At 68.4% G+C, this 56,345-nt stretch carries 51 protein-coding genes and 1 pseudogene (2 of these 52 only partly in view); 25 read left to right on the top strand and 27 right to left on the bottom strand.

The features are described from left to right. A protein-coding gene (locus tag ACWEVR_RS16245) for a hypothetical protein (RefSeq protein WP_452467566.1) crosses the window boundary here: on the top strand, positions 1–68 show its 3' portion. Its footprint begins 289 nt before the window's first position; 68 of the gene's 357 nt are visible here — the last part of the coding sequence; its start codon lies off the left edge, out of view; it ends in the stop codon at positions 66–68. A 2-nt stretch (positions 69–70) separates the two neighbouring features. Here ACWEVR_RS16245 and ACWEVR_RS16240 read toward each other — a convergent pair whose 3' ends face one another. Genes ACWEVR_RS16240 through ACWEVR_RS16220 form a run of 5 tightly spaced genes read right to left on the bottom strand, consistent with a single transcriptional unit; the run spans position 71 to position 5,012 of the window. Then, complete coding sequence (locus ACWEVR_RS16240; protein WP_452467565.1) at positions 71–454, bottom strand: hypothetical protein; 384 nt, start codon at positions 452–454, stop codon at positions 71–73. Further along, positions 451–1,500: an aminotransferase class I/II-fold pyridoxal phosphate-dependent enzyme gene (locus tag ACWEVR_RS16235; protein ID WP_452467564.1), complete on the bottom strand. Its 1,050-nt coding sequence runs from the start codon at positions 1,498–1,500 to the stop codon at positions 451–453. The genes ACWEVR_RS16240 and ACWEVR_RS16235 overlap by 4 nt, the downstream gene beginning before the upstream one ends. Then, positions 1,500–2,510 (bottom strand): 3-oxoacyl-ACP synthase III family protein, encoded by a 1,011-nt coding sequence (locus ACWEVR_RS16230; RefSeq protein WP_452467563.1) that lies wholly within the window; start codon positions 2,508–2,510, stop codon positions 1,500–1,502. Before ACWEVR_RS16230 ends, ACWEVR_RS16235 begins: the two co-directional genes overlap by 1 nt. 2 nt (positions 2,511–2,512) lie before the next feature. After that, complete coding sequence (locus ACWEVR_RS16225) at positions 2,513–3,172, bottom strand: hypothetical protein (protein WP_067497704.1); 660 nt, start codon at positions 3,170–3,172, stop codon at positions 2,513–2,515. A 16-nt stretch (positions 3,173–3,188) separates the two neighbouring features. Then, complete coding sequence (locus tag ACWEVR_RS16220) at positions 3,189–5,012, bottom strand: thiamine pyrophosphate-binding protein (RefSeq protein ID WP_452467562.1); 1,824 nt, start codon at positions 5,010–5,012, stop codon at positions 3,189–3,191. A 140-nt stretch (positions 5,013–5,152) separates the two neighbouring features. Between ACWEVR_RS16220 and ACWEVR_RS16215 the strand changes: the two genes are divergently transcribed. From ACWEVR_RS16215 to ACWEVR_RS16205, 3 genes are all read left to right on the top strand, one after another. Beyond that, positions 5,153–5,677 carry an EXLDI protein gene (locus ACWEVR_RS16215; protein WP_452467561.1) on the top strand — a complete coding sequence of 175 codons (525 nt, stop codon included), beginning with the start codon at positions 5,153–5,155 and terminating at the stop codon, positions 5,675–5,677. 104 nt (positions 5,678–5,781) lie between these two features. Then, positions 5,782–6,738, top strand: coding sequence for an ATP-binding cassette domain-containing protein (locus ACWEVR_RS16210; protein ID WP_452467560.1), 957 nt, complete (start codon positions 5,782–5,784; stop codon positions 6,736–6,738). Continuing rightward, entirely contained in the window at positions 6,735–7,517 is a 783-nt protein-coding gene (locus tag ACWEVR_RS16205) for an ABC transporter permease (protein ID WP_452467559.1), read from the top strand. Before ACWEVR_RS16210 ends, ACWEVR_RS16205 begins: the two co-directional genes overlap by 4 nt. A 43-nt stretch (positions 7,518–7,560) precedes the next feature. Here ACWEVR_RS16205 and ACWEVR_RS16200 read toward each other — a convergent pair whose 3' ends face one another. Next, the gene (locus tag ACWEVR_RS16200; RefSeq protein WP_452467558.1) at positions 7,561–8,199 is read right to left on the bottom strand and encodes a YqgE/AlgH family protein; all 639 of its coding nucleotides are present in this window, start codon (positions 8,197–8,199) and stop codon (positions 7,561–7,563) included. A 105-nt stretch (positions 8,200–8,304) separates the two neighbouring features. Here ACWEVR_RS16200 and ACWEVR_RS16195 point away from each other — a divergent pair, with 105 nt between their 5' ends. Then, positions 8,305–9,066, top strand: coding sequence for a lysophospholipid acyltransferase family protein (locus tag ACWEVR_RS16195; protein ID WP_452467557.1), 762 nt, complete (start codon positions 8,305–8,307; stop codon positions 9,064–9,066). Here the strand turns inward: ACWEVR_RS16195 and ACWEVR_RS16190 are convergent. Then, complete coding sequence (locus tag ACWEVR_RS16190) at positions 9,060–9,371, bottom strand: GNAT family N-acetyltransferase (protein ID WP_452467556.1); 312 nt, start codon at positions 9,369–9,371, stop codon at positions 9,060–9,062. The genes ACWEVR_RS16195 and ACWEVR_RS16190 overlap by 7 nt on opposite strands. Positions 9,372–9,635: 264 nt before the next feature. Between ACWEVR_RS16190 and ACWEVR_RS16185 the strand changes: the two genes are divergently transcribed. Continuing rightward, positions 9,636–10,760, top strand: a complete 1,125-nt coding sequence (locus tag ACWEVR_RS16185) for a glycerate kinase (protein ID WP_452467555.1) — start codon at positions 9,636–9,638, stop codon at positions 10,758–10,760. Positions 10,761–10,765: 5 nt separating this feature from the next. On the opposite strand, the gene ACWEVR_RS16180 is transcribed toward ACWEVR_RS16185, so the two are convergent. Then, positions 10,766–11,092 (bottom strand): winged helix-turn-helix transcriptional regulator, encoded by a 327-nt coding sequence (locus ACWEVR_RS16180; RefSeq protein WP_067497730.1) that lies wholly within the window; start codon positions 11,090–11,092, stop codon positions 10,766–10,768. Between the two features lie 144 nt (positions 11,093–11,236). Between ACWEVR_RS16180 and ACWEVR_RS16175 the strand changes: the two genes are divergently transcribed. Continuing rightward, positions 11,237–12,106 (top strand): NAD(P)-dependent oxidoreductase, encoded by an 870-nt coding sequence (locus ACWEVR_RS16175; RefSeq protein WP_067497797.1) that lies wholly within the window; start codon positions 11,237–11,239, stop codon positions 12,104–12,106. Between the two features lie 46 nt (positions 12,107–12,152). Here ACWEVR_RS16175 and ACWEVR_RS16170 read toward each other — a convergent pair whose 3' ends face one another. The 3 genes from ACWEVR_RS16170 to ACWEVR_RS16160 are packed head-to-tail and all read right to left on the bottom strand — an operon-like array spanning position 12,153 to position 14,135. Continuing rightward, positions 12,153–12,389: a helix-turn-helix transcriptional regulator gene (locus ACWEVR_RS16170; protein ID WP_067643518.1), complete on the bottom strand. Its 237-nt coding sequence runs from the start codon at positions 12,387–12,389 to the stop codon at positions 12,153–12,155. Continuing rightward, entirely contained in the window at positions 12,379–13,218 is an 840-nt protein-coding gene (locus ACWEVR_RS16165) for an ABC transporter permease (protein ID WP_452467554.1), read from the bottom strand. The genes ACWEVR_RS16170 and ACWEVR_RS16165 overlap by 11 nt, the downstream gene beginning before the upstream one ends. Beyond that, complete coding sequence (locus tag ACWEVR_RS16160) at positions 13,215–14,135, bottom strand: ABC transporter ATP-binding protein (RefSeq protein ID WP_452467553.1); 921 nt, start codon at positions 14,133–14,135, stop codon at positions 13,215–13,217. The genes ACWEVR_RS16165 and ACWEVR_RS16160 overlap by 4 nt, the downstream gene beginning before the upstream one ends. Positions 14,136–14,267: 132 nt before the next feature. Here ACWEVR_RS16160 and ACWEVR_RS16155 point away from each other — a divergent pair, with 132 nt between their 5' ends. Continuing rightward, a complete protein-coding gene (locus tag ACWEVR_RS16155; protein ID WP_378670354.1) occupies positions 14,268–14,714 on the top strand; it encodes a nitroreductase/quinone reductase family protein in 447 nt (148 codons plus the stop codon). On the opposite strand, the gene aroQ is transcribed toward ACWEVR_RS16155, so the two are convergent. Further along, the gene (aroQ, locus tag ACWEVR_RS16150) at positions 14,711–15,163 is read right to left on the bottom strand and encodes a type II 3-dehydroquinate dehydratase (protein ID WP_452467552.1); all 453 of its coding nucleotides are present in this window, start codon (positions 15,161–15,163) and stop codon (positions 14,711–14,713) included. The genes ACWEVR_RS16155 and aroQ overlap by 4 nt on opposite strands. A gap of 83 nt (positions 15,164–15,246) precedes the next feature. After that, a complete protein-coding gene (locus ACWEVR_RS16145) occupies positions 15,247–15,813 on the bottom strand; it encodes a hypothetical protein (protein WP_067497800.1) in 567 nt (188 codons plus the stop codon). A 479-nt stretch (positions 15,814–16,292) separates the two neighbouring features. On the opposite strand from ACWEVR_RS16145, the gene ACWEVR_RS16140 reads away from it, so the two are divergent. Next, complete coding sequence (locus ACWEVR_RS16140; RefSeq protein ID WP_452467551.1) at positions 16,293–17,879, top strand: NTF2-like N-terminal transpeptidase domain-containing protein; 1,587 nt, start codon at positions 16,293–16,295, stop codon at positions 17,877–17,879. Between the two features lie 25 nt (positions 17,880–17,904). Continuing rightward, on the top strand, positions 17,905–18,261 hold the full coding sequence (locus ACWEVR_RS16135; RefSeq protein ID WP_452467550.1) for a DUF3054 domain-containing protein: 357 nt from the start codon (positions 17,905–17,907) through the stop codon (positions 18,259–18,261). Here the strand turns inward: ACWEVR_RS16135 and ACWEVR_RS16130 are convergent. Continuing rightward, positions 18,258–19,340 carry a lysylphosphatidylglycerol synthase transmembrane domain-containing protein gene (locus tag ACWEVR_RS16130; protein WP_452467549.1) on the bottom strand — a complete coding sequence of 361 codons (1,083 nt, stop codon included), beginning with the start codon at positions 19,338–19,340 and terminating at the stop codon, positions 18,258–18,260. The genes ACWEVR_RS16135 and ACWEVR_RS16130 overlap by 4 nt on opposite strands. Positions 19,341–19,344: 4 nt before the next feature. Next, positions 19,345–20,865 (bottom strand): adenylate/guanylate cyclase domain-containing protein, encoded by a 1,521-nt coding sequence (locus ACWEVR_RS16125; RefSeq protein ID WP_452467632.1) that lies wholly within the window; start codon positions 20,863–20,865, stop codon positions 19,345–19,347. Positions 20,866–20,937: 72 nt separating this feature from the next. Here ACWEVR_RS16125 and ACWEVR_RS16120 point away from each other — a divergent pair, with 72 nt between their 5' ends. The 5 genes from ACWEVR_RS16120 to ACWEVR_RS16100 all read left to right on the top strand — a co-directional run bounded on the left by ACWEVR_RS16120 (position 20,938) and on the right by ACWEVR_RS16100 (position 27,131). Further along, positions 20,938–22,176 carry an AI-2E family transporter gene (locus ACWEVR_RS16120; protein WP_452467548.1) on the top strand — a complete coding sequence of 413 codons (1,239 nt, stop codon included), beginning with the start codon at positions 20,938–20,940 and terminating at the stop codon, positions 22,174–22,176. Beyond that, complete coding sequence (macS, locus tag ACWEVR_RS16115; protein WP_452467547.1) at positions 22,157–23,338, top strand: MacS family sensor histidine kinase; 1,182 nt, start codon at positions 22,157–22,159, stop codon at positions 23,336–23,338. The genes ACWEVR_RS16120 and macS overlap by 20 nt, the downstream gene beginning before the upstream one ends. Before the next feature lie 8 nt (positions 23,339–23,346). Continuing rightward, positions 23,347–23,997, top strand: a complete 651-nt coding sequence (locus ACWEVR_RS16110) for a response regulator (protein ID WP_067497761.1) — start codon at positions 23,347–23,349, stop codon at positions 23,995–23,997. A 60-nt stretch (positions 23,998–24,057) separates the two neighbouring features. Continuing rightward, complete coding sequence (locus ACWEVR_RS16105; RefSeq protein ID WP_452467546.1) at positions 24,058–24,741, top strand: DUF1707 SHOCT-like domain-containing protein; 684 nt, start codon at positions 24,058–24,060, stop codon at positions 24,739–24,741. 773 nt (positions 24,742–25,514) lie between these two features. Next, the gene (locus tag ACWEVR_RS16100; RefSeq protein WP_452467545.1) at positions 25,515–27,131 is read left to right on the top strand and encodes a DUF2339 domain-containing protein; all 1,617 of its coding nucleotides are present in this window, start codon (positions 25,515–25,517) and stop codon (positions 27,129–27,131) included. A gap of 2,178 nt (positions 27,132–29,309) precedes the next feature. On the opposite strand, the pseudogene ACWEVR_RS16095 reads toward ACWEVR_RS16100, so the two are convergent. The 3 genes and pseudogenes from ACWEVR_RS16095 to trmB all read right to left on the bottom strand — a co-directional run. After that, positions 29,310–31,856: pseudogene (locus ACWEVR_RS16095) on the bottom strand (MMPL family transporter); the annotation flags it as partial. Beyond that, a complete protein-coding gene (locus ACWEVR_RS16090; RefSeq protein ID WP_067497765.1) occupies positions 31,857–32,579 on the bottom strand; it encodes an NYN domain-containing protein in 723 nt (240 codons plus the stop codon). It lies immediately after the preceding pseudogene. After that, positions 32,576–33,319: a tRNA (guanosine(46)-N7)-methyltransferase TrmB gene (trmB, locus tag ACWEVR_RS16085; protein ID WP_452467631.1), complete on the bottom strand. Its 744-nt coding sequence runs from the start codon at positions 33,317–33,319 to the stop codon at positions 32,576–32,578. The genes ACWEVR_RS16090 and trmB overlap by 4 nt, the downstream gene beginning before the upstream one ends. A 186-nt stretch (positions 33,320–33,505) precedes the next feature. Between trmB and ACWEVR_RS16080 the strand changes: the two genes are divergently transcribed. The 3 genes from ACWEVR_RS16080 to ACWEVR_RS16070 all read left to right on the top strand — a co-directional run bounded on the left by ACWEVR_RS16080 (position 33,506) and on the right by ACWEVR_RS16070 (position 38,101). Next, positions 33,506–34,600: a hypothetical protein gene (locus ACWEVR_RS16080; protein WP_245655517.1), complete on the top strand. Its 1,095-nt coding sequence runs from the start codon at positions 33,506–33,508 to the stop codon at positions 34,598–34,600. Beyond that, positions 34,587–36,032: a hypothetical protein gene (locus tag ACWEVR_RS16075; RefSeq protein ID WP_452467544.1), complete on the top strand. Its 1,446-nt coding sequence runs from the start codon at positions 34,587–34,589 to the stop codon at positions 36,030–36,032. The genes ACWEVR_RS16080 and ACWEVR_RS16075 overlap by 14 nt, the downstream gene beginning before the upstream one ends. A gap of 239 nt (positions 36,033–36,271) precedes the next feature. Beyond that, on the top strand, positions 36,272–38,101 hold the full coding sequence (locus tag ACWEVR_RS16070; protein ID WP_452467543.1) for a phosphoenolpyruvate carboxykinase (GTP): 1,830 nt from the start codon (positions 36,272–36,274) through the stop codon (positions 38,099–38,101). A gap of 51 nt (positions 38,102–38,152) precedes the next feature. On the opposite strand, the gene ACWEVR_RS16065 is transcribed toward ACWEVR_RS16070, so the two are convergent. Beyond that, positions 38,153–38,899: an HD domain-containing protein gene (locus ACWEVR_RS16065; RefSeq protein WP_452467542.1), complete on the bottom strand. Its 747-nt coding sequence runs from the start codon at positions 38,897–38,899 to the stop codon at positions 38,153–38,155. 103 nt (positions 38,900–39,002) lie between these two features. Between ACWEVR_RS16065 and ACWEVR_RS16060 the strand changes: the two genes are divergently transcribed. Next, positions 39,003–39,953: a GlxA family transcriptional regulator gene (locus tag ACWEVR_RS16060; RefSeq protein WP_452467541.1), complete on the top strand. Its 951-nt coding sequence runs from the start codon at positions 39,003–39,005 to the stop codon at positions 39,951–39,953. Between the two features lie 202 nt (positions 39,954–40,155). Continuing rightward, complete coding sequence (locus ACWEVR_RS16055; protein ID WP_067497189.1) at positions 40,156–40,335, top strand: hypothetical protein; 180 nt, start codon at positions 40,156–40,158, stop codon at positions 40,333–40,335. Here ACWEVR_RS16055 and ACWEVR_RS16050 read toward each other — a convergent pair. After that, positions 40,332–41,777, bottom strand: coding sequence for an aldehyde dehydrogenase (locus ACWEVR_RS16050; protein WP_067643551.1), 1,446 nt, complete (start codon positions 41,775–41,777; stop codon positions 40,332–40,334). The genes ACWEVR_RS16055 and ACWEVR_RS16050 overlap by 4 nt on opposite strands. Before the next feature lie 211 nt (positions 41,778–41,988). Between ACWEVR_RS16050 and ACWEVR_RS16045 the strand changes: the two genes are divergently transcribed. Next, on the top strand, positions 41,989–42,285 hold the full coding sequence (locus ACWEVR_RS16045) for a hypothetical protein (RefSeq protein ID WP_067497182.1): 297 nt from the start codon (positions 41,989–41,991) through the stop codon (positions 42,283–42,285). A 1-nt stretch (position 42,286) separates the two neighbouring features. On the opposite strand, the gene ACWEVR_RS16040 is transcribed toward ACWEVR_RS16045, so the two are convergent. Continuing rightward, positions 42,287–43,078 carry a class I SAM-dependent methyltransferase gene (locus ACWEVR_RS16040; RefSeq protein WP_067643553.1) on the bottom strand — a complete coding sequence of 264 codons (792 nt, stop codon included), beginning with the start codon at positions 43,076–43,078 and terminating at the stop codon, positions 42,287–42,289. A 139-nt stretch (positions 43,079–43,217) separates the two neighbouring features. Between ACWEVR_RS16040 and ACWEVR_RS16035 the strand changes: the two genes are divergently transcribed. Continuing rightward, on the top strand, positions 43,218–44,390 hold the full coding sequence (locus ACWEVR_RS16035) for a glycosyltransferase family 4 protein (protein ID WP_452467540.1): 1,173 nt from the start codon (positions 43,218–43,220) through the stop codon (positions 44,388–44,390). Here the strand turns inward: ACWEVR_RS16035 and ACWEVR_RS16030 are convergent. After that, positions 44,380–45,039, bottom strand: coding sequence for a hypothetical protein (locus tag ACWEVR_RS16030; protein ID WP_452467539.1), 660 nt, complete (start codon positions 45,037–45,039; stop codon positions 44,380–44,382). The genes ACWEVR_RS16035 and ACWEVR_RS16030 overlap by 11 nt on opposite strands. On the opposite strand from ACWEVR_RS16030, the gene ACWEVR_RS16025 reads away from it, so the two are divergent. Then, a complete protein-coding gene (locus tag ACWEVR_RS16025) occupies positions 45,026–45,238 on the top strand; it encodes a hypothetical protein (RefSeq protein WP_452467538.1) in 213 nt (70 codons plus the stop codon). The genes ACWEVR_RS16030 and ACWEVR_RS16025 overlap by 14 nt on opposite strands. A gap of 97 nt (positions 45,239–45,335) precedes the next feature. Here the strand turns inward: ACWEVR_RS16025 and ACWEVR_RS16020 are convergent, their stop codons facing one another. Next, entirely contained in the window at positions 45,336–47,243 is a 1,908-nt protein-coding gene (locus ACWEVR_RS16020) for a hypothetical protein (RefSeq protein ID WP_452467537.1), read from the bottom strand. A 254-nt stretch (positions 47,244–47,497) separates the two neighbouring features. Here ACWEVR_RS16020 and ACWEVR_RS16015 point away from each other — a divergent pair, with 254 nt between their 5' ends. Then, complete coding sequence (locus ACWEVR_RS16015) at positions 47,498–48,679, top strand: polysaccharide biosynthesis protein (RefSeq protein ID WP_452467536.1); 1,182 nt, start codon at positions 47,498–47,500, stop codon at positions 48,677–48,679. A gap of 25 nt (positions 48,680–48,704) precedes the next feature. Here ACWEVR_RS16015 and ACWEVR_RS16010 read toward each other — a convergent pair whose 3' ends face one another. Next, the gene (locus tag ACWEVR_RS16010; RefSeq protein WP_452467535.1) at positions 48,705–49,895 is read right to left on the bottom strand and encodes a DUF3068 domain-containing protein; all 1,191 of its coding nucleotides are present in this window, start codon (positions 49,893–49,895) and stop codon (positions 48,705–48,707) included. Positions 49,896–50,004: 109 nt separating this feature from the next. Here ACWEVR_RS16010 and ACWEVR_RS16005 point away from each other — a divergent pair, with 109 nt between their 5' ends. Next, positions 50,005–51,168: an acyltransferase family protein gene (locus tag ACWEVR_RS16005; RefSeq protein WP_452467534.1), complete on the top strand. Its 1,164-nt coding sequence runs from the start codon at positions 50,005–50,007 to the stop codon at positions 51,166–51,168. 67 nt (positions 51,169–51,235) lie between these two features. Here ACWEVR_RS16005 and ACWEVR_RS16000 read toward each other — a convergent pair whose 3' ends face one another. From ACWEVR_RS16000 to ACWEVR_RS15990, 3 genes are all read right to left on the bottom strand, one after another. Then, positions 51,236–55,666 (bottom strand): alpha-(1->3)-arabinofuranosyltransferase domain-containing protein, encoded by a 4,431-nt coding sequence (locus ACWEVR_RS16000; protein WP_452467630.1) that lies wholly within the window; start codon positions 55,664–55,666, stop codon positions 51,236–51,238. A gap of 34 nt (positions 55,667–55,700) precedes the next feature. Continuing rightward, positions 55,701–55,871: a DUF2613 domain-containing protein gene (locus tag ACWEVR_RS15995; RefSeq protein WP_022566695.1), complete on the bottom strand. Its 171-nt coding sequence runs from the start codon at positions 55,869–55,871 to the stop codon at positions 55,701–55,703. Between the two features lie 67 nt (positions 55,872–55,938). Beyond that, positions 55,939–56,345, bottom strand: partial view of an isochorismate synthase gene (locus ACWEVR_RS15990; protein ID WP_452467533.1) — the final stretch only. The gene runs 685 nt beyond the window's last position; the window shows 407 of its 1,092 coding nt (coding positions 686–1,092); its start codon lies beyond the right edge, outside the window; it ends in the stop codon at positions 55,939–55,941.

Raw genomic sequence — 56,345 nt, 5'->3', positions numbered from 1 at the left:
GTTCGAGCTCGTCGAGCAGCTGTGGCGGGGGCAGCAGTAGCAGTTGCGGTGGAGGCGGCAGCTGCTGATATCAGCCGCCCGACGGGGCAGGCACCTGATGCGACAGCGGCGCACCCGCCGGGTTCACGTAGAGCACGAGAATGCGGACCTCGGTGGTCCCGTTGTTGCGGGCGACGTGGGCGTTGTCCGGCCCGCTCGGCTCGCGGAACAGCCGGAACCGGCGATATTCGGCAGGTCCGCGAGCAAGGTAGGGATGATCGAGCACACCACGGGTGACCAGCACGAACAACGTTCCGTCGTGGAAATGCCAGCCGCTGGTGCCGCCGGGAACGATACGGGTGCGGCGGACGACGATGTCGCGGCCCGCCAGCCGCAGGCGCAGCAGCGTACGACTGGCGGTGCCGACCGCCGGAGCCGGGTTGGCGACGAACTCTCGGGTACACCTGCGGATCATGTCGTCATGAAACCACCTCCGCGCAGCCAGGCGAGGGCAGCGTGCACGGCGCGTCCCGCCGCCGGATCGCCTACCGCGATGCGGGCGCTGCCGTCGGGATAGGCCTTGGCTTCGATCCCGGCCCGGCGCAGCGCCGTCGCCACACCGGGCCCCGGCAGGTACAGGAAGTTCGCGTGACTTTCCGGAATGTCGAAACCGCATGCCCGCAACGACAAGCGCAACACATCGCGTTCCCGATTGATGCGCTCCACCCGCTCGCGCAATTCCTCCCCTGCCGCGTAGGCGGCCCGCACGGCGGCGACCGAGGCGGTGGCGACCCCGAACGGCAACTGCTGCGCGCGGACACGCTCGATGAGCGCACCGCGCCCGACGCAGTAGCCGATACGCAGCCCCGCCAGCCCATACGCCTTGGAGAACGTCCGAAGGACGAGCATGTTCGGATGCCGGGCCAGCAGAGCATGCAGATCGAGCCGATCGCCCGCCGCGAGGAATTCGACGTAGGCCTCGTCGAGCAGCACCGGCACCCGCTGCGGCACCGCCGCGACGAACTTGCGAACAGCGCCCGCGTCGAGCACCGTCCCGGTCGGATTGTGCGGCCTGCACAGCACGACCAGCGCCGTCCGCCGGTTCACCGCGCGTCGCATGGCGGTGAGGTCCTGGTTGCCGGAGAGATCGAGCGGCACCGGGACGACCGTCATCCCGGCCATCTCCGCCATGATCGGATACCCGTCGAATGTCGGTGTGCCCGTGACGAGTTCACCGCCACCCAGGGCGCGCATCACCTGCATCGCTACCCCGGTGGCTCCGGCGCCGACCACCACGTCGGCGGAGGAGAAACCGAGATGCGTGGCGATGATCCGGGGCAGTTCCTGCGGTAGGAACTCGGGGTACCGATTGGCCTGCACGAGTGTGTCTTTCACCGCCGCGAGCACAGAAGGCAGAGGCGGGAAGGGGTTCTCGCTGAGGCCGAGGTCGAACACGGTCGGTACCGGTTCGCTGCCGAACCGCTGCGACGGGATGGTCGGCTCGACCAACCGCACACTCATCACGCCGCTCCCCAGCGCACCGCCGCCGCACCGGCGAAGTCACCCGCGTGCGCGAATGCCGACAGCAGCACAACCGAACCGTTGCGCAATCGTCCGGCCTGGTTCTCCACGTCGAGCGTCACGGGAATGCCTGCGGCGAAAAGGTTTCCGCACCGGTCGAAGGTGTCCGGATGACGGTCGGCGGGCAATTCCAGCGCGTCGTGCCAATTGCGCAGGAACAGCCGATTGGGCTGATTGGTGACGAAGGTATCGATATCGCGGCTCTTCACCCCGATCCGATCACACACCGCGAGCGCCACTTCCGGGACGAGCCGGTTGCCACGCGCGAACACTTTGGTGATCTTCGATTCGGAGAAACTCACGCACCCCTGGCCCTCACCCGGTTCCCAGTACTTACGGGTGCCGTTGGTGGTGAAGTCCATATCGCCCGCGAACTCGGGGTAGGTGCGGCATTCGATATCCAGAATCGGCGCCGAATCGTCCTTGCGCAGCAGACCGATTCCGCAACCGTCGCCGGGCACCGGGGCCTGCGCGAGTTTGCGGATATCGGGCTGGGTGAACACCGGGCCCGCGCAATTCTGGACCGCGACGATCAGCGCCGTCTTCGCGTCGCTCGTCGCCATCATCATCCGCGCCATCGCCATCATGTGCACGAAGGCCGCGCAGCCGCTGTTGTGCACGTCGAGCACCTGCGAGGGGCGCGCACCGAGCCTGCGGGCGAGCTCGGGTGCGGCGCCGAGCACCGGATTGTCGGGCAGTTGGGTATGGGTGATGATGATGTCGATCACGGTGGCGAGGTCGGCGCCGTGGCGTTCGCGCAGCACGTCGAAGGCGCGTTCGGCCATGTCGACGGCGGTTTCGTCGCGCGCCACATGGTGGCGGCCTGCGGGCGAACGGAACATCACGTTCTTGGCCATCCGCTCCGAGCGGGAGAACTGGGTGAAGTATTCGGTCGGCACCGGGTCACCGGGCAGGTAACTCGCGACATCGACCAGACTCACTGACGGCATACTCACTGCATCCACTCCGGCTTGATCGGCAGCCCGTTGGCCGCGCGGTATTCACAAATGGCCTTGAGGTTGTCCAGCTCCAGCTGGTGACCGGCGGAGAACATCTCCCAGAAATCGCCGACCCACACCGGCCGCTTCGGCGGCGCGGTCTCGGGATAACCGTTCTCGTCGTAGAAGGGGTGCTTGCAGTTCACCCACAGCACCACCGAACCGGGCTTGTGGAACACCACTTGCGCGTCGACCACCCGCATCAGGTAGATCATCCACAGGTGTTCGGACTGGTCCCAGGCACAGTGATAGTCGACGGTCATCGCGTCGGAATGGGCGACGGTGCGGGTGAAACACTTGGTCTCGTCACCGAGCCGGTCGTAGGAAAGCCACAGGCCGGGTTCGTCGGTTTCGGTGAATCCGCGCAGGCTGTAGGTCCATTCCTCGAGTGAGCGGGTGTCGGCGAGATACTCGAAGACCTCGCGTGGCGGTGCGTCGATATAGGTCTGGACCGGGCAGTAGTCACCGAAGATCTGGTCGTGCGGGTACACCGAACGCAGCATGTCCATGATGATCGGGGTCGTCGCCTCCCGATCCGAGTTCTCGATGCGCAGCACGCCGGGCACCGTCTGGCCGGGAATGTCGCTGAGTGCGGGCAGGGCACTAGTTGTCACGGTGTTCTCCTCGTTGTCAGGAAAGGAAGGGCAGGAACGGCGGGATTTCGTCGGGGTCGCAAAGGATTTCGACGAAGGACGGACCGTCGGTGGTCAGGCAGCGGCGCAGGGTCGCGTCGAGTTCGGTGGGTTCGTCGACGGTGTGGGCGGGTAATTCGGGGAACATGGCGGCGATGCCCGCCCCGAGACGCGTGGTGCGGAAACGGTTGAAGCTGTAGCGATCTCGGTAATAGATCTGTTCACGGGTGACGCACATGGCGTGCGCGTTGTTGTTGAACACCACGAAGGTGATCGGCAGGTCGTATTCGACGGCGGTGTGGATCTCCATGCCGTGCATGAAGAACGACCCGTCGCCGGCGATCACGACGGTGCGGTGGGCGGCACCGCGGGCGAACGCCGAACCGATTCCGGCGCCGAACGCGTAACCCATGCCACCCATGCCGAGTGCGACGACGAATCGTCCACCCTCGGGCACCCGTAGGTAATGCACCACCGAGGCGCCGGTGTTACCCGCGTCGGCGAAAATGTCGGCGCCCTCGGGCAGTTCGCGCTGAATCGCCTCCACGACTGTGCGGTAGCGCAGGCCGGGGCCGTCGGCGGCCGGAACGGACATGAGGGTGAGGTCGGTGTTGTGCGGTTCGGTGCGTGTAACTACGGCTGAGTCGTGATCGACCACGGGGTGGTGCCGCTCGGGACGTAGGACGGTCAGCGCGGTCGCGAGGTCGGTGCTGGTCGCGTGCGTGGCGGGCAGGTAGGGGGTCAGCGCTCCGACGCTGAGCAGGGGTAGTCCGGCGAGGGCGTCGTCGAGGCCCGCACGGGCGGTGACCGGGAGGCGGGTGCCGACCAGCAGGCAGGCACTCGCTGATTCGAGCGCCTCGATCAAGTCGGCGTGACCCATGCTGCCCGCGACACCGCAGAAGCCGGGGCCGGTGTTGGAGTACACGTCCTTCGCGTCCGGTGCCACACCGATCGAGGCATCGAGTGCCTCGACCAGTTCCGCTAGTTCGGTGCGGGCATCATCGCGGGCGACCTGATCGCCCGCGATGACCACGACCTTTCCCAACCTGCGAGCGGCGGCGAGCTGGGTGGCGACCTCGGCAAGGGTGCTGTTGATCGAGGCGAGCTCGGCCAGTGCGTTGTGCTCGTGGTCGGCGCCGACCGAGGTGACGGACTCGGCAAGCGCGCCCGGCTCGTCGATGGCGGCGGGCTCGGCAAGGGCGCTGTGCTGGTGGATGGCCGAGGTGGTCGGTCCGGTGACTGCCCGGCCGACGGTCGCGGGCCGTTGACCCTTGCTGTGTGCCGCAAGCAGATCGGGCATCAATTGCTGCTGAATATCCTTGGGAAGCAACAACACCGCAGGTCCACCGCTCTCGGCTGCCTCGATTGCCTCGGCGAACTGCCCAGGCACCTGCGCCGGTTCGGTGACACGCGCGCAATATCGGCTCACGGTCGCGAACAACGCTGCCGCGTCGAGAGATTCGGACAGACCACTGGAATCCTGGAACGCGCCGCGACCTTCCAGGCTCGTCGGCGGCTGACCGACCAGCGCGAGTACCGGCACCCGCGATGCGAACGACTCCGCCAGCCCCGCAACCAGATTCACCGCCCCACCACCCGAGGTCGCGGCGACGACCCCGAGTCCACCGGTGGTGCGCGCGTACCCGTCGGCCATGGTCGCCGCCGAGAACTCGTGTTTGGCGATGATCCCGGCCGGGTGGCCGCCCGCGTCGAAGATCGCGTCGTAGAGGTCTTCGATATTGGCGCCGTCGACGCCGAAGATCTGGCCGATGCCCCGGTCGGCCACCGCCCGCACCAGGTAGTCCACCACTCGGTCCGGCATCGGCACTCCTTCTCCGCCATGCGAAACACGGCGGTGACCACCGCCGTCACCTCGAATTACGTGGCACCCCGACGCCGAGTTCAGAGGGTGGGCGAATACCATCCCTTGTGTGTACGTATACATCTATGTATATTGAGTTCATGCCCAACAAAACGATCTACGTATCCGACGACGATCTGCCGGTGTTCCAGCGGGCACAGGAGCTCGTCGGCGGCAACCTCTCCAGCACGGTGGTCAGCGCGCTGCGCAAGCTCATCGAGGCGGAGGAGGGTCGTGCGGCCGGGTTCGACGAGGTCGTCCTGAGGGTCGGTCGCGACGGCGTGCGGCAGGTGCGCTTCCAGGGCGTTCTACTGGGCGAATGGCGCGATATGACCGACAAGCGGACGCTGCACCAGCAGGTGTATCGCAGCCGCAAGGGCAAGTTCGTGCTCGCCACCCACACCGCGAAGTGGAAGGACTACCCGTCCGACGATCTCGGTGACCTGAAGGACTGGAAGAACTGGCGGCGCCTGCTCGGCATCGGCGACCAGGCCACCGACTGGGGCGACTACGAGTACGAGATCCTCGACGATCTGAAAGACCTGAAGGACCGCATCCCCGACAACCTGTACCGCAAGGTCGAAGAAGTCACCGCGCACCCGCGCATCGAAGACCTCGACATCTAGCGCACCACAACAACTCTCATCGACACCGCGGCCCCGAGGGGCGGTGTGGCTAAAACATGCACTTATTCGCACTAATGAATGCAATCTTCTGGAAAGGGACGACCATGGTTCACCCGGCCATCACCGCCCGCGGCCTGCGTAAGGCGTACGGCGAGCACACAGTTCTCGACGGCATCGACCTCACCGTCGCCGAGGGTACGATCTTCTCCCTGCTCGGCCCCAACGGCGCGGGCAAGACCACCACCGTGCAGATCCTCACCACCCTGATCGGCGCCGACGACGGCGAGATCCGGGTCGGTGGCCACGACGTACGCGCCTCGGTCGACGATGTGCGGGAACTCATCGGAGTCACCGGTCAGTTCGCCGCCGTCGACGAGTTGCTCACCGGCCGCGAGAACCTCGAGCTCATGGGTGCCCTGAACCACCTCCCGAAGCGGGAGATCCGCAGTCTCGCCACCGAACTGCTGGAGCGGTTCGATCTCGTCGAGGCCGCCGACAAGCCGGCGAGCACGTACTCCGGCGGGATGACCCGCAGGCTCGACCTGGCCATGACCCTCGTCGGCGATCCGCGCATCATCTTCCTCGACGAGCCGACCACCGGCCTCGACCCGCGCAGCCGCCGCTCCATCTGGGACATCATCCGCACGCTCGTCGACGACCTCGGCGTCACCGTCTTCCTCACCACCCAGTACCTGGAGGAAGCCGACCAGCTGGCCGACCGCATCGCGGTGCTCGATCAGGGCCGCATCGTCGCCGAAGGCACCGCGGCGGAACTCAAACGACTCATTCCCGGCGGACACATCCGCATCGACTTCGCCGACCGTGCCCGCCTCGACGCGGCGCGCTTCGCCCTCGGTTCCTCGGCGCAGGTGCTCGAAGGCGGCGACGGCCTCACGCTCGCCGTGCCAGGTGACGGCGGCGTGCGTTCGCTGCGCGCGGTGCTCGATGTGCTCGACGCCAATCGGATCGAGGCGGGCGGCATCTCGGTGCACACCCCGAACCTCGACGACGTGTTCCTCACCCTCACCGGCAAGCCGACCACTCAGGAGACCGTGCGATGACCACCCAGACCGTCCGGCGCGATCACACGTTCGCCGACACCATGACGATGTTGCGCCGCAACATCACCCACGCCAAGCGCTATCCGAGCATGACGTTCAGCATCATCATCATGCCGATCGTGCTGCTGCTCGTGTTCAACTACGTGTTCGGCGGGGCGCTCGAAAAGTCCTCCGGCGGTGAGTACATCGACTACCTCGCCCCCGGCATGCTCTTGCTGCTACCCGCCTACATGACGGTGTCGGTGGCGGTCTCGATAGCCACCGACGCCAGCAAGGGCATCGTGAACCGCTTTCGGGTGATGGCGATCTCGCAATCCTCGATGCTCACCGGCCATGTGCTCGGCGCACTCATCCAAGCGATGGCGGGTGTCACGGTGATGACCGCTGTGGCGCTGCTCATCGGGTTCCGGCCCAACGCCAACGCTGTGGAATGGGTGGCGGCCTTCGGGTTGCTCGCGCTGGTGACCTTCGCCTTCGTCTGGCTCGCCATCGCCCTCGGTCTGCTGTCACCGAATGCCGAAAGCGCCAGCAACGCACCGTTTCCCATCGTGATGATGCCGTTCCTCGGCAGCGGTCTGGTCGCCACCGACACCATGCCGGTCGGCCTGCGTCAGTTCGCCGAGTACCAGCCCTTCACGCCCATCACCGAAACCCTGCGTGGGCTGCTGATGGGCACCGAGATCGGTGGGAACGGCTGGGTCTCGCTGGCCTGGTGCGCGGTGATCGCCGGTGGCGGGTTCCTCTGGTCGAGGACGATCTTCCGCAAGCAAACCCGCTGAGAGACAACAAGGTCCGGCCACCTCGCCAGGGGTGGCCGGACTTTCAGTTGCGTTCCAGCTCGATCGGGTGGGTGGCCAGCAGCGACAGCGGCAACGGCTGACGCCGCAACACCCCTGCCCACAGGTCGTGGCGATCGGTCGCGACCGGGTCCGACGGCAACGCCGACACCACCACCCAGTCGTCGTTGTCGAGTTCACCCTCGAGCTGACCCATCGACCAGCCCGCGTACCCGGCGAACACGCGAATGCCCTCCACCAGCGGGGCGATCTCGTCGGGATCGGCGTCCAGGTCCACGAGCACGACGCGCCCGTCCACCCGGCGCAGTCCGCGCACCTCGCCGATCTCGGCGCCGACCCGGAGCACGCCGAGACACAGCGCGGCGTCGCGTTTCACCGGTCCACCGATATAGAGCTCGGTCGGCTCGGCCACCAGGTCGGCCCACAGCGGCAACACATCGCGCACCGGGGTCTCGCTCGGGCGGTTGAGCACCACGCCGAGACTGCCCGCGTCGTTGTGCTCGATGACGTACACGACTGTCCGCCGAAAAGTAGATTCTACCAGGTCGATCGCGGACACCAGCAGGTTACCGGCACGGATGCGGGCACCGAGCTGTCCGCGCCGTCGGTCGTCGCCGTGCCCGTCGCGAGTCCGGCGTTCGTCCGGGTCGTCTCCGCGTGCCACCGGCCCATCATCGCATTGGATCGGGGTCCCGCGCTTCCCTCGACCCGGGGAGAGCCGGAAATATCTCGCCCCGACCGGCCCGGCGCTGCCCGGTAGGGTCGCGTCATGCACACGCCCGAAGTCCTGCTCGACGACAGCGACGCCGTGTACGACTACTACCTGCGACATCGGCAGAACCGGTGGAAGGCGCTGGCTTCCTACGCGGTGCTCGCCCGGCGGTTCCGGCCGAGGATCAGCTACGCCGAGGGCGCCAAGGCGCAGGTCGCCGCGCTGGTGCGCGGCAAGCGGCCGATCATCTACGCCATCAATCACCTGTCCACGAGCGACCCGTACACCGTCGCCGCCGCGGCCTGGCGGTCCCCGCTGCGCGCCAAGATCGGCCGGGTACGTGTGCTGGCCAAGGACGAGCTGTTCGCCGACCCCGAACAGCGCCGCAAGGTCGACATGATGGGCGGGATCCCGGTGTTCCGGGGCAAGGACCACGGCATTCGCGCGGTGAACGCGGCAGGTCAGCGCATGATGGACGTGTGCGCCCAGCGCCTCGACGACGGCGATCACCTCGCGGTCTTCCCCGAGGGCACCTGCAACCTCGTCGACCACAAGACGGTGCAGCCGGTCGGCAGCGGTATCGGGCACATCGCCTTCCGCGCCGCCAAACTCGGCGCCCCGCCCGCGTTGGTCGCCATCGGCCTGAGTTACGGGCCACGCCCCGCCGACGCGATCGAGCCCGGCGCCGACGAGGTGGTGTCGTCGAGCTTCTACTTCCGTACGCCCGTACTGGAGCTACCCGCGCGACCTGGCGATATCGCCCGCCTTGTCAAGGACGAACTGCAAGCCGCCGTCGACGGCGCCGTCGCAAACTACTGAGGCAGCCCGAACATCTCCCTGGCTCCCTGCGGGACCAGGGAGATGTAGCGGGGGTTCTCGGTGATGAAGTGCAGCACCATCGAACACATCGGCAGGATCTCGAACCCGTCCTTGCGGCTGGTCGTCAGCGCGGACTCGACCAGCGTGTTTCCCAACCCGCGACCCTGGAATTCCGGGTAGATCTCGGTGTGGACGAGGGCGCGTTCGGCACCGGTGTCCTGGTATTCGATGTAGCCGGCGGGGGTACCGTCGGAGATGAGTTCGAACCGCTCCAGCGCGGTATTTTCGCGGACCTCGGTCGCCATGGGTAGAAGCTACAGTGTTTGTTGGAGCGCTGGCGCGCTCGAGTTCGCGGCCCCGCCGGTCCCGACGATCAGGCACCGTGGCTTGCTCCTTCGTCGCCTACGCCACGGCACCTGATCGTCGGGACGGCCGCGAACCGCCGCTTCGCGGCGTCCCCTCCTCGAGGTCGGGGAGTGCGGGGCAGGGAAGGCGGGGTGGTGCGTTCTAGCGCAGTGGTGTTGTCGAAGACGGTGGCGGGTTCTGGGGTTTGCCCGGAGAATGTCGGGATGAGTGGTCCTCGAGTGGTGCTTGCCCCTGACAAGTTCAAGGGTTCGCTGACCGCGCCCGAGGTGGCGGCCGCGTTGGGGGTGGGAATCAGGCGCCGGGCGCCCGGGGCCGATGTGCGGGCGGTGCCGGTGGCCGACGGTGGGGACGGAATGGTGGAGGCCTTCGCGGCGGCCGGGTGGCAGCGGGTCGAGATCGACGCGCCGGGGCCGACGGGCGAGCCTTCGCGGGCGGTGTACGCGATGCGCGACGAGACCGCGGTGGTGGAGCTGGCCGCGGCGGTCGGGTTGGTGAAACTGCCCGGCGGCAGGCTCGCGCCGTTGCGGGCCGATACCTTCGGTCTCGGCGTCGTGGTGGCGCACGCGCTGGACGCGGGGGCGCGCGAGATCGTGCTCGGGCTCGGAGGCAGTGCCTCGACCGATGGTGGGTCGGGTCTGCTGCGGGCACTCGGCCTGCGCCTGCTCGACGAGAACAACGACGAACTGGACGGCACCGCGATGGATGTCGTCACCCTGCTGAGCCGGGTGGCGGCCGTCGACCGGGCCGGCCTGCATCCCGCTGTCGCGCGGGCACGGTTCACCCTCGCCTGCGATGTCGACAACCCGCTGCTCGGCCCGGCCGGTGCGGTGGCGGTGTACTCGCCGCAGAAGGGCGCCGACCGGCACATGATGGTGAAACTCGAAGCGGCACTGACGAATTGGGCTGCCATCCTGGGCACCGGCTATGCCGAGATCGGGGGCGCGGGCGCGGCGGGCGGCACCGGTTTCGGGGCGCTGGCTGTCCTCGGCGCCGAGGTGCGCAGTGGCATCGACGTGCTGCTCGAGCTGCTGGAATTCACCGCGCTGGTCAAGGGGGCGACGCTGGTGGTGACGGGTGAAGGGTCGCTCGATCACCAGAGCATGCACGGCAAGGCACCGGTGGGTGTCGCGGCGGCGGCCAACGCGGCGCGGGTGCCGGTGGTGGCGGCGGTGGGGCGAACGATGCTGTCGCCGGGCGAGATTCGCGCCGCCGGGTTCGCCGCCTGCTATCCGCTCAGCGAATTGGAACCCGACGCGGCGCGGTCGATGCTGACCGCCGGGAAGCTACTCGAGCGCATCGGCGAGCGCATCGCCCGCGAACACCTGTAGCCCTGTCACACCAGCACGGCGCGGTGCCGGTCGCCCCACGCCTCGAGCGGGGCGAGCGCGTCGCGCAATGTTTCGCCGAGCGGGGTCAGCGAGTATTCGACGCGCGGCGGAATCTCCGGGAAGATCTCGCGACGCACCACCCCGGCCGCCTCGAGATGGCGCAAGTTCTCGGTGAGCACCTTCTCGCTCACCCCGTCGAGCAGCCGCCGGATGTTGCCGAATCGCTGCGGCCCCTCGCCGAGCACCCACATCAGGTGCAGTTTCCATTTGCCACCGACCACGTCGATAGCCAGGCTCATACCACACACCTGGTGATCTGCGTCACTGCTCATCGTCTGCGCACCCTTCTGACCGTATTTCGAACCTATAGGTAAGCAACCGCACTGCGACGTGCGGTCTTCCCGCGCGCTGCCGACGCCGACACCATGGAAACCGGCGCCGAACCAATCCGTATCGAAAAAGCGAAGGGCTACACCATGAGTACCCGATCAGTTTCCGTTCTCGGCCTGGGCCCGATGGGTCAGTCCATGGTCAAGGCCTTCCTCGAGGCGGGCGTCGAGGTGACCGTGTGGAACCGCAGCACCGCCAAGGTCGACGCCATGGTCGCCCTCGGCGCCAAGCGGGCCGAGACCGTCGCCGAGGCGCTCGACGCCAATGAGGTGTCGGTGCTCAGCCTCACCCACTACGACGCCATGTACGACGTGCTCGGCCAGGCGGTCGACCACCTGCCCGGCAAGGTGATCGCCAACCTGTCCTCCGATTCGCCGGAGAAGGCGCGGGCGGGTGCGAAGTGGGTGCGTGAGCGTGGCGCCGAGTTCTTCTCGGGTGGGGTGATGTCGGCGGGCGACAATATCGCCCATCCCGCGTCCTACATCTTCTACAGCGGCCCCAAGGCGGTGTTCGACGCGCACGCCGACCTGCTGCGCCCGCTGAGCCCGCAGGAGTACCTCGGCGCCGACGACGGCCTGGCGCAGGTCTTCTACCAGGCGTTGCTGGTGATCTTCCACCCCTGGCTGCTCGCCTTCGACCAGGCCACCGCCGTGATCTCGAAGTCCGGTCACGACATCGCCCAGTTCGTTCCGTTCGCGGTCCGCGCCAGCGAGGCGTTCCCGTACTTCATGGAGCAGTTCTCGGTGGCGAACCAGAACGGCGGCTGGGCCGACCTGGCCGGCCTGAAGATGATGGACGCCGGCGCGCAGCACATCATCGACGCCAGCGAGGAAGTCGGTGTCGATGCCGCGTTCTCGCACCTGGCGCAGTCGTTCTGGCGCAAAGCCATCGCGGCCAGTGAGGCCGCGGGCAAGCCTGTGTCGACCTATGAGCTGATGCGCGGCGAGAACTCCTGAGACAGCGGCGAAACCGTCCGACGTGGGGTCGGACGGTTCGCTCGTTCTAGGCCGTTCCGGTGCCGAGCCGGGGGAAGGGCTCGGTGGAGAACACCACCTCCACGGCTACCTCGAAATAGGCCGCGATGCGCAGCGCCAGGTGCAGGCTCGGGCTGTATTCGCCGCGTTCGAGGTAGCCGATGGTCTGGTAGTGCACGCCGAGTGCTTCGGCGAGGTCCCGCCGGGAGATGCCACGCTCGGCGCGCAACATCGCGATGCGGTTGTAGATGACCTCAGAAGGCACGCTGCATCGCCTTTTCCCGTCGCGTCGCCATGGTGGCACCCGACTCGTGCTTGGCCATCCGCCGCAGCACGAGGGGTGCGAGGGCCAGGCCGACGACAGCCCAGATGCCGAGTACCCCAACTGTTTCCAGATGCCGCCAGGACTGGTCGAGTTCGATGCCGACGGCCTCGCCCGGCAACAGCGCCGAGCGCATGCCGAGGGCGAGCCAGTACATCGGGAACAGCTGGCCGAGCACCTGCAACCAGCCGGGCAGCGCCGTGATCGGGTAGAAGACGCCGGAGATCGCGATCAGGCCCATCAGCGGGATGGTCAGCAGGAAGGCCGTCCTGGTGTCGAGCACGCTGCCGAGGATGGCGCCGATCGGCAGCACGGCCAGCAGACCGAGCGCGAGCACCCACGCGAAGGTCGCCACCGCGCCGGGTCCGCTCAGCGACGAGCCGCCGATGATCGCCATTCCCACACCGAGCACGATAACCACCTGCGCCACCACCGCCCCCGTTGTGCTCACGATTTTGCCGACGAAGTAGCCGACCATGCCCTTGGGCACCGCTTTGGCCCGCAGCAGCGTGCCGTCCTCGCGGTCGAGCACCAGCACATTGAGGATGGCGTACATCCCGTTGAAGGCGATGATGCTGCCGAGCAGGCCGGGTACCGCCAGCTCGGCGATACCGAGCCCGCTGTCGCCGTAGTCGCGGTCGCGCAGCAGGAACAGCACTCCGAGAGTGATTGCCGGGGTGAGGAATTGGCCGATCAGATCGGGTGCGTTGGTGTAGACCTGCCGCAGTTCGATCAGGCCGCGGGCGAAACCGGCGCGCAGAGCGGTGTTCATCGGGTCACCTCCGTGAGGGCGTGGACGGTCGCGCCGGACTCGGCGCGCCGGACCAGGGCCATATAGGTGTCTTCCAGCGAGGCGCGGCGCACCTCGAGGTCGGCGATGTCGGCGCCGTGCTGGGTGAACAGCTCGTGCACGAACTTGGTCGACTCGGTGGTGGTGTGCACGAACCGCTGCTCGTCGACGGTCCAGCTCACCTGCGCTTCCCCCGCGATCGAGCGGGCGAGCGCGTCGGGTGACCCGTCGGCGATCACCCGCCCACCGGCCAGGATCAGGATGCGGTCGGCCAGCTTCTCCGCCTCGTCGAGATCGTGGGTGGTGAGCAGGACGGTGGTGTTCTCCAGATGGGCCAGCCGGTGCACCAGGTCGTGGAAGTCGCGGCGCGCGGCCGGGTCGAAACCGGCGGGCGGCTCGTCCATGAACAGCAGTTCGGGCCTGCCGACGATGCCGATGGCCACATCGAGCCTGCGGCGCTGCCCGCCCGAGAGGGTGGCGATCTTCGCGCCCGCCTGCTCGGTGAGGCCGACGAGTTCGATGAGTTCGTCTGTTTCCCAGGGCCGTTGGATTTTCGCCGTGGCGTAGGGGTGATAGTAGGTGCCGAGGTGCTGAAGTAGTTCGCGCACACGCCATTTCGCGTGGTCGCGCCAGGACTGCAACACCACCCCCACCCTGGCGCGCCAGTGTTCGTCACCGTGTTCGGGATCGGCCCCCAGCACATCGACCTGACCGGCCGACCTCCTGCGGAACCCCTCGAGGATCTCGATCGTGGTGGTTTTGCCCGCGCCGTTCGGCCCGAGCATGACGAGCACCTCCCCGCGCGTGGCCTGAAATGTCACATCGTGCAGCACATCCGCCTCGTCGTAGCGCATCCGCAACCGCTGGACGTCGAGAACGACGCCGTTACTCGAAGCCATGATTCCTCCCAGTCATCGACCTTCGATGAGATGTAGCATAGGTACTACATTTCATCGTGGCAATGCTTTCGCGAAATCGGGCAAATCGGATCTCGATGCTCGCTCCTGATCGAAGGCTGACATGCTTGGGGCATGGAGAACGCGAGTCGCTACCTGGCTCCCTCGGGTATCGAGGCGACACTGCTCGGAGTCGTCAATTGGCTGCCGAGACTCGGCATCAGCATCATGGGTTCGCGGCTGCTCGCCGTGCGCGGCCGCACCAGCGGCGAATGGCGCACCACCATGGTGAACGTGCTCACCGACGCCGACGGCACGCGTTATCTGGTCGCGCCGCGCGGCCACACCCAGTGGGTGCGCAATCTGCGCGTCGCGGGTGGGGGCGAACTGCGACTCGGCCGCAAGGCCGAAACCTTCTCGGCCACCGAGGTTCCCGATGCGGACAAGGTGCCGGTACTGCGCCTCTACCTGAAGAAATTCGGCTGGGAGGTCGGCGCCTTCTTCGAGGGGGTCGGCAAGGATTCGACCGACGAGGAACTCGCCGCGATCGCGCCGGGATTCCCCGTCTTCCGCCTGGCCTAGACCCGCGTACTCAGGAACTCGATCGCCGCCGCGTAACCCTGGATGCCGAGTCCGGCGATGACGGCGGTGGCGATGGGGGAGACGAAGGAGTGGTGCCGGAATTCCTCGCGGGCATGCACATTGCTGATGTGCACCTCGACGATCGGGATCTCCGGGATCACCAGGGCATCGCGCAGGGCGACCGAAGTATGGGTGAGGCCACCGGGATTCACGACGATGGCCGACTCGACGCCGCGCGCCTGATGGATCCGATCGATCAGGGCGCCTTCGTGATTGGACTGGAAGGCCACCACCTCGCGCCCGAAGCGGGCCGCCGTGCGCTCGCAGAGGGCGACCACGTCGTCGAGGGTGTCGGAACCGTAGATCTGTGGTTGACGGGTGCCGAGCATGTTCAGGTTCGGCCCGTTCAGTACGAGAATCGGACCGGTGGCCTGCACGGACGTCTCCATGCGTCGAGCCTAACCCGCGGCCCCGGCCTCGGGCCGTCGCACCGTCGCCGGGTCGGACGTCGCGTGTGCCGGGACCGCGGAACTCAGAGGCCGGTAGGGCCTTCCGCGCGTAGGTCGTCCACTTTGCGCATGGCTTCGCGCAATTCGGCCAACCAGCTCTCGGCGTGCTTGCCCGCCAGCTTCACCGTCCAGGCCAGCGCGTCGGCGCGGGAACGGGCCACCCCCGCGTCGATCAGGGTGTCGAGCACCTGGCGCTCGGGCTGGCGCAGGCGCGTCATCACCGGAACGGCCAAGTGCGTGAACAGGATTCGTTCACCGTTCACCCGCACGCCCCAGGCGACACTTCGCCCGTACCGGCGCTGAGCCTCGTCGGCGATGCGCATACGCGCCGGGCGGGTCGACTCGCGGAAACGGGCGAGCGCGCCCTCGCGGGTCGCCGCCGAGGCGGGTGCGTCCGCGTCGCCGGGATCGGGGAGTTCGCCGACGACGACGATCTCGTCGCGGTCGATCTCGAGTTCGGGCGGGCCGGTGAACCAGTCGGCGGGCAATCGCCCGGCGAACCAGTCGGCGGCGTCGGCCGCGTCGGGTAGGTCGGCCTGTTGCCAGCCGCCGGGACGGCCGAATCCGCGTTCGCGATGGGCGTTGCGCATGATGATCACCTGCTGTCGGAGAGTGCATGTGTTGCAGTGATTACAAGATTACGCCGAAATTCGGGTGCGCGATTGTGCCGTGGGTGAACGCGAAATCGGACGGCCGGTGGCGCGCGATTGGTTGTCGGTGCCGATGGGTACCCTCGCTGTGAATCGCCAGACGATGCGAGATACTCACAAGTGTGTGGGCCTGCCGGTACGGTAAGCGCGCCAGTTGTTGCCACTGGCAGGGCGAGGTTCGAAATCACCCCCTCACGGGGTCGGAGTTCGGGCACAATCGAGGTGCTGAGGTCGGATAGCGTCCCGTTTACCGGGGCATCGGAGACGGGTCAACTTCCGGTACGGTTGTTTTGTTACCGGAGTGGCAAGAGTGAAGAGTGGGCGATATGGATGTGTGGGGATCCCGCCGCTTTCGCGTCCGGGGCGCAATGGCGATCGCGGGGGTTGCGACCCTCGCGATAGCACTGTGCTCGTGCGGCGTGGGTGGGAAGACGAGTGAGTCCGAGACCGTGGTCCAGCGGTTCACCGACCTGCTCGACAAACAGGACTACACCAAAGCCGCCGACCTGACCTCCTACCCGGCCGCCGCTTCGGCAACCATCAAGCAAATGTTCGAGGGTCTGCAGTCGGGCACTGTCGACTACGAGAAGACCCAGGTCATCGACCTCGACGCGCAGTCGGCCATCTTCAGCATGGACGTGGCCTGGAACTTCGGCGAGAACAAGGACTGGAGCTACACGCTGCAGGGCACCGTCCGCAAGCTCGCCATCGGCTGGCGGATCACCTGGGACCCCGCCGTGGTGATGCCGCAGCTGGCGAACAACCGCACCGTGAAGCTCGTCCGAACCACGGCCAAGCCGCCGCCGCGCGTGATCGACCTGGCGGGCGAGCCGCTGATGACCGAACAGATCATCAATGTGATCAAGATCGACCCCGCCCGCACCGGCGACCTCGTCGCCTCCACCAACGCACTGGCCGAGGCCATCGAACCCGTCGCCCCGCTCATCACCGGGCCCTACCTGATGGAGCAGCTCGCTGCCTCGCAGGGCAAGCCGGTGGTCGCGGTGAATCTGCGCGAGGGCGATTTCGCCATTCTCGAGCCGAGGATGGCCAAGGTGCCCGGCGTGGTGATGGAAAAGCAGCCCAAGCTGATCTCCGCCGACCGCCGCACCTGGTCGCCGATGCTCGACTCGCTGCGCGAGGTGTGGAAGGCCAGCCTGGAGGCCACGGCCGGCTGGGGCGTGCAGATCTTCGAGGCCGACGGACGGTTCGTCAACCAGGTGGCCGGATACCAGGGCCCCGCCGGTCCCGACATCGCCGCGACCATGGACCAGCGCCTGCAGCGGGCCGCCGAGGACGCGGTGGTCAGCGTCGGCACACCTGCCTCGGTGGTGGCGATCCAGCCGTCGACCGGTGCGGTCGTCGCGGTGGCACAGAACAGTTACGCCACCGAGAAGGGGCCCATCGCGTTCACCGGACTGTTCCCGGCGGGTGGCACGATGGAACTGTTCCGCGCGGTCGCCGCCGCGACGAAGAACAAAGCGCCGCAGGATGTTTCGGTGCAGGAAGCCGCCGAGGCCGCCGCCGCGCTCGGCGTGGGTGTCGACTTCAAGGTGGCCGGGCTCGACGAGGTCACGGGACGGATCGCCGCACCCGGGCGCAGCACCGAACAGGTGCGTCAGGGCGCCGGATCCGATGCGGTGCTGGCCAGCCCGTTCGGCATGGCGCTCGCCGCCGCCGCCATCGCACGTGGCGAGGTGGCCGCGCCGATGATCGAGGCGGGCAAGCCGGGCAAGGTCGACAACCCGATCCCGGCCCTGCCCCAACCCGCCGTCGACCGGTTGCGCGCGATGATGCACGAGGGCATCGACAAGCCGGAAACCGCCGCGTTGCGTGGCTTCCGCGACGTCACCGCGTTCGCCGCGACCGGCGGATCCGACGGCTGGCTGCTCGCCACGATGGGCGACCTGGCGTTCGCGGTCCACATCGCCGACGTCGACAGCGGCGACGCCACCTCCCGCCTGGCGTCCGTCCTCCTGAAGTCCCTGGCCACCCCCGACGCTTGAGAAGCGCACAACTAGTCTGCTGAGTGTGAAGAGATTCGCGCCTGCTGCTGCCGACTTACTGCTGGTGATCGTTTTTTGTGCGATCGGGCGGCGTAGTCATGACGAGGATGTGCTTGCCGGGCTGGTGAAGACGGTGTGGCCGTTCGCGGTCGGGCTTCTCGTCGGGTGGGGGATCGCCTGGGCCATCGCACGGGGGAGGCGGTTCGATCCGGCGGCGCTGTGGCCGAGTGGGGTGGTGATCTGGGGGTCGACGCTCGTCGGTGGGATGGTGTTGCGGGCCGTGAGTGGGCAGGGGACCGCGGTGAGCTTCATGATCGTGGCGGCCTCGGTGCTCGCGCTGTTCCTGGTCGGGTGGCGGGCGGCTGTGCGTGCGCTGCGCTAGATCCGGCGCTGTTTGAACTCGGCCTCGTATTCCTCGTCGTCGGCCTGCTTGGTGCGGAACAGGAACGCGAAGACGATCCAGCCGACGAGCGCGACCAGGATGAAACTCACGAACCGGTACACGAACGCGGCGGCGACCGCGTGCGCGGCCGGCAGGCCCGCACCGGCGGTGAGACCGTAGATCAAGGTGGCGTCCACGTAGACGATGCCGCCGGGCGCGAACGGAATCGAACCAACCGCCTTGCCCGCGGCGAACGCGATCAGCAGACCCGACAGCTTGGGATCGGCGCCCACCGCGTAACACGCCGCGCCGAGACAGGCCACGTCGGCGAACCGGTGCACCAGCGCCCACACCCCGACCAGCGCGCCGTCACGTTTGCCCAGGTCTACCGATTCCAGTTGCGCCCGGATCTCGGCCAGCTTGGGGATGCCGTGGCCGGCGGGCTTCTTCCGTAATCGGTTCACCAGCGCCAGCACCTTGCGCAGCATCGCCTCGAGCGTGCCCGGATGCCTGGCCAGATAGGAGCCCGCCACCAGCACCGCACCCAGCAGCACCAGGGTGGCGATGAGTTTCACGCCGATGCCCTGGCCGACGAGGGCGGCACCGGCGATCCCGAGCAGCGCGAGCCCGGCGGCGGCGACCACGCCGGAGAACACCAGCTGCCACGACGCCACGATCGGGCTCGCACCCCAGCGCCGGGTCTGGCGATAGGTGAAGGCGGTGGAGAACACCTGGCCCGCGGGCAGGGTCAGCGACATGGCGGTGGCGCCGTACACCACCGACACCGACTTGCCCTGGCTCACGTCGACCCCGCCCGCGTGCAGCAGCTGCTTCTGCACCCGCCCGAACCCGCTCATGGACACGGCCTGGGCGAACACGCACAGCAGCACCCAGCCCCAGTGGATCTCGGTGAGCGTGCGCCACGACTCGTGCAACCGGGGCCACAGGTACACGCCCTCGCCGACCAGCAGCGCGAGCAGGATCGCGCCGAGTACCCATTTCACCCAGCGAAAACGGTTTTCTCGGCGCGCGACGGGATGCGCGGCGGGATCGCCTGCTAGGTCGCCGTCGGCCGTCACCATGTCAGCCTAGCGAACGCGACTGTTCTCCCTGGTCCACACCGGGCGTGGCCGCCACCGGTTTCGGCCAGGCCAGGCGGGTTTTTCTGCGTCTGCCACGCAGCTGGACCTCGTCGCCGGTCTCCCAATGGTCTTGCTCGCTTTCCGAGGCGAAGTACAGCGCGCTACCCGAAGCGAGAACGCGGCCGGGGTGCTCTTTGGCCAGTTCGGTGAGTCGCGACGCCTCGTTGACGGGGTCGCCGATCACGGTGTATTCGAAACGATTCGCCGCGCCGATATTGCCCGCGACCGCCAGCCCCGCCGACACACCGATGCCGACATCGAGAGTGGTCACTTCCCGCAGCGCTTCACGCAGCTCACGGGCGGCGGCCAGGGCGGCGGTCGGCGCGTCGGGGCGGTCGAGCGGTGCGCCGAAGATGGCGAGGGCGGCGTCGCCGACGAACTTGTTGACGAAGCCGTGGTGGCGGTCGATCACGTCGACGACCACCCGGAAGAACTCGTTGAGCAGGCTCACCACCTCGGTGGGCGGACGTTCGGCCGCGGCGGCGGTCGACCCGACCATATCGACGAAAAGCACCGCGACGAAGCGGGTCTCACCGCCGAGTTCGGTCCCGTAGTCCAGCGCGCGCTGCGCGACTTCCTCACCGACGTGCTGACCGAACAGTTCCTGCAGCTTGCGGCGTTTGGCTGCCTCTTCCATCATCCGGTTGAAACCGACCTGCAGCAGGCCGATCTCGCTGCCGTCGTACACCTCGACCTGCACGTCACGCGCGCCCGCCTGCACCCTGTTGATGGCTTGGGACAGCTGGCGAACAGGGTCGGAGATGGACGATCCGGTGAGCATCGACAGCGCGAGCGCCTGCAGGATCACCACGCCGCACAGCAGCAGGATGGAGATGGCAAGCGACTTCGCCGAGAACTTCACATCCGAGGAGATCTGGGTGACGCACAGCAGCACGATCGCGATGGTCGGCGCGAATGTGCCCATTCCCCAGGTCATCGCCATGCGCGTACCGACACCGGGGGTGAGGGTGTGGTCGAAGGTGCCCTCGGTGAGCGCCTCGGCCGCGACCGGGCGCAGAATGCGTTCGCCGAGCATGTAGGTGAAGCCGAACACGATGGTGGCGGCCATACATTCGGTGACGATCACCGCGCCCGCCAGCTCCGGCGATTCGGCGATGATGAGCGCGGCGAGGATGGCGCCGCCGATGACCCACAGGACCAGGTGCACGATCGACTGCCGCAACGGCACGTGCAGCGCCGCCATCTGTTCGCGCCTGCTCGGCGGACCACCGCGCATCTGCCAGCGCATCACCGGGCGCAACATGATGGCGGCGGCGATGATGCTGAGCACCGCGGCGGCACCGAACACGACGAGCGGGGCGAGCAGACCCGCTTCGCGCACGCCACCCTGATGACCCTCGGGAACCGGCAGACCGTACTGGATGAACGCCCAGACCAGCACCGCGCCGAAGGCATTGGCCAGCAGTACCGAGGTCAGATACAGCGGCCAGCGCGTTCGCATGGTCTGTTTGACCGCTTCCAGAGGCGCCGACACGACAACCAATCTAGCGTTGCGACCGATAGGCTCTCTCGGGTGACCGTCCAGAAGCCGGATTCCGGGCCCGCGTCCACGCCGTGGCGTTCCGACGCAGAGGCAGTACATCCGCTGGTCCGTAAAACCGCCGCGTGGTGCTGGCGGTTGCTGATCATCTTCGCGGCACTGATCGCGCTGGGGATGATCGTGCAGAAGTTCGCGACGGTCGTGATCCCGCTGGCCATCGCGCTGCTGGCGGCCGCGCTGCTCGCGCCGCTGGTCGACTGGATGCAGCGGGTGGGGATTCCGCGCGCGATCGGCGTGTCGGTGGCGCTGATCGGGTCGATCGGGTTGCTCGCCGGGATCATGACCTTCGTCGTCGAACAGTTCGTCGACGGTGTGCCCGCGTTGTCCAACGAGGTCACCAACAGCGTGCACAAGGTGCAGGACTGGCTCATCAACGGGCCGGCGCACCTGAGTGACCAGCAGATCCGCAGCGCGGGCGACACCATCGTGCGCACCATCCAGGACAACCGCGAAAGCCTCACCAGTGGCGCGCTCACCACCGCCACGACCATCGGTCACATCCTCACCGGTGCGTTCCTTATCCTGTTCATCCTGATCTTCTTCCTCTACGGCGGCGATCAGATCTGGAACTTCATCACCCGGGTGGTGCCCACCGCGCATCGCGAAAAGGTCCGCACCGCAGGCGAACTCGGTTTCGGCACCCTTGTCGGTTTCGTGCGGGCCACCGTGGTCGTGGCCGGTGTCGACGCGATCGGTATCGGGGCGGGGCTGGCGATTCTGCACGTTCCGCTGGCGCTGCCGTTGGCGTCGCTGGTGTTCATCAGCGCGTTCATCCCGATCATCGGCGCGGTCGTGGCCGGGTTCGTCGCGGTGTTCATCGCGCTGGTCACCAAGGGTTTCGTCACCGCGCTGATCGTGCTCGGCATCATCATCGCGGTGATGCAGCTGGAAGGGCATGTGCTGCAACCGTTGCTGCTCGGGCGCGCGGTGAGCATCCACCCGCTGGCGGTGGTGCTGGCGATCACCGCCGGCCTGGTCGTCGGCGGGATCGCGGGCGCGCTGCTGGCCGTGCCGCTGATCGCGGTGGGCAACACCGCGATTCGCTATCTGCTGGCGGACACTCCCGACGAGGCGTACGGCGAGCTCGCCGGCGCCGGGGACGGGGGCTGGTTCGACGCCGAACCCGACAAACCCGAGCCGGGCCGCTTCGACGTGACCGCGCGGTTGCGCAAGGCGACAGACGAGTCCGGCGATGCGGACCCACACAGCTGAGCTGAGCTCGGCCGACGCGGCGACCGCGCCCCTGTGGCGGGCCGCCCAGGCATTCCGGCTGGTCACGCTGCTGTACGCGATCGGCCAGCAGATCGCGTCGGTGACCTATTACCAGCATCCACAGCTGAGCTGGGTGCTGATCGCGCTGATGGCGATTTGGTCGGGTACCTCGGCTTTGCTGTTGTCGCAGTGGTATTTCCCGGAGGCGACCAGCCGGATTCGCGGGTGGGTCGTCGTCGGCGACCAGGTGGTGACGGTGCTGCTGATCGCCTCCACCCGGCTCGTCGCCGACTACGACTGGTATCACGGGCATCAGACCCTGCCGACCACGCTGTGGATCGCCAACTCGGTGATCTCGATGGCGATTCTGCGTGGACCTGTCGCTGGAGTCGTTGCCGGGCTTGTGATGTCGGCCGTTGTGGTGACCGTGCGTGACCAGTGGGGTCAGGACGTGTGGGGTGATGCGACCGCGCCCGTGCTGGTGTCGGTGGGGTTGGCGCTCGGATTGGCGGCCAATACGGCCCGGCGTGCGCAGGGTCAGCTCGAACGGGCGCTGCGGATCACCGCCGCCGCGCAGGAACGCGAGCGCTTGGCGCGTGAAGTGCACGACGGAGTGCTGCAGGTGCTCGCCTACATCAAACGGCGCGGCGGCGAGATAGGCGGGGCGGCAGGCGAACTCGCGCAGCGGGCGGGTGAGCAGGAGGTGGCGCTCCGGGTGTTGCTCTCCGAACAGGGTGACCGGGCCGATTCCGGTGCGGCCGAGGTCGACCTGCGGCCGTTGCTCACGGCGCGCGCCACGCCGAAGGTCTCGGTGGCCACGCCCGGCGACCCGGTGCTCGTCGGAAGAGTTGTCGCCCAGGAGATCTCGGCTGCCGTGGCGACGGCGCTGTCGAATGTCGAGTTGCATGCCGGCGCGGCGGCGAAAGCCTATGTGCTGCTGGAGGACACCGGTGACATGCTGGTGGTGAGCGTGCGCGACGACGGTGTCGGCATCGCACCGGGCAGGCTGGCCGAAGCGGCTGCCGAAGGGCGGATGGGTGTTTCGCGCTCGATCGTCGGGCGCATCTCGGCGCTCGGCGGCACCGCCGAACTGCTGAGCGAGGACTTCGGCACCGAATGGGAATTCCGGATCCCGCGCCACGCGGCGCACCGAGCGAGCTAGGAGCAGCGATGGGCGACATCAGCGTGATGGTGGTCGACGACCATCCGATGTGGCGCGAGGGCGTCTCGCGCGACCTCACCGAAGCCGGGTTCACCGTGGCCGCCACCGCCGACGGGGTCGGCACCGCCACCCGCCGCGCCGCCGCCGTGCAACCCGACGTGGTGCTGATGGACATGCAGCTCACCGACGGCAACGGGGCGACCGCCACCGCCGAAGTGCTGCGCGTATCGCCGCACAGCCGGGTGCTGGTGCTCTCCGCATCGGACGAACGCGACGATGTGCTCGAGGCGATCAAAGCCGGGGCCAGCGGGTATCTGGTGAAAAGCGCGTCGGCCGCCGAACTCATCGACGCGGTGCGCGCCACCGCCGCCGGTCAGCCGGTGTTCACGCCCGGCCTGGCCGGGGTGGTGCTCGGCGAATACCGGCGCATGGCCACCGCACCCACCGAACCCGATCAACCACACCGGCCGTCGCTGACCGAACGCGAGACCGAGGTGCTGCGGATGGTCGCCAAAGGGTTGTCCGCCAAGCAGATCGCCGCGCGGCTCAACCTCTCGCACCGCACCGTCGAGAACCATGTGCAGGCCACGCTGCGCAAACTTCAGCTCGCCAACCGGGTGGAACTCACCCGGTACGCCATCGAACAGGGCCTCGAGTAGGACACGGAATTGGGGGTTTGCCCTGATGCGCTGGTCGGTGTTCCTGGCTAGCCTCGAAACATGGGTGGTCCCGATTCCCTCTTCGCTCCCAGCGCCTTCGTCCCCGGCACGCCGACGGCGGGCCCGGTCGGCGACCGCGACCTGCGCGTCTCCGATTCCGAACGCGAACACGTCGGCCAGCTGCTCCAGCGCGCCGTCGGCCTCGGCATGCTGTCGCTGGGCGAGTTCACCGAACGGATGGACACCGCGCTCGCGGCCAAGACGCGCGGCGAACTGAACGCTGTCCTCGTCGACCTGCCCGGCATGCGGGTCGCGGGCGCGCCACAACCGGCCGCCATGCCCAAACCCCGCCACACCCCGGTACCGGGCGGCACCAATCCGGCCGTCATCCGCAGCAGGCTGTCCAGCGTGCAGCGGCGCGGGCCGTGGCAGGTGCCGCCGAGGCTGCACCTCAACGGCCTGATGTCCGGGGTGACCCTCGACTTCACCTCGGCCGTCATGCAGACCCAGGTCGTCGAAATCCAGGTCGACGACTACTGCACGAGCCTCACCCTGCTCGTCCCCGCCGCCGCGACCGTCGACCTCAACGGCCTCACCCTCGTCGGCTCCAGCGCCAACAACCGCGTCCGCACCGGCCCACCCATCGGCCCACTGCACCTGGTGGTCCACGGCCGCGTGCGCTTCGGCTCCGTCACCGCCAAGTACCCCCTGATGGTGCAATGGCGCCGTTTCCTCGGCCAATGATCAGGTAGGAAGAACCACCCACCCGGGTGGTTCTACTCATGCCCCGGCGACCGGGGTACGCGGACGATGGGGTCATGAACGCCATCGATCCTGCGCTGGTCGCGCGCCTGTCGGATGAATTGACGACCCTCGGGACGCGGTTGGGTCGTGTCGGTGCGGATCTGGGTGTTCTGCGCGAACAGTTGACCCGGCCCGGGCAGTCGGTTGGTACGCAAACCGGTGGGCGAGTGCCGACTGGACAGGAATCCGCCGGGTGGTTGCTCGCGCAGGCTCGTCTGGCTGCGGCTCATGGCGCGTCGAGGCGTGACGATGTTCGCCCGAGGTCTGGTTCCGGCGATGGTGCTGATCGGGATGCGGTGGGCCATCCGATCGGGCAAGGACAAGGAAGGTGGGAGAACGCGGCCGGAGGTCTGCCCACGCAAGGTCCCTCGGGCTCCGGCGCGTCCGTAGTGGGATCCAGCCCGCCTGATTCGGGGGCCGGTGCGCTCGGGTCTGCGTCGACTGGATCGGCGACATCCGGATCCGCAGGACAGGGTGCGGGGGCGCCCGGGCTCGCGGTGCAGGGCAACGTGACGTCCAGCTCGGCGGTGCATCAGCTTGGCGCGGCTGGGACCACAGTGCCCGGGTCTGCGGTGGGGAGTGCGAGAAGGGCTGGATCTCCAGGGCCAGGGCGGTCGGTGACGGATCCTTTACCGGCGGGGACGTATATGCCGGCGCCGTACGGTGCTCCGATCGGTGGGCCGGCCGGTTGGGGGCCGGTGGGAACGGGTGGGGTGGAGCCTCGGGTTGCGTGGTGGCAGCGGGAAGGGGTGATCGCGCAGGTGTTGGCGGTGGCCGGGGCGGGGGTCACCTTGATCGGGGTGTTGATGTTGTTGGTGTTGGCGGCTCAGGCGGGGTTCTTCGGGCCGGTGGCGAGAGTTGTTGCTGGTGGGGTGTTTTCGGTGGCATTGGTCGGGGTGGGCTGCCGGGTGATGGGGCGGGCCGGTGGGCGGGTCGGTGGTTTGGCGCTGGTTTCCACCGGGATCGCGGGGCTGTATCTGGATGTTGTTGCGGTGACCGGCTTTTACCGGTGGGTGCCGGGTGGGGTCGGGCTCGCGGTGGCGTTGATTGTTGCGCTGCTGGGGCTCGGGTTGGCGATGCGGTGGCAGTCGCAGCCGTTGGCGGTGGGGGTTGTGGTCGGGGCGGCGGTGTTGTCGCCCGCGGTGGCGAGCGAGTTGATGCTGCTCGCGTTTCTCGTGGTGTTGCAGGCGGCCGGGGTGCCGGTGCAGCTGCGGCGGGACTGGCCGGTGCTGCATGTTGCGCGCACCCTGCCGGTGGTACTGGCCGCGCTCGGGTTGATCGCCGTCAGCGGCTTCGAGGCGGGAATTGCCGGGGAGGAGGCAGCGCAGCGGCAAGGGCTGCTGATGGCCGCGATCGCGTGTGCGGTGGTCGGGATCGTCGGTGCTCTGCTGACGGTGCGGCGTCGCGCCGGGGACATCACCGCCGGTGTGACCATCGCCCTCACCGCACTGCCGGTGCTCGCCGCTGCGCCGCTGTTCGATCGAGCGGTTTCCGCGTCCGTCACCGGCGTGCTGGCCTGCGTGCTCCTCGCGGTGGCCGCGACCGCATTGCGACCGGAAATGGCCGCATGGCTGAATATTCCACGTCACACAGCTCTGGTGTCGGCGCTCACCGGTGCGGTTGCGCTGCTGCAGACCTGCATCACGGCGACCGGCGGCAATCCGCATTTCCTGCCGACCGCGCTGTTCACGGCCGCGTTCGCGTTCCTCGGTGTCGCCGCAGCCGACCGAAACCGGGTTTGCGCAGTTCTCGGTATTGCCTTCGCCCTGCTCGGCGGACTGGTGCTCTTCGCGATCGCCGACCCGGAAACCCTTGCGGCACAAAGCCTCGCGATCCGGCATCTCGACGGTGCGACGGTGCTCGCCGCACTGCTCGGCCTCGGCACAGCCGCGATGGTCGCCTGGGCCGTGCGGCGACTGCCCGGCGGAAACGACGCGCTCGTCACCGGAACGTGGGTCGCCGTCAGCCTCGCCAGCCTGTACTTTGTCCTGGTAGCGACGGTTTCGACGGGTGTAACCCTCAGTGGCACACAGGGTTTCCTCATCGGCCACAGCATCGCGACCATCATCTGGATGGCAGCCGCGACCACTGCCCTCTTCGTCGGCCTGCGCAACCTCCGCACCGCCCCGGCCGTCGCCAAAGTGTGCCTGGCCTCCGGCCTCCTGGTGGTCGCGGCGGCCCTCGCCAAACTCTTCCTCTTCGACCTGGCCACCCTCTCCGGCCTCATCCGCGTCGCAGCCTTCCTCGCAGTCGGCACCCTCCTACTCCTCACCGGCACCCGCTACGCCCAAGCCTTCGCCATCCCCGACCACACCGATTCGAAGCCCTGACCCCGTCGAACCCACCCATACCGCGCTCCCATCACCCCGCGCCCTCCTGGTCGGGCGATCACCACGCTCTGGTGGCACGAGCCCTCGGCCGATGCCGCCACTAGAGCGTGGGGATCAGTTGTCCGGATCTCGCGGAGCTATCGGGCCACTCGGCCCCGGCGGATAGCCGCTGGTTCGTCGTCTATGGGCGAGCGTGGTTCTCACGAGCCAGTCGGCGTCGGACCATGAGGATGTGCTGAGGAAACGACTCCGGCCACGGCGATCCCGGAGGGGCCGTGGCCGGAGTTCTGGTCGGGGGGGGGCTTACGGAGTTTCGTCGTTGCGGCGGCGGAGGAGTTCGTTGACGCTCACCGTGCGGCTGTCGTCGCCGTGGTGGCGGCCCTCGTCGACCGGAGTGCTGCCGCGGCGGGAGGACCGCAGTTGCGCCATCCAGTTCTCGATCTCCGTGCGGGTGTCCGCCTGGGGGTCGTCCTCGGGAGTTGCCGTCGAGCCGTTTTCCGAGGAGGCGGCGCCGTTCGTATCCGGGACGGGCGGTGAAGACGGCTCTGCCGCATCGGAATTCGGGATCGGCGTGAATCCGGGCGGCGCTTGCCATCCGCCTGCCGTCCGCGGGCTTTCGCCGGTCGCGTGACCACCGGTGGCACCCTGATCGCCCGCCTCGTCGGCTGCGGTGAAGGGGGCGGTTTCGGATTCGTCGTCCGCGGGGTACACCGGGTCGGCCGGACGCGATTGCGGCGACGTGGTGTCCGGGGCAGTCACCGGAGTGAATCCGGGCGGTGCGACCTGAGGACGCAGAACGTTCGGCGTGCGGCTCGTATCCGATTGTGCGGCAGTTTGTTCCCGGACGGGAGGGTCCTGCGGCGTACGGCTCTCGGTCGATTGCGCGTTGTCGGGGGAGCCGATTTGCGCGGACCGTCGCGCATTGTCGATCGACGCCCACATCGACGACGCACCGGCCGACATCGGCGGTTCCGCTCCCTCGGCGGTCGGCGCATCACCCGGGACACCGTCGGTCCACGGGAGTTGCTGTGGGTCGACGGGGACCGGAGTGCCGAAGACGTTCTGGGCAGCCGGGGTCTGCGGTTGCGCGTCGCGCTCCTCGGGCGCGGGGCGGCGCATCGGGAGGTCCGGGAATTCCGGGAGGTCGGACGCCGGCTCGGCGGCCTGCTGCGCGTCCGCGCGGTGAGCACCGGGAGTCGCGGTCAGGTCGGGTCGGGGCGGAACGAAACCCTGCGGACGTGAGTCCGGTTCGCGCGCAGCATCTTCCGTAGCGGGTCGGTTGATCCGGTCGACGCCAGGTGCCTGCGGATCCGGTGCATCCTCCCAGGCGCGACCCGCCTCGTCCTCGCCGGTTCGCGGGAGCGGAGTGAACCCGTTGAAGGTTCCACCCGCCGGGAAGTCGGAAGGACGCGACACCGGACGCGGTGTCGGTGGGTGCACGATGCTGGGCGGTGGTGTCACCGGAGACGGCGTGTTCACGATGCCCGATGGCGGTGTCACCGGAGGCGGAGTGTTCACGATGCTCGGCGACGGCGCCACCGGGCGCGGCGTATCGGTGCTCGGCCGAGCGGGCGTGACGATGCTCGGTCGGGATTCCGGTGTGTCTCCGGGGAGTTCACCACCGACAGGCGTGCCGGGGGTCGAGATGCGAGGCGTCGTCGGGTTGTATCCCGCAGGCGGCTTGACCCGCTCCGAACCGCGCGGCGCGGGCTCGTTGCCCCGGGAATCGGGCAGGTCGAGACCGCCGATCACACCATCGGCGGGGCCTGCCGCATCGGCCGGTCCGGAACCGCCGATCACACCGTCGACACCGAATTCCGCACGGCCCGAATGATTCTCCGCGGCTGAATCGACGGGTGTCGAGCTCGGGTAGCTCTGCTCATCTCCGGCAGCCGAGCCCGGGACGGAGGTTCCAGTGCCGAATACCTGGTTATCGGAACGGTTTCCAACCGACGGAGCCCCAGGCGCGACCGCCCCATGATTCGGCCGGATCGCAGTCGGCTCGCCGGACGCGCCTGTATCCCCACGTCCCGATCGGAACGCGGTCGGCTCCCCGGGAGTGCCTGTTTCCCCACGTTCCGATCGGAATGCGGTCGGCTCCCCCGAGGTAGCCGTATCCCCACGGTTCGATCCGACTTCGGACGACCCCGTAGGCATGCCCGAATCCGCACGGCCAGCGCGATTTTCGTTGCCCGGCTCAGGGGCGGGGGAATCCGGCTGCACAGCAGGCAGCATCTGCGTCGGCTCGTCATCGGCACCGACAGGCTTCGCCGAACCGGGCTGCACAACCGGCAGCACTCGCGTCGGCTCACCCGACAGCATCGACGCGCGCGGCCGCGTGGGATCCGGCGACATCGGCTTGCGCGGCCGGGCCGGTTCGGCGGACTCGGTGATCTTGTCGATGCGCTGAGTCGGCGCCTCGGCCTCGATCTCGGCCACCGTGCGCGGACGACGCGGTGTCTTGGCCAGTTTGGCGTCGGGGACGGAGACCATCTGCATGGTCGGCGGGTCGGTGATCGGGGTGGTCTTCACCAGGTCGACGACGGTGCCCTTCTGCGGACGCTCGTCATCGAGGATGGGTTCGCCCAGGCCGATCTTCTCCTGGATCCGCTTCATCCACTTCGGCGCCCACCAGCAGTCGTCGCCGAGCAGTTTCATGATCGCCGGGACGAGCAGCATGCGCAGAACGGTGGCGTCGAGGAACAGCGCGGCGATCATTCCGTAGGCGATGTACTGCATCATCACCATGTCGGAGAAGGCGAACGCGCCGGTCACCACGAGGAGAATCAGCGCGGCGGCGGTGATGATCCGACCGGTTTGCGCGGTTCCGATCCGCACGGCCTCCGTGGTGGACGCCCCCTGCGCACGCGCCTCCACCATGCGCGACAGCAGGAAGACCTCGTAGTCCGTCGACAGGCCGTAGATGATCGCGATGATCAGCATCAAGACCGGCGCGCTGATCGGCTGAGGCGTGAAGTTCAGCAGGCCCGCACCGTGACCGTCGACAAAGATCCAGGTCAGGATGCCGAGCGTTGATCCGAGACCGAGCGCGCTCATCAAGGCGGCCTTCAACGGCAGCACCAGTGAGCCGAACGTCAGGAACATCAGTACGGTCGTGGCGACCAGCACGAGCAAGATCATCCACGGCATCAGGTCCAGCAGTGTGTCGATGCTGTCGGCCATCAGCGCGGGCTGACCCGTGACATACATCGTGACGCCGTCCGGCACCTCGATCGCGCGGATGTAGTCGATCGTCTGCTCGGCGCTGCCCGTGGGATCGACGAGAGTGGCAGAGGTGCGGAAAACCGTTGCGTCAGTGGGTGATTTGACCGGGACCTCGAACGGGCCGACCAGTCCGGGCGCTTGGTTGGCTTCCTTCCACACCTTGCCGATCGCGGTGGTGTTGTCCGAGACGAAGACCAGCTGAATCGGGTCGGTCTTCTTCTGCGGGAAGACCTCGTAGAAGTGCTCGAGCGCGAGACGGGTCGAGTTGTCCGGCGGAAGGTACTTCTCGTTGATGCCGCCGAATGCCAGGTCCTTGACCGGGATGATCAGCAGCAGCAGGCCGATGGTGATCGGAATAGCGATCTTGAGCGGGTGCCGCATGACCCAGCGGGTCGTGTTGCCCCAGAAACCGTTCTCGATCTGGTCGGCGGTCTTGGTCTTGCGGAATCGCTTGAGCCCGAGCATGTCCACGCGAGGACCGAGAATGCCGAGCATCGCGGGCAGGATCGTGATCGCGGTGAGCGCGGCCAGCGAGACGGCGGCGATCGTGCCGTACGCGACCGACCGCAGGAAGCCCTGCGGGAAGATCAGGATGCCGCCGAGGCTGGCGATGATCATGGTCGCGGAGAAGACAACGGTTCGACCGGCGGTCATCACCGATCTTCGAACGGCGGCAGCCGTGTCGTACCCTTCGGCCAGCTCTTCTCGGAATCGGCTGACTATGAAGAGTCCGTAGTCGATCGCCAGACCGAGGCCGATCATCGATACGACGCCACCGACGAAGATGTTGACCTCGGTGAAGTTGGTCAGCCCCATGACGAGGCCGTTCGCGCCGATGATCGTCAGACCACCGATGATCAGGGGCAGGGCGGCGGCGACGATGCCGCCGAAGACGAAGAACAGCAGCACCGCCACAGCCGGAAAGGCCAGCAGCTCCATGCGTTTGGAGTCGTGGTCGAGAGTGTCGGTCAGGGTGACGCCGAGTGGCTGCAAACCCGAGACTTCGACATCGACGCCGGGGATGTCGAAGGCGCCCTGCACAGCGCGATAGTTGGCCATGACGGTGGTGTCGTTGTCACCGATGATGGCTATCGAGGCGAATGCGTGCTTCTTGTCCTTGGACCCGAATGCCGACGGCACCGCGGGCGCATCGCCCACCTTCCAATAGGTGCCGTTGATCTTGTCGATGTGGTCGGGGTGATCGGCGACAGCCTTGCTGAGGCTGTCGACGGCCTTCTGCTGGAACTCCGGGTCGTCGATCGTTTTGCCCTCGGGGGCGTTGTACATGACGATGACATCAGCCATGTGGTCACGGCCGAAGGACTGGTCGGCGATCTCCGCGCCTTGCACCGACTCCGAGCCTGGGTCGAACCAGCCGCTCTGCGTCAGGCGCGGGCCGAGGCCCATGCCGTAGGCGCCCAGCGCCAACAACGCGGCCCCGACCACCGCGATGACGGCGAATCGGAACCGATAGACCAGATCGCCCCAGCGGGTGAACACTTAAGCGACTCCTTGACCAGGGCGAGATGTGAGTAGCGCAGAAAGCGGCCGGAAGGGCTGCAACCATGCGCCCTCGTCGGGCAGCGAATCGAGGCTCACCCGCGGCAGCGGTTCCCGGAATACGCCCGGGATGTCCTCGAGGTCGACGAACTCGAGAGTATCGGAAGTGACAGCCCAACTCGCGTGCTCACGGAATCCGAGTACCTGAGCTGGGGTTCCCTTGGCGGCGATGGCTTCCAGTGGTTCCCGGAAAGCTTGACCGTCGGCGGAGGCGACCATGATTCCGGCCAGTCCGCCGTGCCGGGCCCGCATGGCGATGTGGGCGAGCATGTCGGCGTCGACGTCGGAGTCCTCGTCGATCTTCGGCTTGGCGAAGACCGCGAAACCCACATTGCGTAATGCCTCGACCCAGGGGCGGACCACGTCGGCGGTGCCGGGGGCGATATTGGTGAAGACGGTCGCTTCGGCTTCGATCCGGGTTTTGGAACCCACCGACAGTTCGGCGGTCCTGGCGAGCAGCCAGCGGCCGAGCGCGTCGAAGCGGGGACGATAAGCGGCCGTGGGACGTCCACCGAGGATGGCGCCGAGTCCCATGTCGAGGTTCGGCGCGTCCCAGACGAGCAGGACGCGCCGGACGTCGGGCCCGGAACCGCTCAACGCCTCGGCGCCGGCACCTGACTGGTCGAGTTCCGGCATCTCGGGGGCGATCTCACTCACGCTCATCTCTCGATCTTCCCCCATATGAACTCGTTGATGACGCTTCCGGCACGCAGGCCTTTGCCCTCGAACTTGGTGACCGGCCGGTCGAAGCCGATCGGCGCGGTGTCGCGGTTGGCCGCGCTGTCGCCACCTGTGGTGTCGTTCAGGCCGGTGAGCAGCGGTTCCTGTGAGCCTACTTCGAGAATGTGTTCGGCGTAGTCGGCGTGGTCGGTCGCCACGTGCAGCACACCGCCGGGCTTCAGCCTGCTCGCGATCAGCGCGAAGGTCGGCGCCTGCAGCAGCCGGCGCTTGTGGTGGCGGGCCTTGGGCCACGGGTCGGGGAAGAACACGCGCACACCGGTCAGCGACTCCGGGGCAACCATGTTCTCCAGCACGTCGACGGCGTCACCGCGCAGTAACCGGATATTGCCGATCTCCTCGCGCTCCACCTGCTGTACCAGCTGGGCGAGGCCCGGTTTGTAGACCTCGATGCCGATGAGGTTCAGGTGCGGCTCGTCCTTGGCCATGGCGGCCGTGGCGGTGCCGGTTCCGCAACCGATCTCGATGACCAGCGGGGCGCTGCGCCCGAACCAGGCGTCGGCGTCGATGGGCTCGTTGGACACGTCCCGGCCGATCACCGGCCAGGTGCGTTCCCAGGAGGCCTGCTGGTTGGGCGTCAATGCCCCTCGGCGCGAGCGGAAGCTCGTCACGCGGGGGTAGAGCCGGGAGCCGGTGGTCGAGCGGCGGCCCGCTTCGTTCGGCATCTCCGAGAGCTTCAGGTGCTCCGGGGCAGTGGACGGCGGCCCGGGAACCGACTCGACAGGGTGGTTGGCGGCGTCGTTCACGTCGTCCATTGTCCAGCATGCGCCGAGTTACGTCGCAGCCGCCTCACGCCGGATCTGACAGAATGCCCTCCGAAAAGGGGGTGCGCGCAAATGCCGACAGGGACCATGACCGCACAGACACGGCCATCCGACCAGCTCGATCAGCTGATCTCGGACCTCGGCGCAGGTGGGGGAACCGACCCGGTGATCGCCGAGCGGCTCGTGGAGGCAGTACACCGCAGACGCAGGCCGTTGCGGATCCAGGTTGCGGGGCGTGCGCTCAGCGGGCGGACCACCGTCCTCGCGGCGCTGGCACTGCTGTCCGCGCAGGAGACCGATCCGGTCGATCAGCCCGAGCTGCCCGATCCCGTGCTCGACGGTGATCTGGTGGTGTACGTGCTGGCCGGCGCGCCGCAGGCGGCCGATCTGCGGGTACTGGAAACGCTGCCCAGGGACCGCAGCATCGTGGTGCTGAACAAGGCCGACGCGATGGGTTCGCGCTGGGGTGATGCCGTAGCCGCCGCCGAACGGTTCGCCCGTGAGCTGCGCTTGCCGGTGGTTCCGGTGGTCGCCTCGCTGGCGGCGCGCACCAGGGCGGGCAGTGTCGACGCAGCCGATCTGAGCGATCTGCGCAGGCTCGCGGTCGGCCCGGACGTGCCGTCGGTGCTGGCCGCTGACCTGTTCATCGGTGCCGGTTCCGATCAGGACGCCCGCAGGCGCCTAATCGAGAACTGGGACCTCTACGGCGTGGACTGCGCGCTCACCGCGCTGCGGGCCGACCCGGATCTCACCTCCGCCGCGCTGATCCAGATCCTGCACTCCGCGGGCGGCATCGACCCGCTGCACCGGCTGGTCCACCGCCGCTACGAGCAGGTCGAAGCCGTGCGCGGGGGCGAGTTGCTCGACGAGCTGGTCCGGCTGGCGGCACGTGCCGTCCCCGGTGACGGCGGCCGCGCCCGCGCGCTGATCGAGCAGTACCTGGCCGGTGACGAGGCCTTGTGGATCGGTCTGTGCGCCGGTCTGGCCTGCCCGCAGGTCGCCCACTTGGCCGCCGGATATCCCTCGCCCGCGCCCGGCGACGCCGACGAGGCGCTCTCGCGCGCCACCCGCTGGCGGGCCGTGGTGTCGAGCGACATGCCGCCCGCCGCCCGCCGCGCCGCGCTGCGCGTGCACAACGGGTACATCAGAGCCTGGGAGCGGATGAGCAGTGCCGGACTCTGACGAGGCCGCACTGCCCGCCGACGTCGACGCCGTCATCGAACGATGGAATCCGCAGGGTAAGGCGCTGCTGCGGGCGATGGCCGGTTCCGGTGCCGCCGCGAGCGTGCTGTTCTACGCCCCCGACGACGCCAACACCACCCTGCTGCGTACCGAACTGGCCCGCTTCGAACCGCGCATCGACCTGATCGACCCGGCCACCCCGACCACCGAACCCGCCCCGGCCCTGATCCTGTTCGACGCGGGCAGCGTGATCGGTGCCGACCTGCTCGCCCTCATCGACCGCCTGCGCGGCGCGGGCGCACCGATCCTGCTCGCCATGAACGGCTTCCACGCCTACCAGGACTGGCGTGCGATGCGCGAACGCAGCCTCGCCCTGCTCGCCGCCCGCGGCAGCGACGACCTCGACATTCTCGCCGTCTCGGCCCGGTTGGCCGCGGCCGCCCGCGCCGCCGACGACTCCGCCCTGCTCGACCGCTCCGGTCTCGGCGCCCTGCACGCCGCCCTCGCCGCGGCCACCGCGCAGACCCCGGTCGACGGCGCCCGACGCCGTGCCGCCGTGCTCGCCCGCGTGCTCGCCGACACCAGGGCCCGCATCGCCGAGCAGATCACGGCACTGCGCGCGGGCACCGAGACCGCGCGTATCCGGGAGGAGCGGGTCGCTCTGCTCGCCGAGCGCGACGGCGGCAGGCAGACCGGTCTCGCGGCGGTGCGCAGCCAGGTGCAGCTGGCCCGCGTCGACCTGTCGACCGAGGTGGGGGCCATGGTCCGGGCCCTGCACATGCGCTCACGCGCCGAACTCGACCGCTGCGACCGCACCGAACTGCGCGCCTACCCCGAGCGCTTGCAGCAGGCCGCCGGTGAGTTGTCGGCCGCGGTCGACGCCGTCATCGACGAGCGCGTGCTCGAGACCGCGCGGCGTGTCGGCACCGCCGCACCCGCCCAGCGCCGCTACGACGCGGCGCCGCGAGTGGGTCCGGAACCCACGCCGAGGCACCGTGGTGTCGAAGATCACCTGGTGATCGCGCTCGGCGCGTCGGCCGGTGTCGGTCTAGGCCGGTTGATCGTCGCGCCGCTGTCGCTGGTGCCGACGCTCGATGTGGCGAGCGTGCCGGTGGCGTTGCTGCTCGGCGCCGGTGCGGCGGCATGGGTGGTGCGTGCGCGCGGGCAACTGGCCGAACGCAGTCACATGTCACAGTGGGTGTCGGAGGCGCTGGTGAATGTGAAAGCCCAGCTCGAGCAGCGTGTCGCGGCCGTGCTGGTGGACGTGGAGGCGGAGCTGGCCGAACACGTCGTGCGCGAATCCACGGCCCGCGCGGTGGCTGTGGACCGGCGCATCGCCGAGCTCGACACGCTCGTCCGGCGCCTCGCCGCCGAGCGGCCCGCACAACTTTCCGCCTGCGAACGCGATATCGAGACACTCGACAAGGTGTGACGAGAACGATTGGTCCACCCGCCGATGGGTACTAGGTTGGGCGAACCCGATTCCTTATCGATCGTCATATCGCGTTAACCTTTAAGCAGGAACCTGGGCGTCCTGCTCCGTGCCAGTCGATGCGCGGCTCCGTCCGTGTGCGGCCCTGTACGCCGTCCATTGGGGTTGTGCGGTGGCTGGTTCGCTGCCGGACGTCTTCCCGCCACGGTGGCGCCCCCGCCCATCTCAGGAGAGTTTTCATGACCTCAGCGACCATTCCTGGTCTTCGTGGATCCGACGGCACCGCGCCGACCGAGCACAGTGAACTGCTCGCCTGGGTACAGGAAGTCGCAGAGCTCACTCAGCCTGACCGCGTTGTCTGGGCCGACGGCTCCGACGCGGAATGGGATCGCCTGACCACGCAGCTGGTCGAAGCGGGCACCTTCAAGAAGCTCGACGAGAAGAAGAAACCGAACTCCTTCCTCGCCCTGTCCGACCCCTCCGATGTGGCCCGCGTGGAATCGCGCACCTACATCTGCTCCAAGACCGAGGCCGACGCGGGCCCGACCAACAACTGGGTCGACCCCACCGAGATGCGCGCCACCATGACCGAGCTGTACCGCGGCTCGATGAAGGGCCGCACCATGTACGTGGTGCCGTTCTGCATGGGCCCGCTCGGCGCCGAGGACCCCAAGCTGGGCGTGGAGATCACCGACTCCGAGTACGTGGTCGTCTCGATGCGCGTGATGACCCGCATGGGTCAGGCGGCGCTGGACAAGCTCGGCACCGACCGTCCGTTCGTGAAGGCGCTGCATTCCGTCGGCGCTCCGCTGGCCGAGGGCCAGGCCGACGTGCCGTGGCCGTGCAGCGACACCAAGTACATCACCCACTTCCCCGAGGACCGCGAGATCTGGTCCTACGGCTCGGGCTACGGCGGCAACGCGCTGCTCGGCAAGAAGTGCTACTCGCTGCGCATCGCTTCGGCGATGGCCCACGACGAGGGCTGGCTGGCCGAGCACATGCTGATCCTCAAGCTGATCTCCCCCGAGAACAAGGCGTACTACATCGCCGCCGCGTTCCCCAGCGCCTGCGGTAAGACCAACCTGGCGATGATCCAGCCGACCATCCCCGGCTGGCGCGCCGAGACCCTCGGCGACGACATCGCCTGGATGCGTTTCGGCAAGGACGGCCGCCTCTACGCCGTGAACCCGGAGTTCGGTTTCTTCGGCGTGGCGCCGGGCACCAACCACAGCTCCAACCCCAACGCGATGGCCACCATCGACGCGGGCAACACCGTCTACACCAACGTCGCCCAGACCGACGACAACGATGTGTGGTGGGAGGGCCTGGAAGGCGACCCGCAGCACCTCATCGACTGGAAGGGCAACGACTGGACTCCCGAGTCCGGCACGCACGCCGCGCACCCGAACTCGCGCTACTGCACCCCGATGTCGCAGTGCCCGATCCTGGCCCCCGAGTGGGACGACCCGCAGGGCGTGCCGATCTCGGCCATCCTGTTCGGCGGTCGCCGCAAGACCACCGTCCCGCTGGTGACCGAGTCGTTCGGCTGGGAGCACGGCGTGTTCATGGGCGCGACCATGGGCTCGGAGCAGACCGCCGCCGCCGAGGGCCAGGTGGGCACCGTCCGCCGCGACCCGATGGCGATGCTGCCGTTCCTCGGCTACCACGTGGGCGACTACCTCGACCACTGGATCGAGCTGGGCAAGAACGCCGACTCGACCAAGCTGCCGAAGATCTTCTACGTCAACTGGTTCCGTCGTGGCGCCGACGGCCGCTTCCTGTGGCCCGGATTCGGTGAGAACTCCCGCGTGCTGGAGTGGATCGTCGGCCGCATCGAGGGTTCGACCGGCGCGTCGTCCACCCCCGTCGGACACGTCCCCACGGCCGCCGATCTCGACCTGGACGGCCTCGATGTCGACCCGGCCGACGTCGACGAGGCCCTCGCGGTGAACGCCGACGAGTGGCGCCAGGAGATCCCGTCGATCGAGGAGTGGTTCGAGTTCATCGGCGATCGCCTGCCCTCGGGTGTCCGCGACGAGTTCGAGGCTCTCAAGCAGCGCCTCGGCTGATCCCCCGAACAACAAACCGCCCGTGCCGATTCCGGTGCGGGCGGTTTCGTGCTATTCGGGGAAGGGTGCGAACTTGACGAGCTGGGTGAATCCGGTCGACGTCAGCCAGGCCACCCGCCCTTCGGGGACCGCGGCGGCCTCGGCGGCGAACACCGCGGCGAGGTGCTTCTTCAGCTGGTGACGAGGGTGCCGGGCGAGCAGTTCGTCGACCCATCGGGGATCGAGGTCGGCCAGCCGGTCGCCGAGCACATCCACCGACGCGCCCGCGGATACGAAACCACCCGGATCGCCGAGGTCCGCCGCGACGCCGGGGGTGAGATGGGCGGCGATGGCCGCACCGATGATCGCGGCCCGTTCGGCGGAGGCGCCGTGCCGCCGGGCGAGGCCGACTGCGCTCTCCCCGCCGACTACCGCGAAACACCTTCCAGGCGTCGGTGTTTCGAGGGCTATGTCGTGCAACAGGCAGGAGACGTAGGCGATTTCGTCGTCGTACTCGGCGCCGTCGAGGTCGGCGAGAGCGCGACCGAAGAAGTAGGTGCGGAAGGAATGCGCCAGCAGTGCGTCCGAAAGTTTCTCGCGCGCATGTAGTTCCGCTTCTTTGGCCAGCCGGGTGTCCGGGAGGCGCACGTCCTCGACGCGTCCGGTGCCGCGCCTGCCGAGTGCCAAGCGCAGCCGTCCCGGCGCGAATCTCGGTACGGTGCGCCCGAGTGCCGCCAACAGCCGACGGCGCTGCGCCGAGGTGAGGTTCCCGCCGGTGCGCTGTGCCCAGGTCCAGTCGAGGCCTGCCGGATTCGTCATCAGATCTCCCTTGTCGTGCCTGCGTCAAGCAAAGCCGGACCGGGGCGGGAAGAACGAGTGGCAGGCATGCCAGCAGTGCCCGGATTCGTGCCAAACTCGAGGAGTGATCTCGGTGGCCGCACTCGCCTTGGACGGCGTGATGACCTATGACCTCGCGTGCGTGGTCCAGATCTTCCGCCACGGACCGGGCCGGACCGGCGAGCCCGCCGGCTTCGACATGCGGACCTGCGCTGTACGTCCCGGCCCGGTGTGGACGCCGAACGGCTTCGAGCTGCGGGTGGAGCACGGCCTCGAGCTGCTCGCCGACGCCGATCTGATCGTGGTCCCCGGCATCGGCCTCCCGACTCTGCCCACCCCGCCCCCGGCGCTCGACGCGCTGCGTGCGGCCGCCGCCCGGGGCGCAACCATCGCCAGTATCTGCGTCGGCGCCTTCGTCCTCGCCGAGGCCGGGCTGCTCGACGGCCGCCCGGCCACCACCCACTGGGGCTACTGCGACGAATTCGCCCAGCTCTACCCGGCCGTGAAACTCGATCCCACCGCCCTCTACGTCGACGACGGCGACATCCTGACCTCGGCGGGCCTGTCCGCCGGATTGGACCTGTGCCTGCACATCGTCCGCCGCGAACTCGGTGCCGCGGCCGCCGCCGACCTCGCCCGCTGGAATGTGGTGCCGCCGCACCGCGAAGGTGGTCAGGCGCAGTACATTCCGCGGCCGATCGCTCGCGTCGCGGCGCACGGTGGCCTGGCGGCAACGCTCGCTTGGGCAGCGGCCGATCCCGTGGACGCCGTGGATGTCTCAGCGCTCGCCGCGCACGCGTTGATGAGCGAGCGGACTTTCATCCGCCGCTTCAAGGCCGAGGTCGGCACCACGCCGCGCGCCTGGCTCGACGCGCAACGGCTCGGACGGGCAAGGGAACTGCTCGAGCGAACGACGTTCACCGTGGAGACGGTTGCCCAGCGATCGGGCTTCGGCAGTGTGACGGCCCTGCGCGAACATTTGCGTGCGGCCACCGGGCTTACCCCGTCCGCATATCGACGCTCATTGCGTCATTGACCCACTTTCCCGACGCGGAGTTTCCTTTCGGGCACAAAATAAGACGATTCCCCCGTGCGAATTTCGGGTATCTATTTCGATGACAGAGAGTCGCTGGAGCAAGGGAATCGCCGTCACCTATATTCCCAGTCAGGTTTCTGTGAACGTCGCACCATCCCCCGAGCAAACTCCGTTGAGATCGACGCTGAGAGGTGGTTGACGCATGACCGATCTGGTGACCCGCCCGGAGGACGACACCTGCTCGAGCACGCCACTGCACCGGGTGGCAGGCCGCCTGCAGCGCGTCCTGCCACCCGGATGGCGCGTCGACGTGGTCGACCTGCCCGCCAACGGTGAGGTAGGTGCTCAGCCGGTGCTGCGGGTAGTGATGCCGGAGGACTAGCCGGTCCAGCCCATCGGCATCAGCACCGACTTCTGCTCGCAGAAGGCGTCCAGGCCCTCGGGTCCGTTCTCGCGGCCGATGCCGGAACTCTTGTACCCACCGAACGGCGCGGTGGGGTCGAAGGCGTACCAGTTGATCGCGTAGGTGCCCGTGCGCACCCGTGCGGCGATCTTCGCGCCGCGTTCGATGTCGGTGGTCCAGACCGAGCCCGCCAGGCCGTACACGGAGTCGTTGGCGATGGCGACGGCCTCGTCCTCGGTGTCGTAGGGGATCACCGACAGCACCGGCCCGAAGATCTCCTCCTGGGCGATGGTGCTGGAATTGTCCACGTCGGCGAAGATCGTCGGCTCGACGAACCAGCCGCGCTCCACCCCGTCGGGCCTGCCGCCGCCGAGGACCAGCCGCGCCCCCTCGGCCTTGCCCTTGGCGATATAGCCCTCCACGCGCTCGCGCTGACGCTCGCTGATGAGCGGGCCGAACTGCACCGACGGGTCGGTGGGGTCACCGGTCTTCAGCGTGCTCACGTGGGCGACGAGCGCGTCGAGGATCTCTTCGTAGCGGCTGCGCGGTGCGAGGATGCGGGTCTGCGCGACACAGCCCTGCCCGCTGTTCATCAGACCGGAGAACGCGAGAACGGGAATGCTCGCTGCCAGGTCGACGTCGTCGAGAATGATCGCGGCCGACTTACCGCCCAATTCGAGGGAGACGGTCTTGAGTTGTTCGCCGGCGATAGCGGCGAGTTTCCGGCCGACGGCGGTACTTCCGGTGAAGGTCACCTTGTCGACGCCGGGATGACCGGCCAGGTATTCGCTTGCCTCGGCCTCGGCGGGCAGTACGGAGATCACCCCGTCCGGCACACCTGCCTCGGTGAAGATATCGGCGAGGATATTCGCGCTGAGCGGGGTGAGTGGCGACGGTTTGAGCACGATCGTGCATCCGGCGAGCAATGCGGGCGCGAGTTTGTTCACCGCGAGGAACATCGGAACATTCCATGCGGTAATAGCGGCGACGACACCGCGCGGTTCCCGTGACACACGGGTAGTTCCGAACGGGCCGACCCGAGTCTCGTTCCAGGGGAAGGTCTTAGCGAGCGAGACTAACGCGTCGAGCGCCGCGACGGCGGGAATTTGGTTGAATGTCAAGGCGCCTACCGTTGTTGCGCCCATCTCGGCCGTGAGTGCGGCGAGCAATTCCGGGGAACGCTGCTCGATGAGGCGCGCCGCCTTGCCGAGCACCTCGGCTCGTTCCAGTGGATCCTTCTTCGGCCACGGTCCGCTGTCGAAGGCGTCGCGCGCCGCGGCGACCGCGGCGTCGACATCGTCCTTCGTTACCGCGGGCACGCTGCCCACGGTCTCCTCGGTGGCCGGTGAGACCACGGGAATGCGGTCACTACCGGCCGGGGTGGTCCACTTGCCGCCGATGAACAGACTGTCGTAGTGCATGAGAACACGTTACAGTTTCGCGGCCGGATTGTCTGCAACACGTTCTACTTTGCCTGGTCGTGGGCACTCTGAAGTGCACGAATTCCAACCCGTCGGTTCGCTTTTCGGGAAAACGCACTATTGCGTTCTCGTGGTGAAAAGGGGATGCTTTAGCTACTGATCAGCTCGCTCGATTCATCGGACCTTTACAGCGAATTGGGGAGACCGACTCATGGCTGTGCAAGTGATCGGCCGATCGTTGATGACCAGCGACCAGACCGACCATCAAGCGAAGAGTGTGGGCAGTGGAGGATGGGTTGTGTCATTCCTTCCGGGCCGCACACTGACGATCGAGCAGGCAACTGCCGCCATTCAGGCCGCTGAAGCGGTCGCGATGGTAGGAGCGCTCGCCGATCAGGTCGGCCTGACCACGTTGGAGACCGTCGGCCTCGCGATTCAGGAATCTCCCTGGGCCAGTGCGTTACCCGAGCCGGTGCGCCGGACGCGGCGATTGAGCTGGCTGGCCTGAATCACCGTTTCGTCGCCACCACAACGAGATTGCTCACGAGTAGCTCGCGAATCACCGGAATCCGAACCAGCCACCACGCCCAGCGCGGGTGATAACGAGGAAAAACGGTTCGCACGTCCGCCGGTGTCGTTGCCGCCCAGCGCAAACCGTCGGCGGCGGTGACAGCGAACAGTGACCTGCCGAATCTGTTCTTGGGTTCACGACCGTGCTTACGGAAGTACCTTCGCGCCGCGTACTCGCCGCCGAGGTAATGCCACAGCCCGGTCTCGTGCCCACCGAACGGCCCGTGCCACACCGTGTACGAGTAGACGATGAGCCCGCCTGGCTTGGTCACGCGGACCATCTCGTCGGCCATCGCCCACGGCTCGGGGACGTGTTCGGCGACGTTGGAGGAGAAGCACACGTCGAAGGCGTTGTCGCGGAACGGGAGCGCCATGCCCGAGCCGCGCACCGAACCGGCCACCCGTAGGCCCGCGGCGTGCATCTCCGACGGGTCGGGTTCCACCGAGATATAGCGCGCACCGCGTGCGGTGAACTCGTCGGCGAAGTAGCCGGGCCCGCCACCCACGTCGAGCACCACGGTTCCGGCGAGATCGCGGCCGGTGATGTCGGCGTAGAAGTCGTCGATCAGCTCGGCGCTGTCGGTGGCGATGCCGCCGTAGAACCTGGCCGGGTCGGACTGCTCGAACCGGAAGCTCGTCAGCAGGCGCACGGAGCGGCGCAGCGTGGCGCGACGGGCGAAGCGGGGGGCTCGGCCCGGCTGGTCGGTTCTCGGCGGGGATGCGGTCGGCACGGCAGGAGTTTAGGGGCTCGGCGGCGGCGCATCGCGGCCGTGTGCGGGTTCGGCGGTGATATTGCCGTGTCGCGTGGGCCACACCCGCTAGGGTGGTGGCCGACGTTTGTCCGAAGCCGATCCGATTGCGAGCCCGACCGTGCGTGAAGTCCTCCTGTTGTGCTGGCGTGACACGGGGCACCCACAGGGCGGCGGCAGTGAGCGGTACCTGGAGCAGGTGGGTGCGCAGCTGGCGGCCCGTGGGGTCAAGGTCACCCTGCGTACGGCCGGGTACCCCGGTGCGCCGCGCCGCGAGCGGATCGACGGTATCGACATCAGCCGCGCCGGTGGCCGCTTCACCGTGTACCCGCGCGCGCTGGCCGCCATCCTCGCAGGTCGGCTTGGTGTCGGCCCGCTGCGCGGTGTGCGGCCCGACGTGGTGATCGACACCCAGAACGGCATCCCGTTCTTCGCGGCGGTCACCGGTGTGCCGTCGGTGGTGCTCGTGCACCACGGGCATCGTGAGCAGTGGCCGGTCGCCGGGCGGCTGGTCGGGCGGATCGGCTGGTGGATCGAGTCCAAGCTGTCGCCGCGCGTGCACCGCGACAACCAGTACCTCACGGTGTCGCTGCCCTCGGCCGAGGAGCTGTCGGTGCTCGGGGTCGATCGCGAACGCATCGCCGTCGTCCGCAACGGTGCCGAGCCGGTGCCCGCCGAGGTCGTCCCCGGCGGCGCGAGCACCCGCGCCACCCATCCACGCATCGCCGTGCTGTCCCGTCTCGTCCCGCACAAGCAGATCGAGGACGCCCTCACCGCCGTCGCCACGCTGCGCGAACGCTTCCCCGACGTGCACCTGGACGTGATCGGCGACGGCTGGTGGGCACCCAACCTGCGCGCGTGCGCCGAGGAACTCGGCATCACCGACGCCGTCACCTTCCACGGCCACGTCGACGAACGCCGCAAGCACGAGATCCTGTCCACCGCGTGGGTGCACGTGATGCCCTCCCGCAAGGAAGGCTGGGGCCTTGCCGTCATCGAAGCCGCCCAGCACGGCGTACCGACCATCGGCTACCGCAGCTCCCGGGGCCTCACCGACTCCATCGTCGACGGCGTCACCGGTCTGCTGGTAGACGACGCCCCTGCCCTGGCCCGAGCCGCCGCCGACCTCCTCGCCGACCCCGAAACCCGCTCCATGATGGGCGAAAAGGCCCGCGCCCGCGCCCACGAATTCTCCTGGGAACAAACAGGTTCCGGCGTCTACGAAGTCCTCGCCGCCGCAGCCCGAGGCACCTACACCACCGGCCTCGTAGCCCCGTCAGCTCTCAATCACTGAACACATCGTCAACGGTCCGCGCCCCGATCGCCCGATCGAGCCATTCGCCGAGCTGCGCGCGGTCGTGACACGACACGATCTTGCTTTCCGCCGCAGCGGAAACAGCGATTCCACGCCGCCGCAGAATTCGAATGATGCTCTCTGAGACGCCTTCTTCACGCCCCTCTTCGCGAATCCGCTGTGACGTCTCGGAGCGGAAGAACGACAGGTCTACCGACATCAACTTCCTCCAGATTCGGGCGCCTCGCGTACGGCCGAGGCCCAGTTCGACAAGTTCGGCATAGATCTGTGCATCGTCCCGGTCACCCGCGAGCCGCAGTGCAGCGGCCAGCGCTTCCAGTATCGCACCGATCTCAGCACTCGTGGCGTGGGTTATCGCTGACAGGGCCGCAAGAGGTAGGTCTTCAGCAGCTGCTTCGGCCGTCATGACGGCGGGAACATTGTGTGGGCCGAGCACCAGCGGGCGCAGCACCACACAGGGCCATGTCGCGTGGCCGAGGTTGTGTGGACCCTGGGCCCACTGTGCAGTGGCCTCGCTGCGGCACACGATGACGAGTACGGCAGGGATCTGGTACTTGGCTTCGAGATAGGCCAGGTAGTAGGTCCACGCGCGCGGGCGGCTCAGCTCCTTTGCTTTGAGCCTCGACAACGAGCAGGAAGCTGGACTCCGCCGTTACGATCCGCAGAATCGTGTCCGCCCGGCGTTCGATGGGCTCTATCTCGGTGAGGTCGACCGAGATGTGTTCGACCTCGATCGGGTCGGGAAAGGGGAGGTCGAGTGCGTGGAAGGCGCGGGCGAAGGTGCGCGCGTCGTGCCGGAAGATCCGGTGCATTGCCTCGTGCTGTGAGGTGACCATAGCGAGCGAACATAGGTCGTCGATGGCTTGTGACGGTATTGGTGCGGTGTGTTGTGCGACGCGCGAGGGATCGCCGGATGACACTCCGTCAGTTGGGGTTTCGGCGGAGGGCGGCTGTGAGGAGCGCTCCGAGGAGGAGGGTGGCCCAGAGGAGGTGGGCGGTGACGGAGATTCGGCGTTGGGTGGGGGTTGCGGTGTCGGTGGGGGTTGGGTTGGGGACTCGGTAGAGGGCTAGGTCGGGGTCTTCGTAGGTGAGTTGGGTTGTGGTCAAGGTGGATTGGGAGGCGCCGAGGGGGCCGGGGGTGGTGCGTTCTATGAGGATCCAGCCGACGCCGAGGGCGGCCAGGTCGGTGGCGGGGGCGCCTTCGAGCAGGGCCGTTTCGACTGTGCGGGCGCGGTTTCCTTCGCCTGCTACCGCGTAGCCACGGACGCGGAGTTCGCCTGTTTGGAGGACGTCGTTGGGGAGGATTCGGGGAGCGGGGTCGAGGACGGGAGCTGTTCCGCTGTACGGGAATCGGCGGAACATGCCTGCGGGGAGGACGGCTACGTCACCCGGTGCGTCGATGTGTTCGACGACTTTTTCCCAGCCTGCGGGGTAGTGGACAGGGCGCATCTCGCCGCCGACGCCCCAGGCCAGGTCAGGGAGAGGGAGAATCAGCAAACCGATGAAAAGTGTTGCGACAGCGGCGGTTCCGGTTCGCACGCCGTCATGGATCGTCGGCGCGAACCTGCGGGCGAAGGTGAGCACGGTGGTGCAGGCGGCCGCCGCACACAACACATACGCCGGCATCGCGAGCGCCACGTATTTCTGGCTGTCACGCAACAACCCCGCACCGGGCACGTGCGCGACCAACCATTCCCCGACCGCGATCCCCCCGCTGGTCGCCCCGAGCGCGGGCACGACCACGGCCACCACCGCGATGACCAGCAGCGCCCGGTGCCCCCGCGCCCACACCGCCCGCACTCCGAGCGCGACTATCCCGAGCAACAACATCGTGGCGACGAACGCCACCGGCGTTGTCCGGCTGCCCGGAACCGCCTCCGCGTTCCAGATCCCCCCGAGCCCGGCCAGGCTCCCCACCGTCCCCAACCACGGCTCCGCTCGCGCCGCGAACGCCGAAACTCCCTCGGGATCCGACGGCTCGGCCCCGGCTCCCAATGCGGTCGCGGTCAACCACGGCGCACAGGTGAGCACCCACAGAACGCCTGCGGGCAGCATCTTCCGCCGCCCGATCGTCGCCAGTCCGATGACGGCCGCCAGCAACGACCCGGTCGGCGTCAACCCGGCTGCCGCGAACGCCGCGACCAGCGCGGCCCACGCACCGACACGTGCTCCCGCCCGGGAACGGCGGGCCTGAACACTGCTCCATGCGCGTCCGACAATCGACGCACGTGCCGAGTCGACCTCGCTGAGACTGCCCGGTGATCCTCTGCCGGCGCCGGTCTCGGCGGTCGAGTCTGTACCCGACCCGGCTCCAGAGGCGAGGCTCGCCTCGGTGTGGCTGCGCCCGTACGAGCGCACGTCGACTGACGAATCGACCGCCGGCTCGCGCAGACGCGTTGCCGCCAATGCCACCCACGGCAAAGCCGCATACCCCGCGAGCAGACTCCAATGCCCTTGGAGAAGACGTTCGGCGACGAAGGGATTCCAGAGGGCCAGAGTCGCGGCGACGAGTTGGGGGCCGGTGGTCGCGTTGACGAAGCGGCGGGCGAGGACGGCGGCGCCGTAGCCCGCCGACCACAGGGAAACGATCAGGATCGCTTTGACCAGGATGCCGCCGTCGACGACGGGGGAGAGGACGGCGAGCAGCGCGTCCTGGGGTACCGCGCGGGGCGCGGCCGCGCCGAGACCGAGCGCGGAGTCCGTCAGATAGGAGCGCGGGGTACTCACCGCGTCGCGCAGCAGCAGGTACCCGGAGCCTGCCAGCGGGCCGACGATCACAGCCGTGAGGAGCGCGCAGTACGCGGCAACCCAGAGCCTCGCGCTACCTGTCACATCAGAGCACCCTAGATGCTTGCGGGGAGCGCAGCGGGCCCGCCCTGATCTGGACCGACCGGAGGGTGCGACAACGCGAAGGGCCCCGCCTCGCGCGCGCCGGCGCTCCGGAAGCGAAGCTCAGGGTGAGTCCGCTCGGACTCACATTTCGGGGTACCGCCCACCGCATGGGCGATGAGGTGCGACGATGGGGCGTGTCTTCGGTCCGCCGCCCCCCTGTTGTTGCCGATCTGACGTGGGTCACGGCCGGCGCGATGACCGCCAATGTCGCCGGTTACCTGCTGCAGATGCTGGCCGGTCGCTGGCTGGGTGTGGCCGGCTTCAGCGAGTTCGCGAGTCTGCTCGCGGTCCAGCTGTTGTGCGCGGTGCCCGCCCTGGCGATGCAGAACGTGGTGGCGCGCGAAGTCGTGCGCGGCGCCGGTCTGCGCGCGGTGCGGGCGATGCAGTGGCGGTGTGCCGCGTTGGTCGCGGCGGTCGCGGTGGTGCTGATCCCGGTTGTCGCGACAGTGCTGCACGTCGGCGTGCCGGCGGCGGCCGCTGCCCTCGGCGCCGCTCCCGCTCTGGTGATCCTGTCCGGTGAACAGGGAATCCTCCAGGGCGCCAACCAGTTCCGTGCCCTCGCGACGGTGCTGGCCCTGGCGGGAACCGCTCGCGTCGCACCCGCACTGATCGCGCTCGCCCTCGGCGGCGGTTCGGCGGGCGCTCTGCTCGCCGCGGCAGGTGGACTCGTCGCCGCAGCCTTCCTCGCGGGCCGCATCGTCCGATCGGCGACCGCGAGCGATTCAGCAGACCTGTTGCTCGATGGGCGGACCGCTACCGTCGAACCGCGCGAGCGGGCGATCGGCGTCCTCCCGGTCTTGCGTGCCGTCCAAGTGCAGGCCGCGCTGATGGCCCTGTCCTCGGCCGACCTGATCGTCGTGCGCATCGTCCTCGACGACGCCGACGCCAGCCGCTACTCCCTCGGCACCATCGCCACCAAGATCGCCTTCTGGCTCCCGCAGGCGGTGGGCGTTGTGCTGTACCCGCGGATGGCCCAGCCGACGCATTCGGCTCGCGCCATCCGCGACGCCCTGTCTGTGCTGTCGCTGATCGGCGTCGTCGCGGTCATCGGCGCCGCCCTGGCCGCCCCGCTCGCGCCCCTGTTCGCGGGTCAGGACTACGCGCCCATCCAGGGCATGCTGTGGATTTTCGCGCTGCACGGCGCCATGCTCGCCGTTCTGCAGGGCGCGTTGCTGTCGGCGATCGCGGTGGAACGCACCGGCCTGGCGATGGTCACCTGGGTGGGTCTGGCCGTCGAGGTCGCGGTGATGCTCGCTTTCGCCGACAGCATCGGTTCGCTCATCGGCATCGCCGTGTGCGTCGCCGCCGTCACCACGACGATCGTCGCCTTGGTCGTATTGCGCGCCGCGCGAAACGACGACGGCCCCGGTCGGTGACCGGGGCCGTCGTGAACCGCTTGCCTCAGGGGCGTTTGTTCGTGTCGATCTGTTCGGTCGGCGAATCGTAGTCACCGCGCGGGAACTGAGTGGTCGGCGCTTCGTCGCCGTCCCAGCGGGTGGCGCCGGAGTCGGCGGCGGTCGGTGCCGGCGTGGGCCGGGTGCCACGCGGCGAGGCGTGGGCCGGGGCGCTACCGCCGCGCAGGCCGAGGAACAGGCCTGCCAGCAGCGCGATCACGCCGAGGATGCCGAGCACGATCGGCACGATGCGTCCGAACAGCGACAGCTTGTCGGTGTTCTCCTTGGCGATGGCCAGTTGCGACTCCACGGTCGACTCGTCGAAGACGATGTGCGACTTGAGCGCGGTCACCTCGGGCTTGTCGGCCGTGCGCGCGTAGAACAGGTGGATCGATTCGCCACCCTTGACGACCGTGCCGGTCTGCGGCTCGACCCACAGGTCACGCACGTTGGTGTAGTAGCGGGTCATGGTGACCGGCGCGTCGGCGGGCACGTCGGTGACGCCCCACTTGGCGGCGGGCAGGGTGAGCCGGTTGGTCGGCGACTGCACCACGTCCCAGGTGCTGGTGACGGGCGCGATCATCTGGAACCGGTACACCTTGGTGCTGTTGATCTCGGTCTCTTCGATGAAGTTGGCGTCGAAGGACTTGCGCACGTTGATGTCGAAGTACGGGTACGTCTTCTTCTCGGTGCCGATCGGGAAGCGGTAGCCGATGCCGGTGTGCTGCACCGGTTCCATCACGCTGCCGTCCTTGTTGACGGTGACCGCGATGGAGCCGTTGGGCTCCTCGTCGACCGGCATGCCGGTGGTGCGCGAGATGGTGACGCGGTCGATGGCCGCGGTGAGCAGGCCCGTGTCACCCTGCACATCGGTGCGGCGCAGCGTCTGACCCGCCTGCAGCGTCATCTTGTCGGCGTCGGAGGGCTCCTCGACGGTGACGAAACGTTGCGAGATCAGCGGCACGTTCTTGTTGACAACGGCCGGACCGTCACCGGAGGTCAGCGACTTGGAGTCGAGGACGAGACTGTCCTCGCCCGGCTGGTTCTCCGCGATGGTGGTGATCTCGAGGTCGAGCGGAGTCTTGGCCACCTTGCTCACGGTGTAGGTGGGGATCATGAGCGCGGCGACGAGCAATGCCGCGCCCAGACCCACGAGCACGCAGGCGACCGTCCTTCTGGTACCGGCACTCAGTGCCATGCAAACTCTCCTCGTCGTTCGAACACGGATTGAGCCGACACTAACAGCCCATGACGACGGAAGGCGGCGCTGTGCCCGCTAAATCGCCGACACGGCAGACTGGACCCCGATGACGAGCCCGCACGCCCCCGTTCCGCCGCCGCGCACCTTCATCCCCGCCCTGGAAGGAATGCGTGGGATGGCGGCGCTCGGCGTGCTCGTCACCCACGTGGCTTTCCAGACCGCGGCATCCGGAATACCGGTGCTCGGGCCGATTCTGGAGCGCTTCGACATGGCGGTCGCGGTGTTCTTCGCGCTGTCGGGTTTCCTGCTGTGGCGGCCGCACGCGGCGGCCGCGCACGGGGTGGGAGCGGCGCCGTCGACGGGGCGGTACCTGCTGCACCGTTTCGCCAGAATCATGCCCGCGTATTGGGCCGTCGTGGTGTTCGTGCTCGTGTTGCTGCCCGGCGCCGCGCAGACGGCGAACCTTCGGGTGTGGGTGTCGAATCTGTTCCTGCTGCAAGTGTTCGTCCCCTTGACACTCACCGACGGCCTCACCCAGATGTGGAGCCTGTCGGTGGAGGTGGCCTTCTACCTGGTGCTTCCGGTGTTGGCGTTGGCGTTCGTCCGGCTGCGTGGTCCGTCGGCGCGGTGGCGGGTGCCCGTGCTGTGCGTGCTGGCCGCGGTGAGCCTCACGTGGAACCTGTGGCCGGTGCCGACACCCGACGCCATCCACGCCGACAACTGGCTGCCCGCCTACATCCCGTGGTTCGCGGCGGGCATGCTGCTCGCCGAACTGATCTACCGCCTGCGCACCGATGCCCGCTGGCCGAAGCTGCTGGCGAATCAGCCGCTGATGTGGGGCTTCGCGCTGGTCGCGTTCCTGATCTCGGCGACGGAGTTCGGCGGACCGGCCGGTCTGGAACGTGCCGAGCCGTGGCAGTACGCGGTGAAGATGCTGCTCGGGGCGATCATCGGCTTCGGCCTGCTGGCGCCGCTGGTGCTGCGCCCGGCCGACGCGCCACCGCATCGCTGGCTGGAATCGCGCACGGCGGCGGTGCTCGGCCGGTGGTCCTACGGGGTGTTCCTGTGGCACCTGGTCGTGCTGTCCATGGTGTTCCCGGTGTTCAGCCTGTTGCCGTTCAGCGGCAGCTTCCTGTACGTCCTCGTGCTCACCACCGCGCTGACCTTGCCGCTGGCCGCCGCGAGTTACGCGCTGATCGAGGAACCCGCGCGCCGGCTGGCCCGGCGCTGGGACAAGCGGAGGACTGTGAAAGAAACCGCCCGCGTCTGAGCCCGGTGAGCGGCATTGTCGGGCGACATCCCGTCCGTCGGGCCTGATGGAGTCGGCCGGCCACATGTCAGCGCCGGCGTGGAAGTGCGGCGACTCCCACCGCGACAACAGCGATCACCGCGGGTGCCTGCGCCCAGATCGAGCCACCCATATAGGTGGTGCCCGACCGCCATGTGCCGGTCGACAACGCCGCCACCGAGACCAACGTCCCGACACCGGCGACCCAGGGCAGTACCCGACTCGTCACAGCGGGCCGAAAGTGACTGCACGCCACCGCGACAACGGTGCACACCACACCGAACGGACCGGAGATCACCGCCACCGCACCGGTGAGCCCGAGCGCGGCGAGTGGGCGGGTACCCCATGTGGTCGGTGCGGGACCGACGTCGGGAACCGGCCGCCGACGCGGAATGGCAAGCAGCACAAGTGGAATCAACAGCAGTAGACCACCGAAGATCGCCAGCCGGTACCACCGGTCGTCCGGGAACGACACGGTGATCTCCCCGCTCGTCCCCGCCGGAACAAGCCAAGCCTGCTGCCAACCGTCGACCACGACGGGCTTCAACAGCTGCCCGTCGGCGGTGTGCGCTTCCCAGCCGACATTGGTGCTCAGCGGCAGTACCAGCAATCGTGCCTTCGTCGGATCGGCTGCCGGCGCAGAGGGGCTTTCGTGGGTCGCATCGCGGGCGGGGGCTGAACTCCGAGCGCCTGATTCGCTGGTTGAGCTGTCGACGTCGGTCGGGCTCGCGGGCGCATCAGCCGCACTGTGCTCGTCGATTGGCTCGCTGGGTCCGCCGGCAGTGCCGTTCTCTTCGGCCGGGCCGGCGGAATCGCCCCCACTGCTGTTCTCGCCGCCAGGGCTCGATTCGGAAGAATCGCTCGACCCGCCCAGGATCGGGGCGGCCGCGAGATCGGTGCGCGGCAGCCGAATCCGGTCGACCGTGAACAGTTCCGTCGGCACGACGGTGAGGTCGGGCTTGCCGGGCAGCAATTCGACATCGGCCGCGTCCAATTCGCAGGGACGTGCGGAAACCGGTGCGCCCGAACGAAGTTCGTCGGCAGTGGCGGTGACGGTTGTGTGCACTGCGCGCCCGCCGATGGCGATCACCGGCCCGGCCTCGCAGCCGATGGTCACGAGTCGGTCGCCGGGGGCGTGGGCGGGGTAGTCAGGGCCGAGTACTTCCACTTCGGCGAGCCCGGCGGGCTGGGTGAGGACGAAGCCGAGTGCGGTGCGGTCGAGCACCTCGTTCCACTGCTGAATGCTCACCTCGACCCGATCGGTGACGGTGGGGTGCAGCGAGATTCGTGCGGGTTCGCCGTGTTCGCGTTCGGGCAGTTCGCGCATCTGCGGACCGTTGCCGAGGTTCACCAGCACGGAGGTGGCGGTGGCGGGCAGACCGCCGAGGGCCGTGGTGATGTCGAGCCCGGTCACCAGCGCGGGTTCCGGAAGTTCCAGCACCAGTGTGGGTTTGGCGCCCGCGAGGCCACGGACGGTGGCTTCCGGCGCGGTCCAGGTGGTTCGGGGATCGCCGTCGGTGGCGGCGAAGGCGGCGCCGCGCAGATCGGCCACATCAGCCTTGCCGCGCGCGATCGGTCTGGCCGGGTCGGTGAGAAGCGCTTCGAGAGCCGGCCCCGGGCGAGTGCGCACGGTCAGGTCGGTACTCACTCGCATCGGTTCGGGCACCGAAAGTGTCCGCCCGAAGACGCCGGGTTCCTCGGCCGGCAGACCGAGTCCCTTGCTGCAGTGCACTCGCAGCGGCCCGTCGAAACACGCTGTGCGACCGGGGAATTCCTGCCCCAGGTCCCAGCCGGTCACCGTGGTGCCCGCCGGAACATCGGGGAGCACGACTCGATGCCGGATATCGACGCGGACCGGCGCCTCGCGTACCGAATAGTCGTCGAGGGTGAGTTCGCTGATCCCGAATTGCCCACCACGGGTGCCGGTTTCGGTGCGCGCGGCGGTGATCATCACCCACTCGGTGCGGCCCGCGGGCAGGGCGACGGTGACCGGCGCACCGGGTTCGGTGATCCGGGCCGACACCGTGCCGCGCGAGGTGCGCACCTCCACCCACTTCACCGGATCGCCGAGCGCGGCCGCGGTCGTGGTGAACTGCAGCGAACCGCTGGTGATCGGCTTGTCCAGATCCAGCCGGAGCCACTGGCCGAGTGCGGATTCCGCACCGTTGCTGATCCACGCGGTGCTCGGATCGCCGTCCACGGCGGCGGCGGTGGAACTGCCGGGCGCCGCGCCGCCGATCTGGGTGGCGTCGGCCGCCGAGCTCGAGGAGGTCACCTTCGCACCGGACCACCGGCCACGGACGAGTTCGGTGCCGTCGACGGGATAGTCGGGGACGAGGTTGTGGGTTCGGCGGGCGTCGTCCGCAGCGCGGACGGCGGAGTTGTGGTTGTCCACCCGCCCGAAATCCGATTCCCGGTCCATGGGTGTGTCGGTCAGCAGCACCGGTTCGGTCGGGAGTCCGGCGCGTGCGGCGTCGGCTTCGAGAAGTACTGGGCCGCTCGCCCCGTCGCGACGAACACGCTCGAGCACCTCGGGTCCGCCACGCACGACGGGCATCGAGTCGAGCCCCACCGTGTAGGCGCCGGGGATCGAGTCGGGCGCGCCGGTGCCGCTGCGCACCTGCGTCGGCGTGCCAGGCGTCGCGTGGTCCACCCGGTAGATCTCGATGGCCGGGTACGACGGCAGCAGGTCGTTGTCGACGACCAGGCCCGCGTCGTCGGCGCGCGGCCCGATGGGCGTGCCGAATTCGGCGACCTTGGTGAGTCCCGGTGAACCCTCGATGGCCTGGTGCGCCAGCATCGGCCGGGTGGAGCGGGAGGTCTCCGGGTCGAGGTCGTTGCGCAGCACCACGATTCCGATGCCCTGGTTCGCCAGGGTGGTTGCCAGCCCGGTCGACGGTCGTCCGTCGGCGATGAGCCGCTGCACCGAGTCCATGGCGCGGATGGTGCCCGGCGGATTCAGCGGGACCGAATCGCGCACTGCCCATGGGGTACTCGCCAGCGCCTGCAGTGGTTCGTCGCGGGTGAGTCCCCAGATCTGGCTGCCGAAAGGCGCGCCGGGGACGACCAGCGCGCGGGTGTCGGCGGCATTGTCGGCCAGCCATCGCGCGGTGTCGGTCCAGTAGGCGGGCACCCGGTCGTAGGCGCCGCGCGGGGCGAGTCGGCCGGTCCACGCCAGCGAGGTGGCGAGGGTGAGCGCGGCGAGAACCAGGGCCGCCACGGCCACGACACGATCGCGCTCCGGATGGGCGAAGGCATTGCGCCACACCGGCATCGGTACCGACGCGGGCAGTGGCACCCGGCCGAGCAGGTGCGCGAGCCCGACCACCAGCGGCAACCGGATCAGCGGCTCGAGTTTGTGCACATTGCGCAGCGGCGCACCACCGGAGTCGAGGAAGATCCGCACCGATTCCGCGAACGGCCCACCGAGCGTGCCGACATACCCGGCGCAGATCCCCGCCAAGCCGACGCACAGGATCAGCACGAACCGCCCGCGATACGGCATCGACGACCGCGCGAGCCCCGCCATGCCCGCCGCGGCGAGCAGCCCGGTGGCGAGCACCGCGGCGGGCTGGGTCACCAGCACGGCCCCCGCGATCCGCTCGGGCGACACGAACGGCGTCCAGCTGTCGGTACCGCGCAACACCTCGCTCAGCGCCGCCCATTGCGTGGTCACCCCCGACGACTCGATGTAGTCGAGGAACGGCGGACTCACCTTCCCGAGCAGCAGCAGCGGCACCACCCACCAGAACGTGGCGAGCACGAGCAACGGAATCCACGCTCGCGTGAACCGCCACCACCGCCGATTCGGCCGGTAGGAGGCCCACCACAGCGCGGCGGGCAGGAACGCGGCCACTGTCGCCACAGCGTTGACGGATCCCATCAACGCCAACGCGAGCGCACTACCAGCGGGCGAGAGCATCCCCCCTGGCTTCGGCCCGACCGCCGTGGACGCGTCGGCGCTGTCCCTGTCGGACCGACTCCGCAGCGTCACCCCGAGCGCGGCGGGCGCGAGCAGTACCCACGGCGCCAGCATCATCGGTAGCGTTTCCGAGGAGATCGACCCCAGCGTGGTGAGCACCCGCGGCGACAACGCGAACGCGATACCCGCGATCACCCGCGACCCACGCGCCCCGATACCAAGCGTTTCGCACAGCTTGACGATGCCCCAGAACCCGGCGAGCAGCAGCAGCGCCCACCAGACGCGCTGGGTCACCCAGGCGGGCACATGCAGCAGATGACCTGCGGAGAAGAACGCGCCGTGCGGGAAGAAGTAGCCGTAGGCCTGGTTCTGCACCTGGCCCATGGGCGCCTGGCTGCTCCACAGGTGCGCGGCGCGCGCGAGGAAGCCGAGGGGGTTCTGGGCGAGGTCGTATTTGGTGTCGGCGACGGTGAGGCCGGGCGCCTGCGCGAAGGTCAGGACGAAGGCGGCTACGACCGAGCCGACGAACCAGCGCCAGCCCAGTGGCGCCTTGTTCAGGTGCCCCGAGGGGCGCGACGCACGGGCCTGCGCGTCAGCGGCTGCCGTATTCAGGAGCGTTGAGCAGCGAGGAATCCTTGTCACCGCTGCGGTCGATCGAGGGAGCCGTGTTCTGCTGCACCGCTGCCGTGATGGCGAAGACGGCGATCGCGCTCAGCAGGGCGCCGCCGACCGCGCTGGCAACAGCCGGAACAGCAAACTTCATCGCGCACTCCAATACGTCGACGTCGGGGCCTGTCTGGTGGCCAACCTAGCAGGTGTGCGCCGGTAGGTCAGCGTTCGGGCAGTTCGCAACGCAGGGCGGCGAGCAGAGTGCGGAATTTGGCGGTGGTCTCGGCCAGTTCCTCGGCCGGATCGGAGTCGGCGACGATCCCGCCGCCCGCGCTCGCCCGCAGGACGCGCCGGTCGGCCGACAGTTCCCCGCCTCGGATGGCGACCACCCATTCACCGTCGCCGTGGCTGTCGCACCAACCCACCGCCCCGCCGTAGAAACCGCGCCGTTCGTCGGCGGTGACGGCGTCGAGCGCCGCGGCGAAGGGGGTGCCGTTCACGGCGGGCGTCGGGTGCAGCAGCAGCGCCAGGTCGAGCGCGGTGGTCGACGGGTCACGCAACACCCCGCTGATGGGGGTGGCGAGGTGCCAGACCTGTTCGGTGCTCAGCAGTTCGGGCCGCTCGGGGA

This window comes from Nocardia sp. NPDC003979, from assembly GCF_053605015.1.
Note: the sequence above shows the minus strand (reverse complement) of the source record. Positions and strands in the feature narration are given on the sequence as shown.

Excerpts from the sequence above, each read along its gene's own strand:
- ACWEVR_RS16210 (WP_452467560.1), top strand. The coding sequence starts at position 5,782 with ATGGTTCACCCGGCCATCACCGCCCGCGGCCTGCGTAAGGCGTACGGC.
- ACWEVR_RS16090 (WP_067497765.1), bottom strand. The coding sequence starts at position 32,579 with ATGAGCGTGAGTGAGATCGCCCCCGAGATGCCGGAACTCGACCAGTCA.
- ACWEVR_RS16215 (WP_452467561.1), top strand. The coding sequence starts at position 5,153 with ATGCCCAACAAAACGATCTACGTATCCGACGACGATCTGCCGGTGTTC.
- ACWEVR_RS16145 (WP_067497800.1), bottom strand. The coding sequence starts at position 15,813 with ATGCGCAACGCCCATCGCGAACGCGGATTCGGCCGTCCCGGCGGCTGG.
- ACWEVR_RS16230 (WP_452467563.1), bottom strand. The coding sequence starts at position 2,510 with ATGCCGTCAGTGAGTCTGGTCGATGTCGCGAGTTACCTGCCCGGTGAC.
- macS (WP_452467547.1), top strand. The coding sequence starts at position 22,157 with ATGCGGACCCACACAGCTGAGCTGAGCTCGGCCGACGCGGCGACCGCG.
- ACWEVR_RS16155 (WP_378670354.1), top strand. The coding sequence starts at position 14,268 with ATGGAGAACGCGAGTCGCTACCTGGCTCCCTCGGGTATCGAGGCGACA.
- ACWEVR_RS16080 (WP_245655517.1), top strand. The coding sequence starts at position 33,506 with ATGACCGCACAGACACGGCCATCCGACCAGCTCGATCAGCTGATCTCG.
- ACWEVR_RS16165 (WP_452467554.1), bottom strand. The coding sequence starts at position 13,218 with ATGAACACCGCTCTGCGCGCCGGTTTCGCCCGCGGCCTGATCGAACTG.
- ACWEVR_RS16010 (WP_452467535.1), bottom strand. The coding sequence starts at position 49,895 with ATGGCACTGAGTGCCGGTACCAGAAGGACGGTCGCCTGCGTGCTCGTG.
- ACWEVR_RS15995 (WP_022566695.1), bottom strand. The coding sequence starts at position 55,871 with ATGAAGTTTGCTGTTCCGGCTGTTGCCAGCGCGGTCGGCGGCGCCCTG.
- ACWEVR_RS16180 (WP_067497730.1), bottom strand. The coding sequence starts at position 11,092 with ATGAGCAGTGACGCAGATCACCAGGTGTGTGGTATGAGCCTGGCTATC.
- ACWEVR_RS16050 (WP_067643551.1), bottom strand. The coding sequence starts at position 41,777 with ATGCACTACGACAGTCTGTTCATCGGCGGCAAGTGGACCACCCCGGCC.
- ACWEVR_RS16190 (WP_452467556.1), bottom strand. The coding sequence starts at position 9,371 with ATGGCGACCGAGGTCCGCGAAAATACCGCGCTGGAGCGGTTCGAACTC.
- ACWEVR_RS16125 (WP_452467632.1), bottom strand. The coding sequence starts at position 20,865 with ATGCGAACGCGCTGGCCGCTGTATCTGACCTCGGTACTGCTGGCCAAT.
- ACWEVR_RS16070 (WP_452467543.1), top strand. The coding sequence starts at position 36,272 with ATGACCTCAGCGACCATTCCTGGTCTTCGTGGATCCGACGGCACCGCG.
- ACWEVR_RS16045 (WP_067497182.1), top strand. The coding sequence starts at position 41,989 with ATGGCTGTGCAAGTGATCGGCCGATCGTTGATGACCAGCGACCAGACC.
- ACWEVR_RS16055 (WP_067497189.1), top strand. The coding sequence starts at position 40,156 with ATGACCGATCTGGTGACCCGCCCGGAGGACGACACCTGCTCGAGCACG.
- ACWEVR_RS16195 (WP_452467557.1), top strand. The coding sequence starts at position 8,305 with ATGCACACGCCCGAAGTCCTGCTCGACGACAGCGACGCCGTGTACGAC.
- ACWEVR_RS16065 (WP_452467542.1), bottom strand. The coding sequence starts at position 38,899 with ATGACGAATCCGGCAGGCCTCGACTGGACCTGGGCACAGCGCACCGGC.
- ACWEVR_RS16220 (WP_452467562.1), bottom strand. The coding sequence starts at position 5,012 with ATGCCGGACCGAGTGGTGGACTACCTGGTGCGGGCGGTGGCCGACCGG.
- ACWEVR_RS16105 (WP_452467546.1), top strand. The coding sequence starts at position 24,058 with ATGGGTGGTCCCGATTCCCTCTTCGCTCCCAGCGCCTTCGTCCCCGGC.
- aroQ (WP_452467552.1), bottom strand. The coding sequence starts at position 15,163 with ATGGAGACGTCCGTGCAGGCCACCGGTCCGATTCTCGTACTGAACGGG.
- ACWEVR_RS16235 (WP_452467564.1), bottom strand. The coding sequence starts at position 1,500 with ATGAGTGTGCGGTTGGTCGAGCCGACCATCCCGTCGCAGCGGTTCGGC.
- trmB (WP_452467631.1), bottom strand. The coding sequence starts at position 33,319 with ATGCCGAACGAAGCGGGCCGCCGCTCGACCACCGGCTCCCGGCTCTAC.
- ACWEVR_RS16205 (WP_452467559.1), top strand. The coding sequence starts at position 6,735 with ATGACCACCCAGACCGTCCGGCGCGATCACACGTTCGCCGACACCATG.
- ACWEVR_RS16185 (WP_452467555.1), top strand. The coding sequence starts at position 9,636 with ATGAGTGGTCCTCGAGTGGTGCTTGCCCCTGACAAGTTCAAGGGTTCG.
- ACWEVR_RS16175 (WP_067497797.1), top strand. The coding sequence starts at position 11,237 with ATGAGTACCCGATCAGTTTCCGTTCTCGGCCTGGGCCCGATGGGTCAG.
- ACWEVR_RS16240 (WP_452467565.1), bottom strand. The coding sequence starts at position 454 with ATGATCCGCAGGTGTACCCGAGAGTTCGTCGCCAACCCGGCTCCGGCG.
- ACWEVR_RS16005 (WP_452467534.1), top strand. The coding sequence starts at position 50,005 with ATGACGAGCCCGCACGCCCCCGTTCCGCCGCCGCGCACCTTCATCCCC.
- ACWEVR_RS16015 (WP_452467536.1), top strand. The coding sequence starts at position 47,498 with ATGACCGCCAATGTCGCCGGTTACCTGCTGCAGATGCTGGCCGGTCGC.
- ACWEVR_RS16110 (WP_067497761.1), top strand. The coding sequence starts at position 23,347 with ATGGGCGACATCAGCGTGATGGTGGTCGACGACCATCCGATGTGGCGC.
- ACWEVR_RS16160 (WP_452467553.1), bottom strand. The coding sequence starts at position 14,135 with ATGGCTTCGAGTAACGGCGTCGTTCTCGACGTCCAGCGGTTGCGGATG.